Origin of the sequence: Halorussus litoreus (assembly GCF_003382685.1) — an archaeon.
GTDB classification, from domain to species: Archaea; Halobacteriota; Halobacteria; order Halobacteriales; family Haladaptataceae; genus Halorussus; species Halorussus litoreus.
The window spans coordinates 1-55591 of the sequence record NZ_QLVG01000044.1 but is presented as its reverse complement, the minus strand read 5'-3'; the positions used below and the strand labels follow the sequence as shown (position 1 = coordinate 55591).

Below are 55591 nucleotides of genomic sequence, written 5' to 3'. Positions count from 1 at the left end.
AGATGTGAGGCTTGCTGTCGCGGTTGCGGTGCGGTCCCGGTTCTCCTATGTTGAGGCAGTAGCTAGTCAGAATACGCCGACAAAGCAGAGGGCAACACGAAGCTAGCTACCTTCGAGGCACGTGAGAAGCCGCAGCCTCACACCTCCCCAGCCTCCTCGTTCGCTCCTTGCAGTCGCTCACTCGTTGCTCGCACGCGCCGGGTCAAACATAAATCCTCGAAAGGCACAACAGAAGCAGTTATATTTCGAATACGAATATTCAAATACGAGAGCGCGACGAAACAGGACTGGACGCCTCGTGCGGTCACGCGAGCGGTGCGCGGCGCGGAGCGCCGCGGTAGGTGTGCGGCGGAGCCGCGAGCCAGCGAGTGTGACCGCGGAAGACCTGGGTTGGCTTCCGGCGGTTGCGAGCAGGTCGCTGGCGAGTCAGTCAGCGCCGCCGACTCCGGGTACACCGTCCCGGGCCAACGGCGACCCGACGCACCCCGTGACCGCCAGTCCGACGACCCCGAGAGGGCTGTGCCAACCCGTCAGCGTTCGACTTCAGCACCCCGATTCCGGGGGCGGGCGACCAGCACCTCGCCGTCGACGGACGCCCCCACGAGCGCCGCGTGTGCGGCCTCACGGGCGGCGTCCGCTCGATCCGCAGTGGTCACGCCGTACACCGCGGGGCCCCACGAGGACTGGCCAGCGCCGGCTATCGCGGGCGAGTCCGAGAGTCGCGAGACGATGCGGCCGACCGGCGGGCGGTAGACGCCGCCCTGCTCGTCGGCGTACCACGCGCCGTTGAGGCGGCCGACCTCCGCGACGGCCGCGCCGAACGCCGCGTGGTCGCGCCCGGCTATCGCCGGGAGCACGCGCCGGGCGACCACCGCGGCGATCTCGTCGGCGAGCGCCGGGTCCGCGCGCTCGACCACCGACCGCATGCTTTCGTCCTCGCCCTCGCCGCTCCGGCCCGGCTTCGCGTCGGGAAGAACGACGACGAATCGCCAGTCGTCGGGCACCGCGTGGCGGGCCGCGACCGGCGGGACCGACCACTCGCCGCGGGGCGGCCGGTCGGCTGTGAACCGCTCGGTCGGGTGGCCGGCGTCGAGGACGAAACCGCCGGACTCGAACGCCGCCACCCCGACGCCGCTCCGACCGCCGCGGCCGAGTTTCGGAGCGCGCTCGCGGACCCGCGGCTCGCGGTCGTGAGCGCGCGCGACCGCGGCGAGGACGGTCAGCGCCAGCTGGGTCCCGCTCCCGAGTCCGACGTGCCGGGGCAGGGTCCGCTCGACCGTCACGTGCACACCGGGAACGTCGAGGAGGTCGACCGCGCGCCGAGTGTACTCCTCGGCCGCGGCGTGCTCGCTGCTCGGGTCGGGTTCGCAGTGGACTCTCGCCGCGGACTCGGCAGTCACGACGACGCGGGGCTCGTCGAGCGCCACCCCGAGCGAGCCGTAAAGGCGCTCGTGGGCCAGCGAGAGGTTCTGGAAGCCGAAGTGGAGCCGCGCTCCGACCGCAACCCGTGCCATGAGTGGCGTTCGAACCGTCGGGGGTTGCGGGTTCCGATAGTGGCAACAATGTCAGGCGTCTCAGCAGTCGCGCTGTCGGATGCCCCGCCGAACGCGACGCTCGTCCGGGCCAGTCAGACGAGCCGCCAGACTCAGACGAGTTCCGAGAGGACGTGGTCCGCGACGTGCTCGGTCCCGTTGTCGTGGTCGGGTTCGCGCGGCGGATGGCGGATCGCCCGCGCGACGTGGGCGATGGAGTGTTCGATCTGGAACCCCCGAACCCCGCGGCGTTCGAGCACGCGGGTGACGCCGTGCTGCTCGTCGGTGAACGGGTAGACCACGCACGGCGTGCCCGCCACCGCGGCCTCCATCACGGTCGAGTAGCCCGAGCAGACCACTACGTCGGCGGCTCGAATCCACGGCAGGAGGGCGGGCACCGGCTCCCAGCCGTCGTCGCCCACCAGCGTCACCTCGCGACCCTCGGTCCGGAGCGTCTCGGCGAGCACGTCGAAGTTCGCCGAGTAGACGCTCGGGACGACCAGCACGCCGATCTCCTCGTCGGGCGGCGGGCAGTCCGCCGAATCGAGCGCGATGGGCGGCACGTGGGTCACGCCCGGCGGGTCGCCCTCGTCGGGCGGCCACACCGCGGGATAGAGGAACGACCTGGCAGCGCCGAGCTGGTAGCGGTTCAGCAGCCACGTGAACACCTGCTCGACGGCCGCGTCGTAGTAGGAGGCGGCGTTGTGCGTGACGACGTACAGCGGCGTCCCGGTCAGCGACGCCGCCATCGCGCCGAACATGTCGTCGGTCACCAGCGCGGCGGGCTCGACCCGGCGGAGCCAGCGCACGAAGTCGAACACGCGCTTGCTGCTGTACGGCAGACTCCTGGTGAGGACCCTCCCGACCGAGCCCTGCTGGTAGTCGCCGATGTAGTCGACCGGCGCGGCCCGGAACACGTCGTAGCCGTTGTGCTCGATGAACCGCGACCCCGGGCCGCCGCCCGCGAGGACGACCTCCGCACCTTCGGCTTCGAAGGCTTGGGCCACCGCGAGCATCCGGGTGGCGTGGCCAGCGCCTTCCGGGTAGTGGGCGACGGCGACCGTCAGGTCCATGCGGGTCTTTCGACCGCCGCCCGAAAAGTATGTTCTCATTCTAGGATTTCCGCGGTCGACTGCTGGCGGCTCAGTGATGTCGACTGCTGGCGGCTCAGTGATGTCGACTACTGGCGGTCCATCGCGGCCGTCGGTTGCGCCGTCCGACAGCAGCGTCTGTTCGAGGGGGTAACTTAAGCCGCTCCACTCCGAGTCCCGGGTATGACCGAGAAACCGGACGATCTCCCGAGCAGCGAAGTCACCAAGGGTCGGGACAAGGCTCCCCACCGAGCGATGTTCCGCGCGATGGGCTACGACGACGAGGACCTCTCCTCGCCGATGGTCGCGGTGGCGAACCCCGCGGCCGACGTCACGCCGTGCAACGTCCACCTCGACGACGTGGCCGCCGCGGCGTACGACGGCGTCGACGACGCGAGCGGGATGCCAATCGAGTTCGGAACCATCACCATCTCCGACGCCATCTCGATGGGGACCGAGGGGATGAAGGCCTCGCTGATCTCGCGGGAGGTCATCGCCGACTCGGTCGAACTGGTGGCGTTCGGCGAGCGCGTCGACGGCCTCGTGACGGTCGCGGGCTGCGACAAGAACCTGCCCGGCATGATGATGGCCGCGATCCGCACGGACCTGCCCTCGGTGTTCCTCTACGGCGGCTCCATCATGCCCGGCGAGCACGAGGGCCGGGAGGTGACGGTCCAGAACGTGTTCGAGGGTGTCGGCGCGGTCGCGGAGGGCGAGATGTCCGAGGAGGAACTCGACGACCTCGAACGCCACGCCTGCCCGGGCGCGGGCTCCTGCGGCGGGATGTTCACCGCGAACACGATGGCCTCCATCTCGGAGGCGCTCGGGTTCGCGCCGCTCGGGAGCGCGAGCCCGCCGGCCGAGAGCGAGGAGCGCTACGGGGTCGCCGAGCGCGCGGGCGAACTCGCAGTCGAGGCGGTCGAACAGCGACGCAGGCCCTCGGACTTCCTCACTCGGGAGTCGTTCGAGAACGCCATCGCGTTGCAGGTCGCCATCGGCGGCTCGACCAACGCCGTGCTCCACCTGCCCGCGCTCGCTGCCGAGGCGGGCATCGACCTTCCGCTTGAGCGGTTCAACGAGATCAGTCGCCGGACGCCGAAGATCGCGGACCTCCAGCCCGGCGGCCAGCGCGTGATGAACGACCTCCACGAGGTCGGCGGCGTCCCGGTGGTCGTCCGCCGCCTGCTCGACGCGGGGCTGTTCCACGGCGACGCGCTGACCGTGACGGGCAACACCGTCGCCGAGGAGATCGAACGACTCGAAGCCGCGGGCGAACTCCCGCCGGACGAGGAGATCGAGGCCGACTTCCTCTACACCGTCGACGAGCCAAAGAACGAGGAGGGAGCCATCCGCGTGCTGTCGGGCAATCTCGCGCCCGACGGCGCGGTGCTGAAGGTGACCGGCGAGGAGGACCTGCGCCACGAGGGGCCGGTCCGCGTGTTCGAGAACGAGGAGAACGCCATGAAGTACGTCCAGGAGGGCAACGTCGAGAGCGGCGACGTGCTCTGCATCCGCAACGAGGGCCCGCGCGGCGGCCCGGGCATGCGCGAGATGCTCGGGGTCACCTCGGCGGTCGCGGGCCAGGGCCACGCCGAGGACGTCGCGCTGTTCACCGACGGCCGGTTCTCCGGTGCGACCCGCGGGTTCTCCATCGGCCACGTCGCCCCGGAGGCGTTCGTCGGCGGTCCCATCGCCTTGCTGGAAGACGGCGACACCGTCACCATCGACGTGCCGAACCTCGAACTGTCCGTCGACCTCTCCGAGGACGAACTGGCCGAGCGCCGCGAGGCGTGGGACCAGCCCGAGCCGAACTACGAGACCGGCGTGCTGGCGAAGTACGGCGCGTCGTTCGGGTCGGCCGCGAACGGCGCGGTCACCAACCCGGGCGTGAAGCAGGACGGGGAGTAACAGTCGGACGCTGTCGCGGTTGCGGTTGCTGTCGCGGTTGCGGTTGCTGTCGCGGTTGCGGTTGCTGTCGCTGTTACGGCTGCGGTAGCTAATGCGGTTGCGGTGCGGTCGCGGTTCTCATATGCTCAAGATGCACTGGCGGTCTCGGTAGCTGTCGCAGATGCTGTTGCGGTCGCGGATACTGTTGCGGTCGCTGTCGCGGCTGTCGTGTAGTCTGGTAGCAGTACAGTCGTGATGAAACGGGGGCGAGCGACCGAGACGACGGACCAACTATCCACCAGCGACGTGTTGGCGAGCGCCGGTCGCCGACAGCGACCGGCGCTCGCCAACACGTCGACTCACGGCTCGACGACCAGCATCTCGGGCTCCTCGCGCAGGAACTCGAACGGGACCGACCGGATCTCGGTCGCGTGGCCCGCGTCCGCGAGCGTCGCGCGCAACTCGTCCAGTCGCGGATACCGCTTCCCGTCGAATCGCGCGAGTGGGTACACCCGGACCTCTTCGGTCGCCACGCGGGCGAGTTCCAGCAGGCTGGCCTCGTGGAACTCGTGGTCGAGCGTGTCGATGTAGAGGAACATCAGGTGGGCCGACAGCACCAGCGAGAACGAGTCGTCGTCGAACGGCAGGTCCGGCAGTTGGGTCTGGACGTAGCGGTCGGTGTCGTAGTGGGCCTCGTAATCGTCGATGAACCGCTCGTACGCCGCGGTCCAGTGCTCGCGCACGTCGGGCACGCCGTCGTAGTACCCCCAGACGAACTGGTCCTCGACGCCGTCGAAGCCCGCGATGGCGGTGTCGACGTCGCGCTGGCACTTCTCGCGGAGTTCGTCGGGCGGCACGTCGTACAGCAGGTCCGCGCCCACCGCGTCGACGCCGCTGGCGTTGGCCGCGGTGACGAACGCGCACGCACCGCCTGGGCAGTCGAGCACCGACTCGCCCGACCACGCCGAGAGGTCGAGGTCGAACATCCGTTCGTACTCGGCCACCGTGCGGCCGATGAAGGCGACGTCGTCTATCGCATACCGATCAGAACGACTCATGAGCTTTTGTACCACAGTCTTGGTTATAAAATTAATCAGAGATTTTCGCCGGACTGCGCGGCGTTCGATCCGATTTGCATCGTCGTGGCGGGATTTGCCGTCATCGCGGCGAGGTGTACTCCATCCCGAGGAACTCCCGCGCGCGGTCGGGGTCGGTGATGATCTCGCGGCCGAGCGTCTCCGCGATGTCGACCGCGGTCTCGACCACCTCGGAGTTCTTCTCGATGAGTTCGTCCCTGTGGGGGTACATCCAGTAGGCGTCCTCGATGCCGACCCGGACGACGTTCGCACCGGCGATCAGCCCCATCATCAGCGTTGGGAGCCAGTTGCGTCCGCCGGGGTAGAGCCCGACCACGCTGTCCTCGATGGTCTGGCGCACGTTGTAGATCTCCGAGATGACCTTGAAGTGCGACCACGGGTCGTTGTTCGTCGTGGTCGAGTGGTGGGCACCCATCCGCAGGCTCATCACGTACGGCTCGTTCTCCAGTTCGTCGTCCTCGATAAGGTGGTGTTTGATGTCCCGCAGGACGTGGGTGTCGTACAGTTGGAACAGCGGTTTCACGCCGTTGTCCTCGTAGTAGCGGACCGCCTCCTTGATGGTCGACATCGAGTGGAGCGACCCCGCGCCGAACAGGCCGGGCGGGAGGATAACCCCGCCCTGACAGTACTTGTTGCCGTCCCCGCGCTCGAGCAGGTCGTGAACGCCGGTCACGTAGTCGGCGTGCGGACCCGTCGACCAGCCCTGGCTGAACGTCACCACGTCGCCACACTCCTCGAATACGGGATCGAGAATATCCACGAGCAGGTCGTTGTCGTTCCACTGCGGGCGACCCTCCTCGTCGCGTGGATGGACGTGGATCGCCGCGGCGCCGGCCTCCACGCTGTCGACGAGCTCCTGTACCTGCTCGCCGCGAGAGTCTGGGACCGCCGGGTAGTGGTCCCCGCCGGGCTGCCACCCCGGGTACGCGCACTCGATGACCACCGGACTGTCCATCGTCTCGATGCGCTCGTCCTCGTGGACCGGGAAGAACTGCTTGGCGGCCTCCTCGGTGAACGTGCCGGATGCGTCCAGCTCGTCGAACAAGAGGTCGTCGTAGAGGTTCCTGTGGAGCGGAACCTCCTCCGATCCGGTGGCGGTGTCGGGGTCCGAACTGTAGGAGGACATCACATATTACAGACTGTTACGTTTGTACTTAAATATTTCCTCTAGTGGAAATAAGTCACCGGTGTACAATATTACAGAGATCAACTATCGGTAAGAAAAGGCACCAGTAAGAATCACCTGCCGCAACCGACGTAAAACTACAGGACTATCACCGACACGCTCCGGACATTGTGACACGTTCGCGTCGCGCCGTGGCCAGCACAGTTTCGTTCCCCACTATATCCGCCGAAAAATACAAACGGGGGACAGACCATCTACTGGACATCGATCATGCAGACCACCGTCAGCCCCCGTTCGAGAGGGTTCACAGCTATCGGAACCGACGAACGCGCCACCCGAGATTTCCCGGCGTCACGATGAGCCGTAACGACGCCCACGACGACGTCGAGGCCGCCGCGTCGACCGCGAGTGCGGGCAGTCCGAGCTTCGTGTGGGGCGTCGCACCGGCCGAAGACGACCGCTTCGACGCGGACACGCCACCGCGACTCCGACGCGACGACGAGGGCGGTCCGGCCACGCACGCACCCACGCTGTCGGGGGCCGGCCCGTACCGAGTGTGGACGCTCGCTGTCGATGCCTCGACCGGCACCGCCAGCCTCGCCAGCACGACGTTCGGCGGGAGTTCGGGCGACCCGGACGACGACGGCCTCACCGAAGACGTGAACGACGACGGGCGCGTGGACGAGGCCGACGCTACCGCGCTCGCCCACAGAGTCGGAAACGACGAGGTGTCCGGAGCGGACGCGGACAGCTACGACTTCGACGTCGACAGCGACGTCGACGCCGACGACGTTCGAGCGTTGTTCGAGCAGGTCGACGAAGTCGGAGGGAGCTGAGATGGACGGACGAGCGGCCCTCGCGGTCGTTGTCCTGCTAGCGGTGGGCGGTATGGCGGTCGCCACGCCGGGCGTGCTCGACGGCGGGCTACTCGATGGAACGCCGCTCGACGGCACCCCGTTCGACGGTATCGCGGGGGACCTCACGGGCAGTTCCGACGACGCGGGTGGCGACCACCGCACGGCGGTCAGCGTCGTGCCGGCAGACGGGGCGACGAGTGGATCGATTCGAGCCGGAAGCAAGCGGACGTACGAGATCGTGGTCGCCGACCCCGGGAAAGGCGTCGGCTCGTCCGCGCTCTCGCTGTCGGTCGCGAACGGCTCGGTCGCCGACGTGGTGAGCGCCGCGGTGTCGGGCGACCCCGACGTGACAGACGTCTCGCCGGTCGGCGACGGCGCGGACCGCGTGGAGATACGGACTGCGGCCGCCGACCTCGAAGGCGGACGCGACACCGTGATCGCGACGGTGACGGTTCGGGGCGAACGGGACGGCACCACCGACCTCGCGCTCCGGGTCCAGTCGCTCGGGAGTCCGGCGGGCGACGCGTACGCCGTGACGGGGTCGCCGGACGCGACGCTGGCGGTCACCGGCGGGAGCGACGACGAGAGCGGTGAGCCCACCACCGAGGACGACACCACGGCCGGTAGCACCACTCCCGGCGGCGACACCACTACCAGCGATGAGACGACGCAAGACGAGACGACCGCGGACCCCAACCAGCCGCCGACGGTCGAGGTCACGCTCGACGCCCGACAGTTCGAGAACGGCTCGTACGCCGGCCCGGTGACAGTCGACCTCGCGGCCAGCGACGCCGACGGCGCGGTCGAGACGGTCGCGGTCAGCGTCGACGGCGGCGAGTTCGAGACGCTCGATCCCGACCGGCCCGAGGTCACGGTTCAGGGCCGCGGAAGCCACGAGGTGACCTATCGCGTGACCGACGACGACGGCGCGCGGAAGACCGACACGGTCCCGTTCGAGATCGCCGTCGGCGGCTCGCCCATCGAGTCGTTCACCGCCACGGACCCCGGAACCGACGTGGGGGTCTCGATAGTCACGGACGAGGCGCTCGCAGGCGTCGAGGTCGCGGTCTCGGCCGATGGGGAAGTACTCCAGACGTTCGACGAATCCCAGTTGGAGACCGGCGACGGCAGCGACGGGTTCGAGTACGCCGCGACGTACCGGCAGGCCGAAGCCGGGACGAACTACACGGTGACTATCGAGGAACTGGTCACGTACCGCGACTGGGCCGACGGGCAGCGTCGGAGCGTCGAGGTCACCCGCGACCGGGTGGCGATGAACCTCACTGCCGACGAGCGCACGGTGACGGAGGGCGACGCAGTCACCTTCCGGGTCACGCGCGAGTCCGACGGGTTCGGCGTCGAGAACGCCACCGTCGAGATCGACGGCAACGCCGTCGACGCCGGGTTCGACGGGACCGCCGCCTACGAGTTCACCGAGCCGGGCAACTACACCGCTACCGCGCGCAAGTCCGCAGACGACGGGAACCGGTACGTGGCCGACAGCGTGGAGATAACCGTCCGGGCCGAAACCGGCGGAACCGACCCCGCGAGCACGTGGCCCGGACTCCAAGGCGAGCAGTCGCGGTCGGGCTATCGGCCCGACGGGACGGTCTTACGGGGCGAGGTCGAGCGCGACTGGAGCCGGTTCGCCCAGAGCTACGGGAGTTCGCCGGTGATGGCCGGCGGCGCGCTCTACACCGCGAGCGGCGAGGTGGTGCGCGCACACGCCCCCGACCCGGGCAACATCACGTGGCACGCGAGCCTCGACGCTCCCATCGAGGTCGCGCCCGTCGCGGGTCAGGATCGGTCGGGCGAACGGGTGCTGTACGTCGCCGACTCCGAGGGGACCTTCCACGCCCTCGACGCCGACACCGGCGAGCGACGCTGGAGCAAACAACTCACGGCACCGGGCCAGTCCACGGCCACCGTCAAGGAGGCGTTCGCGGTACTCGACGGCGTCGCCTACGTCCCCGTCGACGACCCGTTCGCCGAGCGCGAGGACAGCCAACACGACGACTCGCTGGTCGCGCTCGACCTCCGGACTCAGAGCGTGCTCTGGACGCGCGAGGCCGGCCACGTCGGCGGCGTCGCGGTCCACGACGAGAAGCTGTACGTCTCGGCGGGCGAGGACCGGATGCTGATGAAGTTCGAGCCGGGGGCCGAGAAGGCCCAGTACTGGTCGTACCGGACGCCGACAAGCAACGGGCTCGCGCGCGGCGAGAAGACGCTCGGCGTGCCCTCGGTCCGCGGCGACACTGCGTACGTCCGAAGCGAGACGGGCGTCGTCCACGCGGTGGCCGTCGACGGCGGCGAGCAGCGGTGGACCTCCCAGCCACTGCCGAACGACCGGCCGGCCAACGACATCGAACACCCCTCGTCGATGGCGATCACCGACGACCTCGTGATCGTGAGCACCGACACCGCGACGCTGTACGCGCTCGACCGCGCGACCGGCGAGCGCGTCTGGAACGCCACCGCCGACGACCAGCTCGGCTCCCCGGTCGTGGTCGACGGGACGGCGTACGTCGTCAGCGACGCCGGAACGCTGTACGCGCTCGACGCCGCGGACGGGTCGACGCTGTGGTCCCACGAGGCCGACCGCGACGGCTTCGGCAGGACCTCGCCGGTCGTCGTGGACGGGCGGGTGTACTACGCTGGCGGGCTGAGCGTGTACGCCGTCGAGCCGGTGGCGTCATAACGGATAGGCGCGTGGTCGTCACGAAGTCTGTCTGACGAGTTGGGGTTTCGTGAATTTAGAACTGGCTCGCCAGAGCTGTTCCCGAGGTACAATGTCGCCGCGTAGAATGTGAGTGGGACCGCCGAGATTCGAACTCAGGTCCTACCGACCCCATCGGCAGAGGATACCACTACCCTACGGTCCCGCAGTGCACTTCGCGTGCGATTGAACGAAGGCCCGTCCCCGAGTTAAGCGCTTCGTTTCAGTCGTCGCCTTCCCCGTCGCCGTCAGCCTCCTCCTCGCCGTCACCCTCCTCTGCATCGCGCGGGACCACCAGCTCGCCGTCGTCGCGGACCGCCATGCTCGCCAGCGGGTCGTTCTCGTAGGCCGCGACGCCGTGCATCCGCCCGAGGACGTAGCCGTCGTGCTCGGACTCGACGGTGGTTTTTCGGTCGCCGTGGGGCGTGCAGATCTCGGCGATCACGTCGCCTTCCGACACCACGTCACCGGGCTCGACCCGGTGGCGCGCGATGCCCGGCTCGTCGGCGTGCGGGTGGACCGCGCGCTTGACCGGGAAGTCGACCGGCGCGTCGGGGCCGACAGCGCCGGGGTCGGGCTCGCCCGGCAGGAGATCGAGTTGGCGCATGACGTTCCGGACGCCCGTGATCGCCGCCTCGCGGACGCCCTCCTCGACGATGTTGTGGCCGCCGAGTTCCGCGGTGAACGCCGGAATGCCGGCGTTGTTCAGCGCCGCGCCCGCGGTCGAGCGCTGGAGGCTCTGCTCGGTGTACTCCGCGGCGGCGTACTCGTTGACCACCGGCATGCCGAACGCGTCGACGATGGCTTCGAGGTCGTCTGCGAGCTCGTGAGCGTCGTCCTCACTTCGCTTTTCTCCGTACAGCACCCGGTCCCGGATGAGGAAGGGCATCGAGCCCACGTGAGCGGTGTGGAGGTCCACCAGGGCGTCGGCCGAGTCGGCGAACGCCTCGAAGACGCGCTCGTCGATCAACTGCTGGACGCTCGGCGGGCGCGCGCTCTCGGCGTCGGGGTCCGGGAAGTAGCGGTTGGGGTCCTCGTCGTCGTAGTAGGAGGTCCGTGAGTTCCGGCGCAGGCCCGCCGGGTTGAGGTTCGGGATGCAGACCACCGTGCCGCGGATCTCGCCCGCGAGTTCGTCGGTCATCACGTCCTGCGCGACCGCGAGGCCGGTGACCTCGTTGCCGTGGATGGCGGCCGTGATCCAGAGCGTGGGACCCTCTTCGTCGCTCTCCTCGCCCTCCGCGATCAGGACCGGGAGACGTTCGGGCGTGCCGGTCGGCAGGTCGGTCACGTCGAGCCAGCCCGTGACGAGTTCGCCGGGTTCGGATTCGGCGGTTCCGATTTGCATGCGCTGGAGGTTGCAGCGCGGCGTGAAAAAGGTGGGCGTGGCGGTCGGGAGATTCCCGCCTCACCGGTGGAAATCCAGCGCGTCACCGACCCTCGTGGAAAATCGCCAGACCGCGCCCGAATCCGAAAGGTTCAATTATCCCCCGGGACAACTCGTAGTTGCGTCCGAGAAAGACCGCACAGAACGGGTTTGTGGTCTAGTTGGTTATGACACCTCCTTGACATGGAGGAGGCCGGCAGTTCAAATCTGCCCAAACCCACTCGCTTCTTTCGTTTCGTTTTCGTTCCACCAGTTGCTTCGTCCTTCTCGATTCACCAGCCGACGTTTCTCAGAGCGGCCAGTACTCGCCGTGGAAGTCCACGGCCTCGTCGAGCGCGTCCGCTGCCGGACCGACCGACTCCTCCAGCCACGCGAACGGGTCGGCCTCGCCGTACTCGTCGAGGTCGAACGTCCGACCCGTCGCGCCTTCGAGGACGCCGAGCGTCGCGAACGCGAGGTGGCTGATCTGGTAGCCGCCCTCTTGTACGACGACAAACCGCCCGTCTGCGGTTCGCTCGGCGAGTCGGCGAGCGCGCTCGCCGAGCGTTCTGAACCCGCCGCGGGTCACGAGGTTCCGCCCGAGCGGGTCGGAGACGCCAGGGTCCTGCCCGGCGCTGTAGATGACGAGATCCGGATCGTAGTCGGCGACCACCGGTTCGACGATTCGCTCGAAGAACCGTTCGTACCCCTCGTCGCCCGTCCCCGGCGGGAGAGGGACGTTGACGGTGTAGCCTTCGCCAGCGCCGACGCCGACCTCGTCGAGGCCGCCCGTCTGCGGGTGATACGTCGGGTCCCACGCGCCGTGGTCGTTGTGCGCGCTCACGAGCAGCACGTCGTCCCGGTCTTCGAAGATCTCCTGCGTGCCGTTGCCGTGGTGGACGTCCCAGTCGACGATGGCGACCCGGTCGAGTCCGGCGTCGAGCGCGCGCTGGGCGGCGATGGCCGCGTTGTTGAAGAAGCAGAAGCCGTCCGCGCGGTCACTCTGGGCGTGGTGGCCGCTCGGCCGCGCGAGCGCGTACGGCACGCCGGAGCGACCGTCGGCCCCGGATGAGTCGGCGAGCGCGTGGTCGACCGCGGCCAGCGCGGTACCGGCCGCTCGCCGCGCCGCGGCGAACGTCTCCCGGCTGGTCCCCGTCGTCGTCCCGTCGATTCGGCCGCCGCCGTCGGCGCAGAACTCCTCCAGCCACGCGACGTAGTCGGGATCGTGGACGCGCTCGACGGCGTCGCGCGGGGCTCGGTCGACGGGTCGGAACGCGGCGTCGCTCGCGAACGTCTCCGCCAGGATCCGCCTGACGTTGCGGACGCGGGCGGGCTGGTCGGGGTGCGGCTCGTCGACCGCCAGCAGTTCCGTGCTCGGCAGTTTGAACGCACCGCCCGGCGGTCGGTGGGCGGTCGTCTCGCGGTGCCAGTACACGTGGAGAGGGGTGTCGGTCGGCACTGTCGGAGAGTGGCGACACCACGTCGTAAAGCTACTGTCTCTCGGACGGCCGCGTTCAGATGTGCGGTTCCCGAGCCCTCACTCCCCCTCTCGGCCGAACAGCCGGTCGACCGCGGCCACGCCCGACCGACCCAGCGTCGACCCGAGACACGTCGCGAGGTGGTACGCGCGGTCGTCGGGCGTCAACCGGGTCGCGCGGGCGAACTTCGCGGTCGCTCGGGGCGACCAGCCGCGCTCGTCGAGGAGCTTCAGCCCCGCCTGATAGTGGGTCTCCCGGACCGCGCGCCGCCGAATCCGGTCGGGGAACCGGTCGTACAGCCGGTCGAACGTCGCCACCACCGTCTCGCGACCGTCGAGGTACGCCCACGACTCCGAGAGCGACGACTCTGGTCGCCCGCGGACGACCAGCGGTTCGTCCACGAAGTCGAACGCGGCCGCCAGCGCGAGGTCGACCTTCAGGCCGGTGTCGTCGGCCCCGTGACGGTGCCGGAACGGATGGACGCGCTCGATCACCTCCCGGTCGACGAGCATCGTGGAGGTGATGCAGGGGAACGTCCGCATCTCCAGCGCGTGCCCGATCACGTTCCCCCGAACCGCGGGGTTCGGCTGGATTTCGCCCCGGTCTTCGTCGATCATTCCGCAGTAGACCACGCCGACCGGCGGCTCCAGCAGCTCGACCTGCTTGCGGATCTTCTCGGGCGCGAGCCGGTCGTCGTCGTCGAGCAACTGGACGTACTCGCCGCTGGCGAACTCGACGCCGAGGCTCCGGGCGGCCTGCGGGCCGTCGTCACCAGCGGGCTGGGAGACGTACGTCGCGTCCGGGAACTCGGCGACTACCGGCCGAGCCCGGTCGTCGTCGGCCCCGTCGACCACGATCGTCTCTATCGGCTCGTACTCCTGGGCGGCGACGCTCTCGAGCGTCTGCCGCAGTCGCCGGTTGCGCTCGTAGGTCGGGACCACTACGGAGACCAGTTCGTCGGGGTCGGAACCTCTCAGTTCGTCGGGGTCGGAACTTCTCAGTTCGTCGGTGTCGGAGCCCCCCAGCATGTCGCGCGTTCGACTCGCTACGTCTCGACGCGGGAAAGTCACGGTGGCCGGTCGAGTTCGTCACCGACGCGCGACCGGTCGAGTTCGTCACCGATTGTCCCGGTCGTCGCCGATACCCTACATTGATATGGCGTTGGCTTCGTTGGTTATGGTAGTTGAGATGACCCCGACCTGCGCGGCAACGAATCGTCGAGGGGCGGACGAGCGGAGAACTGCCGACGCGTTCGACGCGTTTCGAGGGGACGCCGGTGGTGTCGATGTCTGAGACGGACGTGCTCGACTCGCGAGCCACGACGCCCACGATGGTCGTCGTCTGCGGGCTCCCCGGCGTGGGCAAGACCACCGTCGCCGAGGACGTCGCCGAGCGGGTCGACGGCCGACTCCTCCGCACCGACGTGGTGCGCAAGGACCTGTTTCCCGACCCCGAGTACACCGACGAGGAGTCCCAGCGGGTGTACGCAGAACTGTTCGAGCGTACGCGCGAGACGATCCGAAACGGCAAGAACGTCGTCCTCGACGGCACGTTCCGAGAGGCCGAGAACCGCGAGCGCGCGGTCGACCTCTCGGAGTCGCTGGACGCCGGCTTCCGACTGGTGAAGGTCGAGTGCGCCGAGAGCGTGGTGCGCGAGCGCATCCGGCGGCGAGAGAACGACGCGAGCGACGCCGACTTCGACGTGTACACGATGTACCGCGACGGATTCGATCCCATCTCGGCCGACCACGTGGTCGTGGACAACTCCGATGGCATCGAGGAGACCACCCAGCAGGTCGCCGAGCAGTTCAGCAGGTCGCCGAGCAGTTCTGAGCGTCCGTAACTGCGGGCCGGAACGTTGGCCACTCTTCTGGACGCTTCGGAACTCGACCGTTCGAGACCCGATAGCTTCGGAACGCGACTGCCCGTTCCGACCGAATCACCACCTTTTTGCGCCGGTGCTGTCCACCGAGCAACGAATGAGCGTCGACCAACTCGCCGCGCCCGACCCCGAAGAAGTCGTCGAAGCCGCCAAGGCCGCGTTCCGCGACGGCGCGATGCTGACGGTGCAGGCCCGCTGCGAGGTCGAGTACGAGGGCCGGACCTCGGGCCACCTCGGGCCGGGCGACCGGACGCTCGTCGCCAAGCCCGACGGCACCTTCCTCGTCCACCAGCCGACCGGTCACAAGCCAGTTAACTGGATGCCCGGCGGCGGGACCGTCTCGCCGCGAATCAGTGATGGAGACGCAGTGCTGCTCGCGCGGCGGACCAACCCGAGCGAGCGCGTGGAGGCCCGGATTCTGGAGGCCCACGGCCTCACGCGGTTCGACGCCACCGACAGCGCGACCTACGAGGAGTCGGGCACCGAGGCCGAGATGCACGAGTACATCGAGGCGAATCCGGACGAACTGGAGGCGGGCCTCCGGATCGTCGAACACGAGCGCGAGACCAAGTACGGCTTCGTCGACTTCTTCGCCCGCGACGAGTCGGGCACCCCGGTCGTCGTGGAGGTCAAGCGCATCCAGGCGACGCTGAACCACTTCGACCAGCTCCAGCGGTACGTCTCGCTGTACGAGAACACCAACGACGAAGTCCGCGGGATGCTCGTCGCGCCCGCGGCCTCAGAGCGTGTGAAGCGCGCGCTCCGGGACAACGGGCTGGAGTTCGTCGCGCTCCCGGAGTTCGAGACCGACGCCAAGGGGTCGACCGAGGCGAAACTGACCGACTTCTGAGGGCGGATACCCCCGGTCCGTCGTCTCGACCCGCCGTTGGGGTCGTCGGCCGAACTCAGCGGGCTTCGAGTCCCGCAGTTGGTCATACGACTCTTGGGGGTAGACGACGTAACTCGGCCAGCGATGTGCGATTCGAGCGATGACGAGCGTCCAGGACCGCCGCACGAACCGAGATCACCGCACGCATGAAGCGAGACTGGTTCAACAGCGACTGGTTCGACACCGAGTGGCTCCACCGGAACCCACTGTTCCCGTGGATGACCCGGCGACAGCGTCTCGTCACGGCGTGGGCCGCCGTCGTCGTCGCCATCATACTGCTGTACAGCGTACTGTACAACTACGGGATGCGGACGCTGGAAGGCCACGACCACTCGATTTTCCGGTCGTTCCAGACCGTGGTCGAGACGATGACCACGACCGGCTACGGAGCGGACTCGCCGTGGTCGTCGCCCATCATGAACGTCTACATGGCGTTCATGCAGTTGACGGGCGTGGTCATCGGGTTCGCCACGCTCAGGGTCCTCGTCATCCCGCTGTTCGAGCGCGCGCCCTTGGACCTCAGCGACCGACTGACCGCCAAGGACGACCACGTCGTCGTCGCGGAGTACCGCCGCGACAGCGCCGTGCTCCTCGACGAACTCGAACGGCTCGGCATCGACTACGTGCTGATTGAGTCCGACGTGGACGACGCCAAGCGGCTCTCGGACGACGGGTATCAGGTCATCCACGGCGATCCAGTGGACGACGACGCGCTCGACCGGGCGATGATCGAGGACGCGCGGCTGCTCGTCACCGACGCCGGCGACGACAACGTCGACGTCACGCTGACCGCGCTCCGGCACAACGACTCGATAGAGGTCGTCGCGCTCACGAACACGCCCGAGCACGAGGCAGTGCTGCGGGACGTCGGCGTCGACAGGGTGGTCGCACCCCACGCGCTCATCGGCCGCCGACTGGGCCAGAAGACGAACGCGTGGGTCGACGCGCCCCATCCCGACGACGCCGCGCTCGGCGACGTCTGTCTCAGGGAGGTCGTAGTGCGCCGGAACAGCCCGCTGGCGGGCCGCCGAATCGCGGACACGACCATCGCCGACCATGCGAATCTCACGCTGGTCGCCGCGTGGCTCGACGGCGAACTCCGGCTCCCGCCCGACTCGAACGAGTTCGTCACGCCGAACGCGGTCCTGCTCGTTGCCGGTCCGCGCGAGGCCATCGACGAGCTACACGACCACGCCGCGGGGGTCCGGCCGCCCCAGCGTCACTCGAACGTCGTCATCGCGGGGATGGGAAGCGGCGGCCAGGCGGCCCGCGACGCGTTGTCCGAGTCGGTCGACGCGACGACCATCGACGCCGAGGAGAAGCCGGGCGTCGACGTGGTCGGCGACATCAGGAACGCCGAGACGTTCGAGACCGCGGACGTCGAGGAGGCCAGCGCGCTGGTCGTGACCGTCGACGACGACTCGAGCGCGCTGCTCGCGGTCGCCGTGGTCCGGTCGCTCACCGACGACATCGACGTTCTCGTGCGCGTGAACGACACGGCCAAGACCCCGAGCGCGTTCGACGCCGGGGCCGATTACGCGCTGTCGATCCAGCGGGTCAGCGCCCGGCTGCTGGCCCGCGAGATCCGCGGCGAGGACGTGCTCGCGCCGGTCAATCAGCTCCGGCTCGTCCGGGTTCCGGCTGCGGAGTTCGCGGGCCAGCGGCTCGGCGACGCCCAGCCCGGACCCGGCGCGAACTGCGTCTTCGTCGGGCTCCAACGGGTCGACGAGTTCCTGACCGACGAGAACACCCGAATCGAGGAGGGCGACAGACTCGTCGTGGCCGGGACCGACGCCGCGATTCGGGAGTTCGAAGGTGAGTTGGCGTGACCCGGTACGCGCCATCCGCCCTCACTCGCCAACGTCAGCCCGCGGATCCTCGTCGTAGGGCCACCGGCCGCCGCGCTTGAGCTCCTCCACGTAGCCGTCGTCGATGCTGTCGCGGATCTCCTCGCGGGACTTCTGTTCGACCTCGCGGTGGGGGTCCGCGACTTCGAGCACGCACTCCGCGAGGGTGACAGCGACTGCCCGGAGGTCGCGCGGGTCGAGTTTGTCGAGCGTGTCGGCGTGGGTGTGGCCCCAGCCGCGACCGGTGCCGTCGGACTCGGTGTAGGACATCACCGCGGGCACGCCTTCCTGGACGAACGCCCACTGGTCGCCGTGCGGGCTGATGGTGTCGTGGCGCGACAGGGGCACGTCGAGCGCGTCGGTCGCGTCCTCGAACGCCGCCGCGAGGTCGTCGAACTGGTTCGCGCCGACGCCGAGGTTGCGCGAGGCTCCCGCGCCGTCGACGTTGACGACCGCCTTGACTGAATCGAGGTCGTGGGTGTCGGCCCAGTGGTACGCACCCCAGAGGCCGATCTCCTCGGAGCCGAACGTGACCAGCCGGATGCGCGTCGCGAGGTCGTCCTCGATTCGGGCGAGCAGCCGGCCGACCTCGGCGACGAGTGCGGAGCCTGCGCCGTTGTCGTTGGCCCCCTCGGCGATATCGTGGGCGTCGACGTGCGCGGTCACGAGCACTTCTCGGGGGTCGGCGTCGTCCTCCGCGCCGGTCTCCGGACCCACCACGGCCTCCACGTTCCGGGAGGTCGCGGGCTCGTTCCGGCAGTCCACCGAAAGGGTTGCGCTGGCTTCGTCGTCCTCGCAGTAGCGCGCCAGGCGCGCGCCGACCTCCTTCGAGACGCCGACCGCCGGGATGGGCCCCGGTCGGTTGTGGTAGCCCACCTCGCCGGTCGGCGGCAGACAGCCCTCGACGTGGTTCCGGAAGACGAACCCCTCGGCTCCGGCCTCCGCGGCCGCGACGTACTTCTCCATCCGATGGAGCCACCGGTCGTGGTCGTCGGGCGTCTCACTGGACGCCATCGCGATCTTCCCGTCGAGGTCCGCCGCCTCGAACTCCTCGGGGGTGCCGTAGCCCACGTCGACGACCTCGCCCGCGGCCACTCCCGCGGGGATTCCCGGCAGCGCGATGACCTCGTGGTCGCCCTCGTACTCGCGTGCGTGGGGGTCGTCGAGGGTCAGCGACGACGACCCGCGCCACCACCCGGGAATCTCGAACTCGTCGATCTCGACCTCGCGCAGGCCCGCCTCGGCGAACGCGTCCGCGACGACCTCTGCACCCTCGTGCTCGCCCTCCTGACCGGCCATCCGGTTGCCGACCTCCACGAGCGATTCGAGCGTCTCCCACGCGAACGTGCTGGTGTAGGCGTCGCCGACGACCTCCTCGGGGAGTCGTGTCATGGTACGTGGTAGTTGGGGCTGTAACCATGAAGGTGTGGGTGGCGGAACTAGGCGTATTCGGGTGCGTCGGCAGATTCGGATACGCCGGAACTGATTTGTTCGTCGTGACGACGACCGCGGCGAAGAACGTTTAGAAAGCCCCCGCCCACGGTGGCTGTTCCACCGGTCGAATCCCGGGTGTCAGTGGCACCGAGCGTGAGCCTCACACCTCCCCAACCTCCTCCTCCTTCATTCCGCGGTCGCTCAGTCGTCCCTCGCGCGGATAGGCGGGGCGCATGAAAGCGCCGCGCCAGTGGTGATTGACTCACCGAGCGCGTCCCGTAGTCTGTATCACCAAGCGCGAGTCGTTCGACGATCTCAGTTCGACTCGCACCCCGTCTGCTTTTGCGCTCGCAGTGCGTAGGTCAGAGGCATGGAGAAGACCGAGTCCATTCACGCGACCGTGGAGTCGGTGGCCGACGACATCGCCGAGATGGAGATCCGGGGCGCGGCCACCATCGCGGACGCGGCGGCCGAGGCGCTGGCCGTCCAGGCCGAGGAGAGCGACGCCGAGAGTCCCGACGCCTTTCGGGCCGAGATGCGCGCCGCGGCCCGGCACCTCCGGGAGACCCGACCCACTGCGGTCAGCCTGCCCAACGCGCTGCGGTACGTCCTCCGGGGGATGGACGGCGAGTCGGTCGCGGAGTTGCGCCAGAGCGTTGGGGCGAGCGCCGCAGAGTTCCGCCGAGAACTCGATCAGGCCCAGGACAACCTCGGCGAAATCGGCGCGAATCGCCTCCGGGACGGCGACACCGTGATGACCCACTGCCACTCGACCGACGCGCTGTCCTGCGTCGAGGCCGCGCTCGACCAAGGGAAGGACATCCACGCCATCGTGAAGGAGACCCGTCCGCGTAAGCAGGGCCACATCACCGCCCGACAGCTCCGCGAGTGGGACGTGCCGGTCACGCTCGTGGTAGACAACGCGGCCCGCAGGTACCTCGACGAGGCCGACCACGTGCTCGTGGGTGCGGACTCCATCGCGGCCGACGGCTCGGTCATCAACAAGATCGGCACCTCCGGGCTGGCGGTCAACGCCCGCGAGCGCGGCGTCCCGGTCATGGTCGCGGCCCAGACGCTCAAGCTCCATCCCGACACGATGACGGGCCACACGGTCGAGATCGAGATGCGCGACGAGCGCGAGGTGCTCACGCTCGACGAGGAGGCGGAGATCGAGGGCGAGGGGAGCGACTCGGACGCCGCGAGCGACGACGGACTCACCGTCGAGAATCCCGCGTTCGACGTGACGCCACCGAGATACGTCGACGCCATCGTGACCGAGCGCGGGCAGTTCCCGCCCGAGAGCGTCGTGACGCTGATGCGCGAGCTGTTCGGTGACCAGCAGGGCGGCGAGCCGTGGGAGGAGTAGTCTCAAAAGACTATATACCCAAGGCTTAAAAGTAGTTACGAACGAAATTGTCTCAGAGATGGAACACTCGGACGACGAGATACACTACCCAACGGTCGGAGATGTTGTATCCATTCACGACAACATCATCGAAGAAGAGCCGGACAGCGAACCGGGGATCGAAGATGAAGATCGGATAGAATTCGTGCTCGAGTACATCGAGCACGGCCACTTCGGTAGTGTTCCGAGAACGATTCACGAGAAGGCCTTCCACCTGATGCGCTTACTCGCCGCTAACCACTTGTTCGTAGATGGGAACAAACGAACTGCTCTAAACACAACCGTCGTATTTTACGCCCTGAACGGGGTTCGGCTCGAATACGGTGAGGACGTTCGTTCTATTCTCAAACTCTTCTCCGTTCGGGAAGACCTGCTTGACCAAACCGCCACAGTGGATTACCTCAGCGAACGGACGAACTACCTTGAGTCGACCGAACTCGTAGACGTCTTCGACAATCGAACGCTGCTCGACATCGAAGTAAATCAATGCGACCCGAATAGTTAACCGATGAGAAGCCAAATTTCCGACGAACGAATGGCATCGCAGGACGAAAACTCCAATCAGCAGTCTACCGCCATGGAACGAGCACTCGACACGATTAGAGAGAGCTACGTCGAAGAACACGGTACAGAGCCGTCAGCCGAGTTCATGGAAGAAGCACGGCGAGAAATCATCCTCGGAGTCGCCAAGCGCGACCGCGACCAACACCGCGACATCTACGACGCGCTCGCCGACGAGTAGACCGAAACGACCGCTTGCGTCCAGCGACGCTCCGCGACCATCGAATTTCTCCGCCGTAGACGACCGACACCTGCTCGCCCAGTCGTGTTCGTGCCGACGAACGAGCCCTCACCGCGTCTCCTCGGGGAGTTCGACCTCCTCGGGAGCCGGCAGCCAGAACACGTCGAGAGTCACCGCGAGCGTGAACGGGACGACCCAGACGAGGATAAGCGCGGTCCCCCTGTCGAGGCCGCTGCCGCCGAAGCCGATGAAGCCCGACAGCAGGATGGTGGTGAAGGCGAACAACAGCGGGACGACGATGGCGGTGTACACCACCGCGCCCCAGTCGGTCGACAGCCGGAGCCTGAAAAAGCGGATGGCGACCGACGCGACTACGGTGTTGACGACGATGATGAGCAGGAACCCGAACAGCGTCGCGGCCTGAGACATCGTTGGTGGTCGTTGGTAGCGCTCGCTCTTGTGGCTACCGGATGCGAGACGACGGACCGTCCGCAGGACGAAGGCCGACGCGACCACTTTTAGTTTCACCACGGGTATGGCCGAGGTTTATTGTGGAATCGCGCGTCGTCCTAATCGGTCCGGGAGTGGCCCACCGGAGAGGGTGGACGTTCCTGCACGAAGTAACCGCTCGTGCTCGGACGGGCCGCGGCCGAGTTCGATTCGGTCTCCAACCCCCGCGTGTCCTGCGCCATCGCTCGCGGCCGCGGCCCTGCCGGGCGCGCCACTCGCGGACCGTTCTGCCATGACCCAGCAAGCGAGGGACTCGCCCCTCGCGTTCGCCGACGCGATCAGCTACCCCTACCCGCACTTTCGTCCCGAGTCGCAGTGGCTCGCGACCGCTTCGTCGCGCGCCTTCCAGACCGCTTCGCCCTCAGACGAGTCGGTACTGCCCGCGACTCTCGCTGACCTCGCCCGACCGCACGAGTTTGTCGAGCGCCGTCCGAACGTAGTCGGCGGGCACGCCGTGCTCGCCCGCGAACTCCACCACCTCGTCCTCGGTCGGCCGATCGAGTTCCCGCAGCGCCGTCCTGACCGTCTCCTTGCGGGAGCGCCCGCGAGTGCTGGCCGACTGGTTCTCCGCGCGGTCGGCCGCCGCCGCGACCTCGTCGCTGTCGATGCCCGCGGCCTCCAGATACTCCTCGTCGGAGGGGCCGACGTCCTCGACCTGCTCGTCCATCTCCGCGAAGGTGTCCAACTCCGCGAAGGCGTCGCCCTCGCCCTGCCGGTTGGCCAGCATCGACGACCGGACCTCGCGGGCGTGGTCCTCGTCGTCGGTCTCGACGAACGTCTTGAGCTTCGCGAACTTCCGGCGCTTGCCACACCGGGGACACTGCGTGGTCTCGGGCCGACCCTCGACGATTTTGAGCGCCCCGCAGTCGCTACACCCCACGACGGCGTACATACTCGTCGGTGGGGCGCTTTCGTACGTGAATCTTCGGACTCCTCGTCGAGATTTGGTTTTTCACCAGGACTCTTCGCTCGGGGCGGAGGCGCTCGGCGTGCGCTGGATTCGATATTCCACCGGAGCACCCGCTGGTTTGGACATTCCACCCGGCGCGCGTTTGGACCCGGCGAACGAGCGCCGCGCCCTAGCGTGCGAGGGACGAATGAGCGACTGCAAGGAGCGAACGAGGAGGTTGGGGAGGCGTGAGGCCCGCGGTTGCGGTGCTGTGCGGTCGCGGTGCTGTGCGGTCGCGGTGCCGTGCGGTGGCGGTGCTGTGCGGTGGCGGTGCCGTTCGGTGGTGGGGCGGTCACGCCGAGGCGCAAGCAGTAGCTAGCTCATTACCACCCAAAAAACGTCGAACACGACACCGAAACTCCAGAACCCGACCCGCGAGAGGAAACCCAGATACCGCCGAGAACTCAGTCTTTCCAGTCCGGGTTCTCCCGAGGCGGACTGAAGATGTCCACGCCCTCCACCGGTACGTCGCCGCGGTTCTCGGCTGCGTGCGGTTCGTCGCCGGGGATGGCGTAGGAGTCGCCCGCGCTCACGTCGTACTCCTCACCGTCCACGAGGAACGTCAGCGTGCCCTGCGTGATGTAGCCGGTCTGCTCGTTGTCGTGGCTGTGCTCGGGCACGTCCGCACCGGGTTCGATCTCGAAGTGCTGGACGTTCATCGCTTCGTCGCCCGCGAGCAGTGAGAGGTGGACGCCCTCGACGGCTTCGGTGGACTCCTCCGCGTCTTTGGGTACGACTTCCATGCGTGCGAGTACCGAGGACGGCCAGTCACCTAAAGGTTCGACTGCCGGAGGTTCTTACGCTGATAGTTTTGGGAGTGAGTCGGTGGTCTGTGAGAGCGTATTTCAGATCGAGTTGGTTTGACCGCGACCGCACGGCACCGCGACCGCGCGGCACTGCACCGCGAACGCGATTTGTTGATGGTGAAATAGACCGCGCTCAGTTGACGTCGAACGAAGCGAACTATAGCCGAGGAATGTGAGAGACCGCACGGCACCGCTCCGCGACCGCACAGCACGGGCCCCAGACCTCCCCAGCCGCCTGCGGTCCTCACTCCGCTTCGCTCCGTTGCGGTCCTCGTCCCTCGCACGATTTAGCGCGGCACGAGGCCGCGCAGCGCGCGCCGGGATGGAAGAGTCGATTAGCGCGAGTAGAACGCCTGTGTCGAGATCAGAGCCAGAGAAATCCAAGCGGGCGAAGCTGCCGAGAATCAGTCGAGGTCGTCGAGCAGTCGGCCGAACACCTCGGCTTCGACGTCCCGGAGTTCCACCTCGTCGTCGGAGTCCACGTCGGACCGGAGCGCCGCGGGGTCGACGTCCGTCTCGCCCTCGGGCAGTCGCTCGAACAGCGCGGTCGCGGCGTCCGAGAGGCGTTCGCAGTGGTCCGCGACGAAGTCGAGCGTCGCCTCGCGGTCGAGGTCGCCGGCCATCGATCCGTTGCTCGACACCTCGCCGTCGCCCGCTTCGGCGTGAGCGACGCGGGCGACTCCCGCCGCGAGGACGACGCGGAACGCGCCGACCTGCTCACGCACCACCTCCCGGCGATCCCACGTCGCGTCGAGCAGCGCCACGCCGCGGTCGTCCTCGCCCGTCAGCAGTCGGTCGAGCGCGAAGCCGTAGAGTCGCCCAGCGCTGTCCTCCGACCGTATCTGCTCGGCGTACCGGTCGACCAGCGCGTCGCGGCGCTCCTGGGGAATCTCGCCCGCCTCCGCTTTTCCGAGGACCATCATGGCGTGGCCCCACCACTGCCGGAGCGCGTCGTCGTCGCCCTGCGATTCGAGGATCTCCAGCAGCGGTTCGAGCGCGTCGAGCGCGCCCGCCGCGTCCTCCCGCCGGGCATGGAGTTCGACCACGCGCTGGAACTGCTCGCGCGCCGTCCCGAAGTCCCCGTTCGCCCGAGCGACGGCGGCCTGTTTCGTCCCGAGTTCGATCGCGGCTTCGCGGTCGCCGAGCGTGCCGCGGAGGCTCCGCGCCCGGTCGTAGTACGCCTGTGCCGCGTCGAGGTCGCTCCGGCGCTCGGCGCGGCTCGCGCGCGTCTCGTAGTAGCTCGCTTCGAGTCGGCGCTTGCGTTCGAGGAGTCCGGCGGCGTACTCGTCGAGCCAGCGGTCGAGTCGGCCCGTCGGTCCCGCGACGTCGTCGGTGCTCATAGGTCACACACTCTCGCAGAGTTCTATAAATCTCTTCGTCAGAGAATTTTTACGTTCGTCGCCGTGCTCAGAAGGGGCAGGCAGGGCCACGGGTCGGGGGACGGGAAAAAGATTTCCGCGAGATTACGCCAGTTCGTCGATGTTCCGGCAGACCTCGTCGGCGAACTCGCTGGTCGCGAGCTTCTCGCCGCCCTCGATATGCCGCTCGATGTCGTAGGTGACCTTCTTCGAGGAGATGGTCTTCTCCACAGCGTCGCGGACGAGCTGGGAGGCGTCCTCCCAACCGATGTACTCCAGCATGAGTCGACCCGAGAGGATCATCGCGGAGGGGTTGACCTTGTCCTGACCGGCGTACTTGGGCGCGGAGCCGTGGACGGGCTCGGCCAGCACGCGACCGTCGCCGAAGTTGGCTCCGGGCGCGATGCCGAGGCCACCGATCTGAGCCCCTGCGGCGTCGGAGAGGTAGTCGCCGTTGAGGTTCGGCATGGCGAGTACGTCGTAGTTGTCGGTCCGAGTCAGCAGCTGCTGGAGCATGTTGTCGGCGATGCGGTCGTTGACGACCACGGCGTCGTCGGGCTGCTCGCCGTCCTGCTCCTCCCAGAGGGTGTCCTCGGTGATGACCTCGTCGCCGTACTCCTCCTCTGCGACCTCGTAGCCCCAGTCGCGGAACTGGCCCTCGGTGAACTTCATGATGTTACCCTTGTGGACCAGCGTGACCGAGTCGCGGTCGTTCTCCAGCGCGTAGTCGATGGCCTTCCGGACGAGGCGCTTGGTGCCGAACTCGGTGATGGGCTTGACGCCGATGCCGACCGCGCCCTCGTGGATGGTCTGGTCGAAGCCCATCTCGTCCTCGACGAACTCGCGGACCTGCTCGACCTCTTCGGTGCCCTCCTCCCACTCGATGCCGGCGTACACGTCCTCGGTGTTCTCCCGGAAGTTTACCATGTCCATCTTGCCGGGCTCCTTGACGGGCGAGGGGACGCCGTCGAGGTGGTAGGTCGGTCGAACGTTCGCGTACAGGTCGAGTCGCTTTCGCAGCGCGACGTTCAGCGAGCGGAAGCCCGCGCCGACGGGGGTCGTGAGCGGTCCCTTGATGGCGACCCGGTGCTCGCGGATGGCCTCGACCGTCTCCTCGGGCAGGTTCTCGTCGTACATCTCCCGGGCGCTCTCGCCGGCGTACACGCGCATCCAGTGGATCTCCCGACCGGTCGCCTCCGCGGCTTTCTGGAGGACCTTCTGGGCGGCCGGTCCCACGTCCTCGCCGATTCCGTCCCCGTGGATGATGGGGATGATGGGGTTCTGTGGCACGTCGAGTTCGTCGTTCTCGGCATCCTCGGCGGTGATCTTCGCCCCGCCTTCGGGTACTTCGACCTTTTCGTAGTTCATGACACCCGAAACTGGGAGAGAGAAGGATAAAAGGCCTGCCGTTTCGCCGCGTGAGTGCCATAAACCCCCTTAGATTCCTAGTATCTTCGCTTGCGCAGTCACTCCCACACCGCCCCGGCGAACGCCCGAAGCTGCGTCGGCCCGTTCTCGACGAGCGCCCGCGGGAATCCGGCCCGCGCCCGGTCGAGTGCCCCCGAGAGTGCGCTCGTTGCATCGGCAAGTATACCTGTGCCGTGACCGACGAGAATTCGGCCGGGGGCCAGTCCACCGAACAGTTTGCGGGGCGGCACCGGTCGCCGAAACAGGTAGACGCCGAGTCGCTCGTCGCCCACGGTGTACAGCGGGGCGGTGCCGAGCAGGTCCGGCACGTACAGCGACCCTCGGCCGGACGGTACGCGACCGTCTCGCGCCAGCCGGGCAGTGGCGCGGTGCACCGGACGCGAAAGCCGGAGTCGCTCAGCTCAGTCGCGAAATGCCTGATATCAGGAGTCCCGGAAATCGCGCCGTCCGCGATTCGGGGCGCGATGCGGTCGGTCCACTCGGGGAGGTACACCGGCACGTCGTGGCGGTCGGCGATTTTCCCGGCGTCGCGGGCGTGGTAGTTCGACAGCACGGCGACGCCTGCAACCTCGCCGAGTTCGGCCACGAGGTCGTCGACGCCCGGCGCGTCGAGCGGGTCGAACAGCCAGACCCGACCGTCCTCGCCGCGGACGGCGTGGCTCGCCCGGCGCGCGTCCTCCTCGGGGTGGACCATCCACCCGTACCCGTCCTCCCAGCGGTCGATCTCGTGGAGTTCTTCCGGGTGATCTCTGACGTAGGTTGGCACGCTCGGGACGTGGGTAGTTGCGGTACGTAGTTGCTGGGATTGGCTTTCGGAATTGGGATTCTATCGTCTATAGAGGAACCGGAGCGGGTCGGGGTTTCCTCGAATCGAAGACTCGTCGTGGCCCACCTGTTTCGCTATTCTATTTTTGGAATGTCGGCGCGCGCGTTGCTCGCGCGCGAGGGACGAGGACCGCAGCGAAGCGAGGACCGCAGGAGGCTGGGGAGGTTCGAGGATGCGGCGGTCGCGGTGCTGTGCGGTTACTCCTAGGCTCAAGCAGTAGGTAGCTTACTCGAAGTGGTGAAATCAGCAAGAAGCTCTCTATTGCCAAGGCACATGAGAAACCGCACAGCACCGCAACAGCCCCGCCACCGTACAGCTACCGCGGGCCTCACGCCCCCCAGCCTCCTGCGCGTCTCGGGCTTCGCCCTGCGATGTCTGCGGGCGATCCCCGAGTCGCCCGCACGGCACGCGAGGCGCACTGGGCCTCGCCATGCTCGTCCACCGGGGGACAAACCGCGTCCTCCGAGCCTGCAGTCGTCGTCCGAGAGAGCTTCGCTCTCTCGTGATCACGAAAATCTCCGATTTTCGAACGACTTCGCTCCTGCAGACCTCGCGCGATTTGGCGCGACACGAGGTCGCGCCAGCACGCGCCGACTGAGAGGGTAAATCAGCGCAGGCAGATAAAACGCGCTCCCAAACGACCGATTGACGCGGATTTAAGCCGTCGCCGGAACCAACCCCTGACATGAAGGTCATCGTCCACGGCGGGGCCGGAAGCGCCCCGGACGAACCCGAGCCGAGACAGGCGGTGCTCGACGAGGCGGCCGACGCCGGCGCAGGCGAATCGTCGGTCCTCGAAGCCGTCGAAAGTGCCATCCACGTCCTCGAATCGTCGCCGCGGTTCAACGCCGGGGTCGGCGGCGCGGTCCAGAGCGACGGCGAGATTCGCACCGACGCGGGCGTGATGACCAGCGACCGCGAAGCGGGCGCGGTCTGCTCGATGCCCGGCGTCGAGCACGCCGTCAGCGCCGCCAGAGTCGTGCTGGAGGAGACGCCCCACGTGCTGGTCTCCGGCGAGCACGCCGTCGACCTGGCGGCCGACTTCGGCGTCGAGACGGGCGTCGACCTCCGGTCCGCGGACACCCGCGAGAAATGGGCCGACCTCGATTCGACGCCCGAGGGCTCCCCGCGCGAACACCTCGACTGGCTGCGAGCGAAGTTCGGCGGGAACCCGGACGACCCCGACGAAGAAAACTCCGATCCAAAGGACCACGACACCGTGGGCGCGGTTGCGTGGGACCCCGAAAACGACGCGTTCGCGGCCGCGACCTCGACCGGCGGCCGATGGCTCGCGCTGGCCGGACGGGTCGGCGACGTGCCCCAGATCGGGAGCGGCTTCTTCGCGGCTCCCGCGGGCGGCGCGAGCGCCACGGGCGCGGGCGAGGACATCGCCAAGACCACACTGACCCGGCGCGCGGTCCGGCACCTCGAATCCGGCCACGACGCGCAGGCGGCCGCCGACCGCGCCGTCGAGGAGTTCGGGGAACTCACCGGCTCCTCGGCGGGCGTCATCGTCCTCGACCGTGACGGAGCGGCCGGAAGCGCGTTCAACTCGGAGCTGATGCAGACCGCAGTGAGTAGCGGTCACGCGGACGAGACGACGGACTCGCAGTAGCGACTCACCGAGTCCCAGTAGCGGCTGGCGGATTCACAGTAGCGACTCGCCGAACCCCAGTAGCGACTCGCGGCTGCTGGCAGCGCCCTCCAAAAAAGAGTCGAACCGAACCCAAGCGGCGTTACTCGGCCGCCGTGGTCGTCTCCTCCTCGTCCGCGTCGGCAGCGTCTTCTTCGTCGTCGTCAGCAGCGTCGTCCTCCACGGTGGTCTCCATGCCGTCCTCGACAGTGGTCTCCATGCCGTCCTCGACCGTCGTTTCGGAATCGCCCTCTGCGGTCGTCTCTTCGCCGCCGTCAGCGGCAGTCGTCGTCTCCTCGTCCTGGACGTTCATCTCCCCGTCGTCGGTCTCCTCGCCTTGAGAGATGTTGAGCTGGGCGGTCTGGTTCGCGCCCTGCGTGTAGACGCCGTGCTCGTAGGTCCCCGACGGGAACTGGCCGAGGCTGACGTTGAGCGTCACCGTCTCGGACCCGCCGGCGGACACCTGCACGAGTTCCGTGTCGATGACGTTGCCCGCGATGCGGTACGACACCCGCTGGACGCCCTGACTGTTACCGACGTTCGCGACCGTCGCCTCGACGGTGTACTCGTCGCCGGTCTGAACATCCGAAGGTGCCGAGATGCTGTGGATCGCGATGAGCGCGACCCCGCCGCTCTCGACGTTGACCGAAGTGCCGGGCTGAGCGGCCGCGGTCACGCGGTCGACGCTCGCGCTGCCGACGGAGACGCTCTCGACGACGGTGTCGTCACCGTCGGCCGTCTCCTGCTCGTCGTCCTCTTCGGTCGTGGTCTCGTCCTGGAACGCGGCTTCGTCTTCGGTCGTGGTCTCCTCGTCCGCACCCATGCCGTCGTCTTCCGCGGTGGTTTCTTCCTCATCCGCGCCGAGGCCGTCGTCTTCCTCGGTCGTGGTCTCTTCGTCCGTACCCATGCCCTCGTCTTCCTCGGTCGTCGTCTCCTCAGCCATCTGCTCGGTCGTCGTCTCCTCGTCAGCGCCGTCGTCCGCTTCCGTCGTGGTCTCCTCGGCCGGGCTGAACTGGACGTTGGTCACGACGAGCGTTCCGATATTCAGCTGCTGGACGCTCACGGTCTGGATGGTCGCGCTCTCGATGGTGACCTCGTCGGGGGTCTCCCCGTCAGCGGCCGGAGTGGTCGTCTCCTGACCGTCGGCCATCGTGGTCTCCTGACCGTCGGCCTCCTCGGTCGTCGTCTCCTGCGCGTCCTCCTCTGCGTCCGCTTCGTCTTCCTCGGTCGTCGTTTCCTCCTGGAACGCGGCTTCGTCTTCGGTCGTGGTCTCCTCGTCCGCACCCATGCCCTCGTCTTCTTCGGTGGTCGTCTCCTCCTCGGTCACCTGCTCGGTCGTCTCCGCAGCAGCGCCGTCACCGGCCGTCTGGACGTTCACCCGGTCGACGGTCAGCTGGGAGACGTTCATCTCCTCGATGGTCAGGTCCTGCACCGTCGCGGACTCGACCGACGCGTCGTCGCTCATCGCACCCGCGAGGTTCTGCTGGTCCGTCTCGAGGTTCTCCATCGAGACGTTGTCCAGCGAGAGGTTCCCCAGCGCGACGTTGCGCAGCGTCGCGTTCTCCAGCGTCTCGTTCTTGTTCGTCAGCTCGACCGTGTCGACGTTCATCTGCTCGATCGTCGCGTTCTCGACAGTGACGTTCTCCACGTGGAGCTGCTCGACTGTCACGTCCTGCAGTGTCACACCCTCTGCCCCCGCATCAGCGGGCGTAGACGGCGACGTGTCGCCGAAGGCCACCAGCGGAACGCTGGCGAGCAAAAGGGCGACGACCATCACCGCTACGCCGGTTTCTCGTTGCATATGCGTCACAACACGTCGCTGGAGTCGGCAATAAACGGGACCAACCGTTTCGTTCCGTTTGGGCTTTCGACGGCGTATTACCGGCATTACCGCCGACTTATGCGGTCGGTACGGCCGCCCTAATCGTTGGCTGATATGTGTGGCGTGCGAGGAAGGGAGTAGCCGTTCGACCGACGCTCCGTCGCGAAACGGACGTGAGAACGACGGGAGCGGGGCGTCGGTCGGCGGGGTCGCACGGCCGGAGATTGATCGGAGCGGTTGACTGACAGGGCCAGTTGGAGGGTCGGGCCGAAGCGTCGGAGGGCGACGCTCCCCGCACTCACCCCGAGGTGGCGGGCCGAAGCGGACGGACCGTCGGCGGCCTCACGCGTTGTTCATCCGCTGGGTCGCGGTCGACCCGCAGATCTGACACTCGGCGACGCGGTAGGGCTCTCGGGAGAACTCGGCGTTCTCGCGCTTCTTGCTCTCGGTCCGGATCTGGACGGTCACCTCGTGTGGCGTCTCGCGCTCGCACTCGGTGCAGGACTCGGTTATCGCCTGGAAACTCTGGTTTTGTGTTGCCATCGTGACTTTCCTCTCGGTCTCTCCTTGGGTTGATAGGAGCATAAAAACCCCCTTCTGTTGGGCGGTGTTCGAACCGTTCATTCGATAGCCCGCTTGCGGTTTTCGGATAAGAGCAGTCGAGAAGCACCGAGATAGTTTACTATCCGCTTAGAAATAGTAATGAGACAAAAACACGCTGAAACGGCCGAAGATTTTAAATACCCGTTACTGTCACGCGAGCTATGGTACCGGGAGACCCCCGTGGTGAGTGTCGGAGGTCGGTAAATCAGCCTGTGACCGGCTGTTGCCCCGCACTGTCACGAAACTGAGCGCCGAGCGGCGTCGATCGACGGGATCGAACATCACATCTCCTGACAATATATTCGATCAGACAGTAATCGTTCGTCAGCGCGGAGGTAGAGCGGCGCGTCGGCCCGAACCGGGAATGGCTAAACCCCGCCGCGTCCATTGTGGCGACATGGACCAGATCTTCGCGCCGTGGCGCATCGACTGGGTCGAGCGCGACGACAAGAACCCGGACGTCGAGGAGTGCGTCTTCTGCGAACTCCCCGACCGCGACGCCGACCGCGAGCATCGCATCCTCGCCCGGAACGACCGCGCGGTCGTCATGCTGAACAACTCGCCGTACAATCCCGGCCACGCGATGGTGATTCCCGACGAGCACACCGGGGACTACCGCGACCTCGACGACGAGACGCTGCTCGACCACGCTCGGCTCAAGCAGCGCACCTTCGAAGCGCTCGACGACGCGCTCGACCCCGACGGCTTCAACGCGGGCTTGAACCTCGGCCGCGGCGCGGGCGGGTCCATCGGCGACCATCTCCACAGCCACGTCGTCCCACGATGGGAGGGCGACACCAACTTCATGCCCGTCGTCTCGGACACGAAGGTCGTCGTGGAGGCGCTCGACGAGACGTACGACCGCGTGCGCGAGGCGTTCGCCGAGCAAGCGGGCGTCGACGGCTCGGGGGACAGCGCGGTCCGAATCGCGTAGTCGTCCGCGCTGGCGAACGACAGGCCCTTAGTCCGGCGGTTCCAAAGCCAGACGATGAACCGAAGGGCGGCCGTCCGCAGGGTCGGTGCGCTCGTGCTGGCGGTCAACGTCCTGCTGGTCGTGGCGAAGGGCGGCGTCTGGTGGGCATCCGGCAGCCTCGCGGTGGGTTCGGAGGCCGTCAACAGCCTCGCGGACGTGGCCTACAGCGCGGTCGTGGTCGCGGGGCTCTACCTGACGACCAGACCGCCGGACTTCAGCCACCCGCACGGCCACGAGCGCATCGAGCCGTTCGTCTCGCTGTTCGTCGCGGTCGGAGTGTTCGTCGCGGGCGGTGCAGTCCTCTGGAGCGCTGCGACCAGCGTCCTGTCTGGCAACGTGGCGGTCACGACCGGCCCGGCCGCGCTCGCAGTGCTCGGCGGCACGGCGGTCGTGAAGTTCGGCCTCTACCGGTACTGCATCCGAGTCGCCGAGCGCGAGCGCTCGCCCGCGGTCCGGGCCGCCGCGCTCGACAACCGCATCGACGTGTTGACCGCGAGCGCCGCGCTGGTCGGCGTGGCGGGCGCGAACGCCGGGGTCCCCGTTCTCGACCCCGTGGCTGCTGGCGCGGTGTCGCTCGGCATCCTCTACACCGGTTACGAGATCGTCCAGGACAACGTCGACTATCTCGTCGGGAGCGCGCCGCCCGAGGACCTCCGGGCCGAGATCGTCCGCCGCGCGCTCACCCACCCGGACGTCGAGGGCGCGCACGACGTCATCGCCCACTACGTCGGCCCGGAGATCGACGTGAGCCTCCACGTCGAGGTCGAGGGCGACCGCACGCTCCGTGAGGCCCACGACATCGAGACGGCCGTGATCGAGTCCATCCGCGAACTGGACGAGGTCGACGACGTGTTCGTCCACGTCGATCCGAAGGAACTCGGCGAGTGGAAGGCCGACGAGACGGTCGACGAGCTCGTCGGGCGGTGAGAGCCGGGTATCCTAACGGTGGCGATAGAACGATGACGATAGGCGACGGTCGCGTGCGCGCTGACGCGCCGCGTCCGCGCGCACGCGACCGTCGGGGACCTCACACCGGCTCGCCGAACGCGTACATCGTGCTGTGGCCGGTGATCTCCACGTCGACGAAGTCGCCGGGTTCGAGGCCGTGGTCGCTCGCGTTCTGGACGATGACCTGCCGGTAGGCCTCGTCGTAGCACTTCACGGAGTCGGCGGTACCCTGCTCGACGGCCAGCACCTCGTGGGTGTCGCCGACCATCGCGTCGTAGGCCTCGCCGACGACCTCGCGCTTGAGTGCCGACAGCTCCTTCGAGCGGTCCTTCTTGGTCTGGCCGCCCAGGCCCTTCAACTCGGCGGCGTCGGTGCCCGGTCGCTTCGAGAACCGCGTGACGTTGATCTTCTCCGGGCGGGTCTCGCGCAGGAGCGCCAGACTCTGGGCGTGGTCGGCCGCCTCCTCGGTCGGGAACCCCGCGATGAAGTCGGTCGAGAGCGTCCAGTAGTCCAGATACTCGTCGAACGTCTCGACGACCTCGACGTACTCCGAGACCTGATGCTGGCGGCGCATGTCGCCGAGCACGTCGTCGGATCCTGACTGGACCGGCGCGTGGATGAAGTTGTACAGCTCCTCGTTGTCGGCGAACACCGCGGCGAGTTCCTCGCGAATCCCGTGGACGCCCTTCGGGTTAGCCATCCCGACGCGCACGCGAAACTCGCCGTCGATCTCGGTGCAGATGCGCTCTAAGAGTTCGGGGAGCTTGCGCTCGCCGTCCTCCCAGCCGTAGACGCCCGTGTCCTGGCCCGTAATTCGGATCTCCGTCGCGCCCGCGTGGACGAGCGCTCGGGCCTTCTCGACGTTCTCGGAGACGGGCGGGGAGTCGATCTTACCGGTCGCCTGCTTGGTGATGCAGTACGAGCAGTCGGACATGCAGCCCCGCGCGATGGGCAGGATGCCGATGACGCCGTCGAGCACCGGCTCGGCGTCGGGCGTCGTGGTCGGGCACTCGCCGTTCGTCACGGCCTCGGGCACCTCGTCCCAGTGGAGCACGTCGGCGTTGACCTCGGCGTCCCGGAACTGCTCGCCCTGCGCGAGCGCCATGCAGCCCGTCACGATGAGGTCGGCGGTCTCGTCGTCTAACTCCTCGGCGCGCCGGAGCATGTTGCGCTCGGTCTTCTCGACCACGGTGCAGGTGTTGAGGATGGCCACGTCGGCCGCCTCGGGCCCCTCCACGCGACGGTGGCCCGCGTCGCGGAGCCGTCGCTCGATGCCGCGGCTCTCGCCACGGTTCGACGTGCAGCCGTAGGTTTCGATGTGATACCGGGCCATTCGCTGAGACCTACTTGCGGCTACGCGGGCAAAAACGCGACGGATTGGGGACAGCCGCGCGAAACTGCAGTGGGGCGAGTCCAGATGACGCGGCCGAGACGCAGTCAGCCTCAACGACTGTGTATCGGCGGTCGAAAGTCCCACCGCGATGAAACGTGGCGTTTCATCTCTCGGCACGCGGACCGGTTCGTCGGGCAGGTGCGCGGCCGCTGACGGCCGCGCACCTGCCGGACCGAAACCGTCCGTGGTCCGACCGGTCGGCCTGCCGCCAGCTCTGGAACCGAAGGTCCACACTGCGTCGGCGCGGCTGACGCGGTCAGCCGCGCTCGTCGATACGTTTCAGTCCGTGGTCCATTCCGTCCCGTTGCGGCTTGCCGTCACGTCGGCGACCAGCTCGTGGCTGGAGACCTACACGTCTGTCTCCGGACACTCGCGAGGGCCGTCGAGACGGCCGTTTCCCGGTGGAATCTACCGCAGCGGTACGCGGCCAACAACAAACTGTCCGCGGCGACTCCTACGAGTAGCCGGGTACCACCGGCGAGAAACCATGAACGAACACTTCGTACCACTACAGGCGGACGGATTCCTCGGAGACCTCCCGGACTGGCTGGGCAACGCGCTGTCGGAGATTGTAGCCGCGCTGCCGCGGTTGCTGGGCGCGATCGTCATCCTGCTCATCGGCTGGGCTATCGGGAAGGCGCTCGGCGGGGTCGTCTCCCGGATCGCCGACCGGGCCGGAATCGACCGGAGCGCGGGCGACACTCCCATCGGGCGGATGATGGGCGACTCGCCGAACGCGCTCTCGAACTTCCTCGGGACGGTGACCGCGTGGTTCGTCTACGCGCTCGCCATCCTCGCGGCCGCGAACACGCTCGCCATCCCCATCCTCTCGAACTGGATCGCCACGGCGGTGTCGTACCTGCCGGCGTTCGTCGCTGGGCTGCTCGTCATCATCGGCGGGTTCATCGTCGCGGACTTCATCGGCGACGCCATCGAGCGCACCCGCGCGGCCGCCGAGACGGCCTACGCGTCGTGGTTCGCCACCGGCGTCCGGATGTTCCTCTACTTCACCGCGGTCGTCATCGGCCTCGACACGATGGGTATCGACGTGGAGATCCTGTACGTCTTCGCGAACGCGCTCGCGTGGGGGCTCGCGCTCGGCGCCGGTGCCGCCATCGCCATCGCGTTCGGCTGGGGCGGCCACGACTACGTCGCCAACAACATGAACCGCTGGGCCGGCAACGCCCGGACTCAGGCGTCCAGCATGTCGACCCAGTCCGGCGACACCGGCGGCTCGCCGACTGGTGACGACGACTGATTCGGCCTGAAGAAGCCTGACTCGGTCGAGAAAAACCTCCCGCAGTCGGGAGACGCCCGTCAGTCAGTACACCCGGCGTCCCGCACGGACCGTGTCGCGCTTGGGCTCTTTGCCCTGCATTTCGCGGAACTGCTCCATTATCTTGACGCCACGCGATGCGCCGATGCGGTCCGCGCCGATGTCGAGAAACTGCTTGGCCATGCTGTAGCTGCCGATGCCGCCGCTCGCTTTGACCTTGATGTCGAAGGTGTTCATGAACCGCACGTCGAACAGGGTCGCGCCGCCGTCGGCGAACCCGGTCGAGGTCTTCACGAACTCGGCACCGGCCTCGACCGCGAGTTCGCAAGCGCGCTTCTTCTCGGTGTGCTTGAGGTTGGCCGTCTCGAGGATGACCTTCACCGGGAGCGGCGTCGCGTCGACCACGGCTTCGATGTCTTCGAGGACGAACTCCTCGTCGCCGCTCTTGAGACGGCCGGCGTTCATCACCATGTCGAGTTCGTCCGCGCCGTCCTCGTGGGCGAGTTCGGCTTCCCGGCGCTTGATCTCCGTGTGGTGGTGTCCGTGGGGGAACCCGATGACCGTTGCGAGAGTGACGTCGGAAGCGTCCCCCTCGGGACGGTCAGTCGAGGCGGCGTCAGCCGCCGAGCGCGCGTACTCGGCTGCGTCCGCGACGTAGCACGGCGGGATGCACGCGTTCATCCCGTAGTCGGCCGCTTCGTCCATCACCCGGCGGACGTTCTCCCAGCGCGTGGCGCCGCCGAGGATGGTATGGTCGATAGCGGCGGCGAGTTCAGCTTCGTCCATGTCCAACGAGAGACGCCGAGCCGGTAAAAATCCGATTATCCACGAGCGGGCAGTTTCCGATGATTCGGGTCTGGCGGTCCCAAACTCGGCTTCGCGCGCCGTCTTCTTCCACGCCACCGCGTCGTCCGACGGAGGGATCGTTCGCCAGTCACGGATCGAACCACGGTGGGTTCTCGCGCAGGTCCGCGACGTACGCCTGCGCGGCGGCCCGGTCGGTGAGCCAGATGCTCACACGCTCTGCGGTGACGAACTCGACCGGCGCACCGGAGGCTCCTGCGAGTTCCATGACGATTTCGGCGGCGAGTTCGCGCTCACGCGTCGAGAACCACGCTTGGACCTCGGAGACGGTGACGGAGTTAGGGCACGCGGCATCGGACTGCAAGAGCATATCGAGCAGGTCAATCGTCAGATGAGTCCGCGTCCTTGGATTTCGCCCGTCCATCAGGTCACTTTCGTCCCGTTCTGATTGATAAACCTTCGCGGCCAAACGCGACGTCGTTGCACTGGTGCAACCGATCATTGCACCAGTACAAGAGTTCGTTGCATCAGTGCAAGAGTTTATGACGGAAGACGACTAATTACGGAACACGGAGTCCACCGATGAGCGAACATACCGAACGTCTCGACGCGAATGGCAGTTACGCCGACGCGTCGACTTTCGTCCGCCTGCTCGAGACATCGAGCCGCGTCCGCATCCTCGACGTATTCCTCCGGAAGCATTACACCGAACTCACCGCCGCGAAGGCGGCCGATCTCGCGGGAATCGACGTAAGTACGTTCCACCGGAACGTCGACGTCTTCGAGGAGATGGGCGTCATAGAGGAGGCCGAGGAGGTCGCGGGGGCGAAACGCTACCGCTTGAACGAGGAGAGCCCGGTCGCGAAAGCGTTCGGGAAGGCCCAACACGAACTGCTCGACCACAGCAAGACGGTGTAGCCGGTCCCGTTCGGAAATCGAAAGTCTTCATCTCGGAGAGAGACGGACGAGCTCGAATGAGAAACCCGTTTACCGACCGAACCCCACGATTCGGACATGACCATCCTCGACGACGCCCGCCGGGTAGCCGAGAACGGCCCGGTGTGTGACGCCTGTCTCGGCCGGTGTTTCGCCGACCGGAGCTTCGGGCTGACGAACGAAGAGCGAGGGCGCTCGCTCCGGACCGCGGTCGCCCTCGAGGACGACGAACCGTACGACCCCGAAAACGGGAACGAGGACGCCCAGTGTTGGGTGTGCGAGGGCGAGAGCCAGCGCTTCGACGAGTGGGCCGAGCGGGTCGTCGACGCCCTCGACGGCTGGAAGTTCGACACGTATCAGGTCGGGACGCGGACGCCGCCGCTGATCGAGGAGAACGAGGCGCTGCTCCGCGAATCGGCGGGCCTCCCCGACGACGCGGGCGAGTCGTTCAAGTCGGAGTTCAACCGCGAGGTGGGCAAGCGCGTGGGCCGGTTGACGGGAGCCGAAGTCGACTTCGAGCGCCCCGACGTGCTGGCGCTGCTCAACGTCGAGGCCGCGCCACGGGCCGACGAGGACGGCGACATCTCCGACCACGCGGTCGAGGTGCAGATCAACTCCGCGTTCGTCTACGGCCGGTACAAGAAACTGGAGCGCGACATTCCCCAGACCGAGTGGCCCTGCCGGGAGTGTGGCGGCTCTGGCAAACAGCTCGCCGACGGCGGCGGCGAGGAGCCCTGCGACCACTGCGGCGGGTCGGGCTACCTCTACGAAGAGAGCGTCGAGGAACTGACCACTCCGCCGGTCCTCGCGGCGATGGACGGCGACGAAGCGCTGTTCCACGGCGCGGGCCGCGAGGACGTGGACGCGCTCATGCTCGGGACCGGGCGACCGTTCGTCATCGAGGTCAAGCGCCCCCGGCAGCGCGACGTGGACGCCGAAGCCCTGCAGGCGGAGATCAACGAGTTCGCCGACGGGAACGCCGAGGTGACCGACCTCGCGCCCGCGACCCACGAGATGGTCGAGCGCGTGAAGGAACTCGACGCGAGCAAGACCTACCGCATGGACGTGGCGTTCGACGCGGACGTGACCGAGCAGGCCCTGCAGGAGGCGGTCGAGGAACTCCGGGGCACCACGGTCGAGCAGGAGACGCCCCAGCGCGTCGACCACCGCCGCGCGAGCATGACCCGGACCCGGACCGTGTACGACGCCGAGGCCGAACTCCTCGACGCCCGCCACGCCGAACTCGAAGTTCACGGCGAGGGCGGCCTCTACGTCAAGGAACTCGTCTCCAGCGACGACGGCCGAACGGTCCCGAGTCTCGCGGGACTGCTCGGCGTCGGCGCGGAGGTCACGGCGCTCGACGTGCTGGCGGTCGAGGGCGAAGACGAGCCGTTCGCCGATCCGGAGTATCTGGCGGAGGCCGAGGAGTAACCTGCGGAGACTGCTGTTGTGGTGGCGGTTTTCGTTGCAGTGGCGGTTGCGGTCGCGGTTTTCGTTGCGGTGGCGGTTGCGGTCGCGGCTGCTGTTTCGGATGCGGTCGCGGGTGCGGTACTCATAGGTTCAAGAATAGTAGCGGTTGCTGTTGCGGATGCAGTAGCTGTTGCGGATGCAGTAGCTGTTGCGGATGCAGTAGCTGTTGCTGAAGCTGTCGCTGTCACGGTGGCGGGTGCGGTTGCGGTACTCCGAGGCTCAAGTTAAAGAGCGGTCGCTGTCGCGGTTGCTGTTCTCACTTGTTCAAGCAGAGAGGCGGTCGCGGCGGCGGTAGTCGCAGTTGAAGTTACACGTGCGCAACCGAGAGCCACTATCGCAACAACAACCGCGACCGCAGTTCGGCTTGAGCATAGGAATACCGCAACCGCATCCCCATCGACCGCTACCGCACCCCTACCGACCGCAACCGCTACGACCGCTACTGCCACAGCAACAGGGACAGCACTTCTGCTTGAGCGTCGGAGTACCGCAGCCGCCTCCGGGACCGCCACAGCAACTGCGGCCGCAACTATCGTTGAGCAAATGAGAACCTCATCCGCCTCTGCATCCGCGACCGCCTCCGCAACCGCGACCGCCTCCGCAACCGCGACCGCCTTCGCAACCGCCACAACTCGTAGGATGCTGAACCGCGTTTCTCCGAATATGGGGGATTCGAGCAGCGAAGGGGCCGGAGAGACGCCCGAGGAGAACGTCGGCGAGGAGATCGCGGCCGACCCCGGCGACATGGTCGGACTGCTCGGACATCTCTACCGCGGGCAGATGGATCGCGTAACCTCGTGGCGGAGCCGGCTCGACCAGACTACCTACTGGGCGGTGACCATTATGGCCGCCATCCTGACGTGGGCGTTCTCCAGCCGGAACAACCCCCACTACCTGCTGCTCATCGGCATGGGAATCCTCGTCGTCTTCCTGTTCGTCGAGACCCGACGGTACCGAGCCTACGACGTGTGGCGCGAGCGCATCCGACTGCTGGAACAGGACCTGTTCGCCCAGATGCTCGACCCCGACGAGGAGGTGACTCACGGCGAGTGGCGCCGGCGAATCGGCAACGATCTGCGCAACCCCGCGGTGAAGGTGACGCTGTTCACCGCGTTCTCCCGGCGGCTGAGCCGGGTGTACTACCCCTTCCTGCTCGTCCTGCTCGCGGCGTGGGTGGTCCGCATCACCGCGTTCGCGCCCGACGAGCCGTGGCGGACCACCGCGGCGATACCGGGCGTGTCCGGCGTCGTGGTCGTGGGTAGCGTGGCCGCGGTCTACCTCGCGCTGACGGCCGTCTCGGTGTACTACCTGTTCTGGGAACCCAGCGGCGAGTTCCACGAACGCGAGCGGGCCGACCCGTGGGACGAGTGAGCGCTGTCACGCTTTCGGCCCGCTTAGCCGAAGGTCACTCGTCAGCCGAGGTCCCGGCCGAAAATCAATCGTCGGCGGGAGTCCCCGGCAGGAACTCCCGGCTGATGGCCTTCCACTTGCCGGTCGAGAACCGGTAGTAGTTGATCGCGGCCGGAATCGACGACTCGGCGAGGAACGAGAGATACAGTCCCGCGAGGCCGAGCGACGTGGTCGCGCCGAGGTACGCCACCGGAATCGCGGCACCGAACATGCCCAGCGCCTGACTGTAGAACGGCCAGCGGGTGTCGCCGCTGGCGTCGAGCGGGCCCGCGGCCGCGGCCTTCACGGCCTGCGGGATGACCGCGACACAGGCCGCGTAGACCAGCGCCACCGCGACCGGAACCGAGGGGTCGCTCGGGTCGCCGACGAACAGATGGACGATCGGCTTGGCGAAGATGGCGACGACGAGCGCCGCGAGCACGTAGGTCGCGATAGAGAAGCGCACGATGTCCCGACCGTAGGCCTCGGCCTCGCGCTCGTCGCCGTCGCCCAGTTCCTGGCCGACGAGGCTGCTGGACGCCAGCCCGAATCCCCAGCCGGGCGTGTTCATCAGTCCAAGAATCCGGCGCGCGATGACGTACGCGGCGACTACGCTCGAGCCGAACAGCCCGACGATGGCGAGCATCGGGAACTTGGCGAGCGTCCACACGCCGTTGCGCCCCACGACCGGCGCGCCGATGCGAACCAGGTCGGCCAACGTCGCGCGGTCGAGATACGAGCCGAACGGGTCGATCTGCACGGGGAGTTCCCCGACGCCGGGAAGCCGGCCGGCGACGAGACCGCCGACGAACGTCGCGGTCACGAGGACGTTCGACAGCACGGTCCCGACGGCGGCTCCCGTAACGCCGAGACCGAGGCCGAAGATGAGGATCGCGCTGAACGCGATGTTCGCGACCGCGCCCCCGCCACGGACGACCATCGGCGTCCACGCGTCGTCGGCACCGATGTAGACCCGACTCCCCACGAGGTTGAGCCCCGCGAACGGGACGCCGAGCGCGAGTACCTCGAGGTAGGCCGCGCCGAGTTCGATCTCTCGCAGGTCGTTGGTCATGACCCCGACGAGTTCGGCCGGGAAGAGCCAGAAGGCGGCCGCGACCGGGAGCGAGATGGCGACGACGAGCGCGGTGCTGGCCCGGACCGCCTGCCCGAGTTCGTCGAACGCCTCCGCGCCGTAGCGCTGGGAGACCAGCGCGATGGTGCCGCCCGCGATACCGCCGCCGAGGGTGAACGCCAGTCCCCAGTACGGGCTGGCGAACCCGACCCCGGCGATGGCGACCGGGCCGACCGCGAGCCCGACAAGCGCCACGTCCACGGCGCTTTTCGACATGCGTGCGAGGCCCGTGACGATGCGGGGCCACGCGAGGTCCGTGGTCCGGCGCACGCGCTCGCCGGAGATGAGACCGGCGTGAGCCAGCGCCTGCCCGACGGCGAGCAGGACGAACCGGACCGGATTCGGAAGTCGGACCACGTTGGTAACCTATTTCGAATCGAAACTAAAACGGTTTCCATCTGTGACGAATCGGGGTCGTCGAGCGCGTCGTGCCGGCCTTCAGATGGTCGCGGAGTCGGAAATTCGGTTTCCACCGGCACGCGCTAACTCGATTTTCTTTCCCGCGCGCGCTGCGAGAGGGAGGAACGACCGAACGAAGTGAGGGAGTGACGAGGCTGGGGAGGCGTGAGGCCCGCTGTTGCGGTGCAGTGCGGTTGCAGGGCGGGGCGGTCGCGGTGGCTCCTGTGCGCAAGCAGTAGCGAGCGTACGACGACTGCATCGACCAGAATCACGATCACGAACAGCAGACCACCCACACGTTCTCAATCGGTCAAAATCGGGCTCGCGCGACGAACGGAAACAGCCATGAGAACCCACCGTGTGGATGCAGCCGTGTTCGGAGTGGACGAAGCGGGCAAGGGGCCGGTGCTGGGGTCGATGTTCGCGGCCGCGGTCCGGGTCGCGGACCCAGCAACCCTCCCCGCAGGCATCGACGACTCGAAGAACGTCGCGCCAGCGCGACGGACCGAACTGGCCGCGGCACTTCGCGAGGACGACCGGGTGACGGTCGGCGTCGCCGAGATTCCGGTCGCGCGCATCGACGGCGACAGCGACATGAACAGCCTGACGGTGGCGGCCCACGCCGAAGCGCTCTCGGAAGTCGTCGAGTCCGAGGAGTGCGGCGTGGAGGGGTTGGTCGACGCCGGTGACACCAGCGAATCGCGGTTCGCCCGCCGGGTCGCCGACCGGGCGTCCGCGGCGGTGGATCTGACCGCCGAACACGGTGCCGACGAGGCGTACGCGGTCGTCGGCGCGGCCAGCGTCGTGGCGAAGGTCGCTCGCGACGCCCACGTCGAGTCGCTCGCCGAGGAGTATCGCGAGCGATACGGCGAGGCGTTCGGCGACCTCGGGTCGGGGTACCCCAGCGACCCGAACACCCGCGAGTTCCTCGAATCGTTCGTGGCCGAGTTCGGGGAACTCCCCGACTGCGCGCGTCGGAGCTGGTCGACCTGCGACGACGTGCTGGCCGCACAGGAACAGTCGGGGCTGGGCGATTTCTAGCGAACTAACCGAGTTTCAGTGGGCTAACCGGGTTTTAACTCCCTGTAGCCGTGGCAGGGTCGGAATCGGTGCGTCGGTCGTCAGTCCGACCCCGAGGAGGAACCCGGCCGTGACAGCGGTTCGACGCGGAAGCCGTCGAACGCTACCTGTTCCGCCACGATGGCTGAGGAAGGTCAGAACGCCGGTGGCCGAGATAACGCGCGGCCAGAACTGGGTATCGGACGGCTCGAATCGCTTTCACGTCGGTACCATGCGTCCTACATCGTGATACCGGACATAAAACCGCGAGGGGATATGGAGGTCGAAAACGTGACTGCGGCCCATCGCGGGCGGTCGAGCGGATACGTGCCGATTTTCGAGAATATGTTACGACGAAAGCCCGCTCTCGGGGCGATACGGCGGCAGGTCCCACTTCAGCAGGAGCGTCCGAATCGCCGCCGCGAACATCGCAACGCCGAGAACGACGAATCCGACTGCAACGGCCCCGCGACCGTTGACGCCCGACGTGACGAGGAAGACGCCCCAGAACAGGCCGAGCACCGCGATCAGCGTCCAGAACAGGCGCACGCCGAGGCGTTCGAGTTCCGCGCGGACGGCCCGTCGGACCACGCGCTCTAACCGCTCGTCGGAGGGGTCGGAAGGATCAGGGAGGTCGGAGGTCATGGTCGAACGTATTCGGCGTCGTACAAGAAGGTTCGGTCCCCGCCTACTTGTCCGTCAGCAGGCTCCGCAGGATGTCGCCGTACGCCGGGCGCGTGATTAGCACGCCGACGAGCACGCCGAGGATGGTGATGATGGCGAACCCTTGGAGGTCGCCGAGCGACAGCACCGCCAGCGGGCTCATGGCGATGATGGTCGTGGCGGCGGCCGCGCCGATGACCCAGAACGCCTTGCGGAAGCGGCTCTGGAACACCCGCGAGGAGTTGACCTCGCCCTCCGACATCACCTCGTCGGCGATGATGATGAGGTCGTCGACCCCGGTCCCGATGACCGCGATGAACCCGGCGATGTGGCTCAGGTCCATCGGGAGCCGGATGGCCGCGGCGAACCCGAGCAGGATCAACACCTCCGAGAGCGCCGTGACCAGCATCGGAGCCGCGACCTTGGGGTCGCCGTAGCGCAGGAACACCACGACGGTGACCGCCACGGCCGCGATGAGGCCCGTGATCAGCGAGTAGAGCTTGAACTCCTCGGCGAGGCTGGGTGCGAGGTAGTACGCGGTCCCCTCGTCCATGTTCAGCGAGGCGGGCAGCGCACCCGCTTGCAGGTGGATCTGGAGCTCACGCGCCTGCGACATATTCGTCGTCGTCATGAAGAAGTTGTTGACGGAGTCGCCTCTGGCGGCGGCGTTCCGGAGCGACTCGGCGAGACCGTCGCTCATATCCGCCGAGTAGACGACGTCACCGTCGACCACGGTCTGCAGGCAGTACCCGGGGTTGTCGGCGGTCCGGCGGCAGGCGTAGATGCCCTCGCTGCTCGTGAAGCCGTACTCGTTCATCGCCCGCGTGTACTCCTGGGCGGCCTCGTCGTTCAGGGTCAGCGGGACGTGAGGTCCCGTGCCTCTGGTATCCTGGGCGGTCCCGACGCTCCGGAAGTCACCCTGCGTGAGCAGGGGCACCCGTCTGTACTCGGTTCCGTTGGCCGACTGGTTGTCGGACGGGAACGTCGCGACGACCTGGACCTGCCCGCGCTCGGTCACGAGGGTCTCGACTTCCGACTGGTTGACGTTGGGCATCTCGATGACGACGAAGTCCCCGCCGTTCGCGGTACTCACCTGCTGGACCTGCCCGCCCGAGAGCCCGGCCCGCGATATCTTGTCCTTGAGGATTCGCACGATGTCGGTGCGGGTCTGGTCCGTGACGCCGGGCCGAACGGTCTCGTACTCGTAGCCGGCCGCGTCGAGCGCCGCCCCGAGTTCGTCGGCGGTGACGTTCTCGCTGAACGCCTCGACCGTCGTCGACGTGTTGGTGAACCGGACGTTCACGTCGCCGAGATCGGCAGCCGAGAGGTTGCCGGCCACCTGTCGCTGGACGGCGTCGGCCTGGGTCCCCTGCGGTATCTGGACGCCCTCGGCAGTCACGCCGTTCACGGGCGCACGCATCCGAGTCCCGCCGGAGAGTTCGAGGCCGTACTGGAGGTTCGTCGGGCCGCCACCGCCCTGTTCGACGGCAGAGGCGTTCGCACCGGCGTCGGGAGCGCCGCCGCCGACGCCCGGCGCGAACAGCGCGAACACGCTGGCGAAGATGAACAGTGCGAGCAGGACCAGCCGCCAGTTGTCGCGCAAGTCGATCATCGCGCTACCCCCTCGAACTTGTACCAGCGAAGCAGGCTGAGGTTGAGCATGTACGTGTTCATCAGGTCGGTCGCGAGGCCGAGCACGAGGATGATGCCGATGGAGGTCAGCAGTTCGATCTGGAAGAGGAACGCGACGAACGCCATCACGGCCATCGCCGACAGCGACGTGACCGTCATCGTCACGCCGGTCCGCATCGCGCGGTGAGTGCTCTCGTAGAAGCTGCCGCCCCGGCGGAGGATGTGGTTGTTCAGCAGGATGTCGGAGTCGACGGAGTACCCGATGAGCATCAACAGCGCGGCGACCGTGCCCAGCGACAGCGGGATGCCGAGCAGGTTCATCAGCGCGAGCGGGATCACGATGTCGCTGAACGCGGAGATGACGATGGCGAGGGAGGGGACGAACGTTCGGAACAGCACGAACACGAGCAGGCTCATCCCGACGAACGCGATCCCGAGCCCGAGCAGCGCCGTCCGCTGGGCCTCGCTACCGAAGCTCGCGGACGTCTCCTGATTCGACTGGACGACGTCGCTCGCCGACTGGCCCGCGACCGGGGCGAGATTGTTCCGCGCCTGTTGGCCGACGTCTTCGGCCTCCGGCGGGAACGTCACGATGTACGTGTCGGCGCTCGTCCGAACGGCCGTCACCGACGCCTCGGCGTCGAACTGGTCGGGGATTTCGGCCGCGGGCGTCGACGTCTGAACGCGTAACTCGGTACCACCTGTGAACTCCGTGCCGAGCTGTACCGGCGCACCGGTGGCGACGTACCACCCGGCGAGGACCAACAGTGCGACGGCGAGCAGGGCGAGAGGAATCGCCGCCAACTGCCGGTTGGTGTACTGGGTGTAGTCCACCTCCGGCACTTCGAACGCTACCATATTGGTGTGGATTGTGTCTCGGCCGTGAATAAGTGTTCTTATCCAGTTTCGAGCCAGCAGACCGTGCGTTCGGCAGACGGAAGCGTCGTGCGGTCGCGGACGGCTGGTCAAAAACTCAACTCGCGAACGCCGGAAAGACTCAAACCCGTCGCGTGCGTACGCCAGCGCATGGCTTCGAATCACGCCGAACGCGACGCCGACGCGGACCTCACGCCGGCCGGCCGGGTCGTCGTCTCCTACCCGGAGGACCTCAGCGACTGGGGCCGCTTCCAGGTCGAGAAACCGTCGTTCCGGGCGTACCTCCGGAAGACGCGGACCGACCGCGTCCGGCAGGGCGACGAGTGGGAGGAGTTCGTCGGCGTGGGCTGTTGCGGGAGCACGTTGGACGTTCCGCTCCGCATCGAGCGCATCGAAGGCGGCGACACCTTCGGTCCCGATACCGAGGTCGCGTTCGAGGTGCGCGAGGCCTGCGGGATGCAGGGCGGCTGGAACGTCCAGAGCCAGGGCGGGCCGAACGAGGTGTAGCTTCTTCGCGCTAGTTCGGGCTCGATATTCGTGTCGGACGGGCCGTCTTTCCACTTTGGCGTGAGCTATCTTCCGCGTTCCACCCCGGCGCGTGCGGGCGTGGCCCTCGTGGTCGCGCCCAACCGCGCGTTGCTCGCCAAGACACCGCTCGCTCGTCGCGGCGCTTCGCGCCGCGTACTGCTCGCGCGCGAATCAAAAACTAGGTTTCTGCAGGAGACGACTCAGGGCAGGAGAGAACAGCGGTAGGATGAACTCGTATTTCAGGGCATGTAGCGAACGCTCACCACCCCGTCCTCCGACCGAACTTCGACGCGGGAGACGCCGAGGCGCGCGGCCCGCGAGAGGGTGCCTTCGTCGTCGAGCACGTCCGCGACAGCCTCGTCGGTGTCGGCAGGCGGCACGGTCAGGACGTGGATCTCGCCGGTTCCAGCGCGCTCCTCGCGGGCGATCTCGCCCACGTCCTGTTCGGCGACGAGTTCGCGCTCCTGCTTCGTCGGCGGTTCCTCGCTGTGCTCTGTCGAGAGTTCGCGGCGCGCGTCGACCTCGACCACCGACCACGTGACGTTCATCGGCGGGTCCGGCGCGACGGTCGCCTCCACGGCGTCGGCCTCCTCGACGCCGGGATTGCCCGAGAGCGTGTGGACCTGCCCGTCGTGGACGTCCTTCAGGACCGCCGAATCGGCCTCGGCGTGGGTGACGAGGAACGTGCTCGACTTCTCGTCGGCGTCGGGGTCGAGGTCGGATTCGGAGTCGGATTCCGATCCGGGATCGGATTCGGGGTCAGCCATACGACGGCGTAGGACGGCCGGGCTTTTGCCGGTTGCGCTCGCGCGCCGACGGCGGCGCTCTCGGCGCGCGAGCGCAACCGGCCTATCGACAACTCGCTGGTTGGGCCGCTCACCGCCCGACGAACCGATAGACGACGCCGACGAGGGCGGCTGCGAGCACCGGTGGTGCGATAGCGAACATCGGCGACAGCCCGTAGAGGAACTCTACCGCGGGCGCGATCGCGGCGGGCGGCGTCTCGCGCTGGGCCGGCGGCGCGGAGACGAGCAAGGAGACGTACAGCGACAGCACGAACAGGTAGCCCGAGAGCCCCAGCAGCAGGTCGACCCGGGCGCTTGCGGTCCCGCGGGCGTGCCGACGCGCGGACGCGAGCACGGGCGCGACGAGCGCGACGAGCAGCAGGACGCCACCGACGACGAGGAACGTCCGCGAAAACGTGGCGAACTCGGAGCCGCCGAGGGTGTTGAAGATCCACACCGGGAGCGCGAGCAGCAGGAGGAGCCCGAGAAGCGCTCCGACGAGCGCGCTCACGACGACGTACGATCGGAGGAGCCACGAGTCCGAGTCGGCGAACGCCCGACGGAACGCCCCGACGACGACACTCCGGGACGCGCCGCTTTCGGTCGTCGAACTGTCGCGCTCGCCCGCGGTCTCCGCGTCGGCCATCGCTCCGAGAGTTGGAGTGGCGAGGTGAAAAGGGGTGCGATGCGCTCACGGAAGGTTTCAGAGATTCCACAACAGTCACGAATGATCGAGGAAAGCTACAAGCAAGGGTAGAGGAGCATGAGAGCCAACTCTCGGTAGGGACCGAGCGAGAAATAGGAGATTCCAGAGGGAGTCACTCGTAGGATTCGAGACGTCGTTGAAGGCCGTCTAGCCACGGAAGAGGACCTCGCAGACGTTCTAGAATTTTGATTTCGGGCGTCGGAGAGTAGTCGTGAACGAACCATCATCTGCAACCTAATTTCGGGACAGACGATACGTCCCTGTAGACCGACTGCAGTCGTTCCAACGGAAATGAAGACAGTACTGCAGCGATACGTCGAGAAGGAGACGGCAGGGGTCGAACACACCCATTTTTGTTGCGCCCGGTCGCGCGTACGAACAGACTACTATGCGCGTAGACCTCGGTAACGCACTCTCGAACGTGGGCGACCCCGGCATCTCCCGCACGGAGCTCGACGACCTCGACGAGCGAGTCGCCGACGCCCACGAGCGAATCCAGCGCGGGCGAGCGGAATCGGAACACGGCTACGCCGCGCTGAACCTGCCCGACACCGTCGATGTCGACGCGATCCGGCGAGCGGTCGAACCGTTCGCGGACGCGGAGGCCGTCCTGACCGTCGGTATCGGCGGGTCGGCGCTCGGCGCGGCCACCCTCGCGAGCGCCCTGCCCTCGGACACCCCGGCGTACTTCCTCGACAACGTCGACCCCGAGCAGGTCACACATCTGCTCGACTCCCTCCCGCTCGAATCGACCGCAGTCAACGTCGTCTCGCGGTCGGGCACCACGGCCGAGACGCTCGCGAACTTCCTCGTGGTCCGCGAGGCGATGGCGTCGGCCGGCGTCGACTGGACCGACCGGACCTTCGTCACCACGGGCGAGGAGGGGAACCTCCGCGAGTTGGCCGACTCCGAGGGCCTGCCCGCGCTCGACGTGCCCGCGGGCGTGCCCGGTCGCTTCTCGGTGCTCTCGACCGTCGGGCTCGCGTGTGCAGCGATCCAGGGCCACGATCTCGACGAGATCCTGGCAGGGGCCCGCGACGAGGCAGACCGACTCGCGGGCTCGCTGTACGAGAGCCCGGCGTACGCCTACGGGGCGACGGCCTACGCGCTGGAAGAGCGCGGCGCGACCGTCAACGCGATGATGCCGTACGCCGAGTCGCTGGAGACGTTCGCCGAGTGGTTCGCGCAGCTCTGGGCCGAGAGTCTGGGGAAGGACGGCCGGGGCCAGACCCCCGCCAGGGCGCTCGGCGCGACCGACCAGCACTCCCAGCTCCAGCTCTACCGCGCCGGGCCGCGCGACAAGCTGGTCACGCTCGTCCGACCGACAGAGCGCGACGACCGGGCGATTCCGGAGACCGATCTGGAGGGGCTCTCGTACCTCGGCGGCTCCACCCTCGGGGAACTGCTCGACGCCGAGTTCGAGGCGACCGAGGCCAGCCTCGCGGCCGCGGGCCAGCCCAACGTCCGGATCGAGATCGACCGCGTGGACGAGCGCGGACTCGGCGAACTCCTCTACGGCATAGAGGCCGCCTGCGTGCTGTACGGCGAACTCGCCGAGATCTCGACGTTCACCCAGCCAGCGGTCGAGTGGGGCAAGAAGGCGGCGCGAGGGCTATTGGGTGGTGGGGACTTCGAGGAGGCCGACGCAGTGGCCGAGAAGACCACGCTGACCGTGGAGTAGCGAGCGGAACGCAGCGAGAGGCCTCGGCAGCGCCGACGAGAGCGGTCGATCACGACGACTGCTGTCGAAGAGACACAAAACTTTTTCCGGTCACCCGAGCAGTTCAATTCCGGTACATTCCAGTCATGTTCGAATCAGCCCTCCCTCGGCGGTGCTTCCACCGACGGATAGTACTCGCGTTTGCGCTGGCCGCGGTCGCGCTCTCGTGCGTGAGTACAAGCGCGGCCAGCCCGAGCGTGGCCACCGATACGACCGCCGCCACGCACGCCGGTGCGCCGGTCGGCACGCACGCCGAGAGTATCGACGCATCGGGAAGCCAACCCGCGGCTGAAATCGACCGCTCAGCCGCATCGACCGATACGGCCACGACGAGCAACGTCTCCGCGACAGTCGTCTACGAGGGCGACCGGCTCGGTCTCCGAGCCGCCCCGAATCAGACGATCCGACTTCGGACGAACGCGAGTCCAGGCACGACGTTCCAAATCGTGTTCCGGACGAACGGAAATTTCCACTCGCTCGCCGAGGCCACGGCGACGGAGGACGGTACCGCGGTAGCCAGTCTCGACCTCACCACCGTCGAAGCTGGAACCGACGTCCGAGTCGTCGTCCGCCACGAGCAAACCACGGTCGCGGAAGCGCCGGGCGTCGTGATCGACCCCGAATCCGGGACAGCGACTTCGGTCACGACGATTTCCGGGACCACGGCGCGGCCGACCACGACGACTCCGACCACGTACGACGAGTCCGAATTCTGGTCAACCACCACCACCGCAACTGCGACGACGACGCCAACGACGACCGCCGGGAGTCCGACGGAGGAGCAGGCTGACGGGGTCGGTATCCCCGGCTTCGGCGTTCCGGTCGCGCTCGTCGGACTGCTCGGCGTGCTCGCGCTCGCCCGCCGGAGAACGACGTGAACGCGCAAGCGCAGAGCCTTTAGCCGGGGCATCCCACAGTTCGGACATGGACGACGGTTCCACCGCGGGCGCAGCGAACGATTCCGCCGCGGCCGTAGACGACCGCTCTACCGCGGGCGTGGAGGACGGGGCCACCGCGGGCGGAAGCGACCGTTCCACCGCAGGCGCGGGCGTCGTGCTGGCTGGACTCGCACTCGTCGCGGCGGGGCTCCCGTGGGACGCCGCGGGGGTCGGCCCGGTCGAGAACGCGACCCTCGCGGTGCTGGCCGGCGTCGCTCTGCTGGGGTTCTCGTTGCGCCGCCACGGCGTGCTCGCCCGGGAATCGGGAGCGCTGGTCGCCGGAATCGCCAGCCTCGGCGTCGTCGGATACGTCGGCCTCGCCGCTTCGGGGGTCGCGAGCGCGAGCGCGCTCGGAGGCGACGGCGCGGCCGCGACCTCGCCGTGGGGCGTGGGGCTCGCGCTCGTCGGAGGCGTCGGCGGTGCGGTCGCGGCGTACGGCGACTGGCGGGGCCTCCCGGCTTCGTTCGGGGAGCAAGTCAGGGCTACGTCGTGGGGGCTCGCGGTCGGATTCCTCGGGCTGTTCGCTATCGCGGCGTGGGGAAGCCTCCTGGTGAGCGGGGTGGCCGGGGTCACGGGGACCGAGCCCGGCGCGATGGTCCAGCTCGCACTCAGTTCGGTCGCGCTCGGCCTCGGCACCGGCACCATCGCGCTGATCTACTTCCGGTGGGCCGACAGGACCGTCTCGTATCTCGACGTGAGCACGCCCGACCGGCGCGACGCGGGCTACGCGGTCGGCGGCGTCGCCGCACTACTGGGCCTGCAGGTTGCCGTCTCGGAGGTGTTCTCCCAGCTCGGCCTCTCGACGGCCGAGCACAGCGTCCAGCAGCAGGCCGCGAGCGGAAACGTCGAGATACTCCTGCTGCTCATCCCCCTTGCGTTCCTCGTCATCGGGCCGGGCGAGGAACTCCTGTACCGCAACATCATCCAGAAGGACCTGTACGGGACGTTCGGCGAGTGGGGCGCGGTGGCGGTCGGCAGCGGCGTGTTCGCGCTGGCCCACATCCCGGCGTACGCCGGGGGCGGCAGTCTCGCGTCCGTGCTCAACACGCTGGTAGTCATCTTCTTCCTCTCGGTCATCCTCGGTGCGGCGTACCTGAAGACCGAAAATCTGGTCGCGCCCGTCCTCATCCACGGAGCTTACGACGCCATCGTCTTCGGCCAGATGTACGTCCAGTTGACCGGCGGCGCGTGATGACGTATCAGACTGCGGAGATAGCCAGTTGGAGTTCAGATCCGTCGAGCGTCGGCCCAGCGTCCGCTCGGCGTCTGACGAAGATTTAACAGCTTCAACTACTTGTGAAAGTCGCATGGAGCGTCGTTACGCGATCACCTGCGACGAGGAGCTCGCGAGGCGCATCGAGACGCTCGCCCGCGAGTACGATCTGACCACGCAGGAGGTCCTCCACCAACTCGTCGCGCTCGGGCTCGAAGAAGTCGACGACTGCGAAACGGCGTGAATCGCCGGTCGTCGAGCGACGCGGTCGGTCCCGGCGAGTCGGTGACCTGCCGCGCCCCTCCGACGTTCTGGCGTCCGATATCCCTGATTCGACGTCCACCATTGCCGGGTCGGCGGGGGCGGGGGGGGGGGCCCGGGCCCCGGGGGCCCCCCCCCGCCCCCGGCGGCGCGGGGGGGGGGGGGGGGCCCCCCCGCCCCCCCCCCCCCCCCCCCCCCACCCCCCCCGACTGCGGACTGCCGACTGCCAACTGCCGACCACGGACCACGACCGCCGACTGCCAACTGTCGACCGCCGACCACGACCGCCGACCACGGCCGCCGACTGCGGACTGCCGACTGCAACCGCGACCGCTGGGCAGACCTGCCGGTAGTCGAGAGTGGAGTCCGGCAGTCGTTTCGAGGTGTCAGGCAGTCGTTTTCGCGTCAGGCGTTCGAGGGGTTCTTGCGAGTGAGTTCGCTGCCGCAGATGGGACACCGGTCCTTGTTCTCGTCGAACTCGCGGCCGCAGCCCTGACACTGGAACAGCCAGTCGCGCTGCTGTTCGATGCCCTCCTTGGCGATGACCTCGACGCTCACGTCGAGGTGCTCGGCCACGTTCTGCATCGCGTAGTCGTCGGTGACGAGCGTGGCGTCGAGTTCGAAGGCCGCGGCGATCAGCCGAAGGTCGGTCCGGGAGAGTTCCGCGAGGTCGCCGGTCTCGTCGGCGGCCCGGCGGACGCGCTCGACCGCACCGTCCTGCGGGATGTGGATGTGCATCCCCGAACCCTCCATCGCGTCGAAGCGGTACGCGCTCTCGTCTTCGAGCTCCTCGCGCACCATCGGGATGGTGGCAGTGTCCTCTGTCGTGTGGTACTCGTCGATGAACGCTGAGGCGTCGAGAACGTACATTTACTGTAGAAGGGGCATTTAGCGCTGGACGACGATGTAGTCTTTCACCGCCTGCACGCGTTTCACGGGGACCTCGAATCGACCCTGTTCGTCCGAGTCGAACTCCACCGCGTCTCTATTCAACTGTTCGTCCGGTTCGACGAGCAGGTCCGCGAGCTCGCCCGTCTTGAGGTCCATCGTGATGTTGTAGAGCATCCCGAGCTCCGTGCCGTCGGACCCCATGACGGCCTTCCCCGAGAGATTTTCGGCGAGGATTTCCGACATACGGGTGGTTACTGAGCGCTTCTACATAAAGGATACGGGGCGCGTCGGACGCGCGTCGGTCGTCAGGGCTCGCGCAGACGATGTCGTATCGGTCGGGCGTTCCACCGCAGCGGTGCGATGGAGTTAAATGCCGCGCCCGGCACTTCCCGAGTAAGAAACCTTCTTTCCGGGTGGTAGCCTATGTCAGACACCGACGCACGCGATAACGAACGAAGTCTGCGCACACCCATCGTCGCCGTCCTGGGTCACGTAGACCACGGCAAGACTAGCCTTCTCGACAAGATCCGGGGCTCGACCGTCATCGAGGGCGAGGCGGGCGCGATCACCCAGCACATCGGCGCGACCGCCATCCCGCTCGACGTGGTGTCGTCCGTGGCGGGGAGCCTCGTGAACCCCGACGATTTCGACCTGCCCGGCCTGCTGTTCATCGACACGCCGGGCCACCACTCGTTCACGACGTTGCGCTCGCGCGGGGGCGCGCTCGCGGACATCGCCATCCTCGTGGTGGACGTGAACGACGGCTTCCAGCCCCAGACGCTCGAAGCCATCGACATCCTCAAGCGGACCGAGACGCCGTTCGTGGTCGCCGCGAACAAGATCGACACCGTGCCGGGCTGGAAGCCCAACGAGAACGCGCCCATCCAGCAGACCTACGACGCCCAGAGCGACCGGGCGCGCTCGAAGCTCGACGAGCAGCTGTACGAGATCATCGGCGAGCTGAGCGACGAGGGGTTCTCCGCCGACATGTACTGGCGCGTCCAGGACTTCCGGGGCAACATCGGCGTGGTACCCGTCAGCGCCGAGACCGGCGAGGGCGTCCCGGACGTGCTGACCGTCCTGATGGGGCTGGCCCAGCGCTACCTCAAGGAGGACATGGCAATCGACGTGTCCGGGCCCGGCGCGGGCACGGTCCTCGAAGTCAAAGACGAGAAGGGGTTCGGGAAGACACTCGACGTGGTGCTGTACGACGGGACGGTCCGCGAGGACGAGACCATCGTCGTCGGCGCGAAGAACGACCCCATCGTGACCGACGTGCGCGCGCTGCTCAAACCTCGCGACCTCGCGGAGATCCGGACCGAAGACCGCTTCGAGAAGGTCGACGAGATCCGGGCCGCGGCCGGGGCCAAGATCGCCGCGCCCGACCTCGACGAGGCGATGGCGGGCGCGCCCGTTCGGGTGGTCCGTGACCGGGACCTCGACGACGTGATCGCGGAGGTCCGGGCCGAACTCTCCGAGATCGAGGTCGGCACGGCAGAGCAGGGCCTCGTCGTGAAGGCCGACACGCTCGGGAGCCTCGAAGCCATCGCCAGCGCGCTCGAAGAGGCCGAGATCCCCATCATGCGCGCAGAGGTCGGCGACGTGGCACCGCGGGACGTGAGCGTGGCTTCGACCGCTGAGGAGGACAAACACCGCACCATCCTCGCGTTCAACGTGGACGTGCTCGACGACGCCGAGCGACAGGCCGAGCAGGACGACGTGAACCTGTTCGAGAGCGACGTCATCTACCGGCTGGTCGAAGAGTACGAGGACCACGTCGAGGCCATCGAGCAGGCCCAGCAGGAGACCATCCTCGAGAACATCACCCGGCCCGCCCGGTTCCAGATTCTCCCGGACCACACCTTCCGACAGAACGACCCCGCGGTGGTCGGAGTCGAGGTCGTCTCGGGCACCATCAAGACGAACGCCAACGTCGCGAAGTTCGAGGGTGGCGAACCGAATCGTGTCGGTCAGGTCAAAGGCATTCAGGAGCAAGGCGAGGACGTCGACGAGGCCCGCCGGGGCAATCGCGTCAGCGTCGCCATCGACGGCCCGACCGTCGGCCGCCAGATCGAAGAGGGCGACGAGCTATGGATCGAGATTCCGGAGAAGCACGCGAAGATCCTGGAGCAGGAACTCTCCGAGGACATCCCGGTCGACGAGCTGGAGACGCTCAACATGTATCTCGACAAGCAGCGCAAGCGCGACCCGTTCTGGGGGAAGTAGGCCTTTTGAGGGCAGTCGCGGATGGCCACGGTCAGTCCGCCAGCCAGTCCGGGCGACAACGAACGCTCCACCAGTCGATTGGGCGGCCGCGG

Annotated in this window: 51 protein-coding genes and 2 tRNA genes; 25 read left to right on the top strand and 28 right to left on the bottom strand. The window is 67.5% G+C overall.

Annotated features, from left to right (window positions below; translation table 11 throughout):
* Positions 1–530: 530 nt before the first annotated feature.
* Together DPQ64_RS13575 and DPQ64_RS13570 are read right to left on the bottom strand one after the other, a co-directional pair.
* Positions 531–1514: a beta-ribofuranosylaminobenzene 5'-phosphate synthase family protein gene (locus DPQ64_RS13575; protein WP_115864854.1), complete on the bottom strand. Its 984-nt coding sequence runs from the start codon at positions 1512–1514 to the stop codon at positions 531–533.
* A gap of 131 nt (positions 1515–1645) precedes the next feature.
* The gene (locus DPQ64_RS13570; protein ID WP_115864853.1) at positions 1646–2605 is read right to left on the bottom strand and encodes a glycosyltransferase; all 960 of its coding nucleotides are present in this window, start codon (positions 2603–2605) and stop codon (positions 1646–1648) included.
* A gap of 201 nt (positions 2606–2806) precedes the next feature.
* Between DPQ64_RS13570 and ilvD the strand changes: the two genes are divergently transcribed.
* On the top strand, positions 2807–4531 hold the full coding sequence (gene ilvD / locus DPQ64_RS13565; protein ID WP_115864852.1) for a dihydroxy-acid dehydratase: 1725 nt from the start codon (positions 2807–2809) through the stop codon (positions 4529–4531).
* Between the two features lie 338 nt (positions 4532–4869).
* On the opposite strand, the gene DPQ64_RS13555 is transcribed toward ilvD, so the two are convergent.
* On the bottom strand, positions 4870–5568 hold the full coding sequence (locus DPQ64_RS13555) for a hypothetical protein (RefSeq protein ID WP_115864851.1): 699 nt from the start codon (positions 5566–5568) through the stop codon (positions 4870–4872).
* Between the two features lie 100 nt (positions 5569–5668).
* The gene (locus DPQ64_RS13550; protein WP_115864850.1) at positions 5669–6733 is read right to left on the bottom strand and encodes a BKACE family enzyme; all 1065 of its coding nucleotides are present in this window, start codon (positions 6731–6733) and stop codon (positions 5669–5671) included.
* Between the two features lie 356 nt (positions 6734–7089).
* Between DPQ64_RS13550 and DPQ64_RS13545 the strand changes: the two genes are divergently transcribed.
* Together DPQ64_RS13545 and DPQ64_RS13540 are read left to right on the top strand one after the other, a co-directional pair.
* Positions 7090–7569 (top strand): hypothetical protein, encoded by a 480-nt coding sequence (locus DPQ64_RS13545; RefSeq protein ID WP_115864849.1) that lies wholly within the window; start codon positions 7090–7092, stop codon positions 7567–7569.
* A gap of 1 nt (position 7570) precedes the next feature.
* A complete protein-coding gene (locus DPQ64_RS13540) occupies positions 7571–10288 on the top strand; it encodes an outer membrane protein assembly factor BamB family protein (protein ID WP_115864848.1) in 2718 nt (905 codons plus the stop codon).
* 113 nt (positions 10289–10401) lie between these two features.
* Here the strand turns inward: DPQ64_RS13540 and DPQ64_RS13535 are convergent.
* Positions 10402–10472, bottom strand: a tRNA-Pro gene (locus DPQ64_RS13535).
* A gap of 57 nt (positions 10473–10529) precedes the next feature.
* Positions 10530–11651: a succinylglutamate desuccinylase/aspartoacylase family protein gene (locus DPQ64_RS13530; RefSeq protein ID WP_115864847.1), complete on the bottom strand. Its 1122-nt coding sequence runs from the start codon at positions 11649–11651 to the stop codon at positions 10530–10532.
* A 185-nt stretch (positions 11652–11836) separates the two neighbouring features.
* Here DPQ64_RS13530 and DPQ64_RS13525 point away from each other — a divergent pair.
* Positions 11837–11910, top strand: a tRNA-Val gene (locus DPQ64_RS13525).
* Positions 11911–11979: 69 nt separating this feature from the next.
* On the opposite strand, the gene DPQ64_RS13520 is transcribed toward DPQ64_RS13525, so the two are convergent.
* Together DPQ64_RS13520 and DPQ64_RS13515 are read right to left on the bottom strand one after the other, a co-directional pair.
* Positions 11980–13128, bottom strand: a complete 1149-nt coding sequence (locus DPQ64_RS13520) for an arginase family protein (protein ID WP_115864846.1) — start codon at positions 13126–13128, stop codon at positions 11980–11982.
* A 78-nt stretch (positions 13129–13206) separates the two neighbouring features.
* Positions 13207–14175, bottom strand: a complete 969-nt coding sequence (locus DPQ64_RS13515; RefSeq protein WP_115864845.1) for a glycosyltransferase family 2 protein — start codon at positions 14173–14175, stop codon at positions 13207–13209.
* A gap of 257 nt (positions 14176–14432) precedes the next feature.
* Here DPQ64_RS13515 and DPQ64_RS13510 point away from each other — a divergent pair, with 257 nt between their 5' ends.
* The 3 genes from DPQ64_RS13510 (at position 14433) to DPQ64_RS13500 (ending at position 17747) form a co-directional block, all read left to right on the top strand.
* A complete protein-coding gene (locus tag DPQ64_RS13510; protein WP_115864844.1) occupies positions 14433–14990 on the top strand; it encodes an AAA family ATPase in 558 nt (185 codons plus the stop codon).
* A gap of 136 nt (positions 14991–15126) precedes the next feature.
* Entirely contained in the window at positions 15127–15879 is a 753-nt protein-coding gene (gene nucS, locus DPQ64_RS13505; protein WP_115864843.1) for an endonuclease NucS, read from the top strand.
* Between the two features lie 185 nt (positions 15880–16064).
* A complete protein-coding gene (locus DPQ64_RS13500; protein ID WP_232820584.1) occupies positions 16065–17747 on the top strand; it encodes a potassium channel family protein in 1683 nt (560 codons plus the stop codon).
* Positions 17748–17768: 21 nt separating this feature from the next.
* Here DPQ64_RS13500 and DPQ64_RS13495 read toward each other — a convergent pair whose 3' ends face one another.
* On the bottom strand, positions 17769–19157 hold the full coding sequence (locus DPQ64_RS13495) for a M28 family peptidase (protein ID WP_115864842.1): 1389 nt from the start codon (positions 19155–19157) through the stop codon (positions 17769–17771).
* A 412-nt stretch (positions 19158–19569) separates the two neighbouring features.
* Here DPQ64_RS13495 and DPQ64_RS13490 point away from each other — a divergent pair, with 412 nt between their 5' ends.
* From DPQ64_RS13490 to DPQ64_RS13480, 3 genes are all read left to right on the top strand, one after another.
* Positions 19570–20565 carry a ribose 1,5-bisphosphate isomerase gene (locus DPQ64_RS13490; RefSeq protein ID WP_115864841.1) on the top strand — a complete coding sequence of 332 codons (996 nt, stop codon included), beginning with the start codon at positions 19570–19572 and terminating at the stop codon, positions 20563–20565.
* A 58-nt stretch (positions 20566–20623) separates the two neighbouring features.
* Positions 20624–21109 carry a type II toxin-antitoxin system death-on-curing family toxin gene (locus DPQ64_RS13485; protein WP_115864840.1) on the top strand — a complete coding sequence of 162 codons (486 nt, stop codon included), beginning with the start codon at positions 20624–20626 and terminating at the stop codon, positions 21107–21109.
* A 72-nt stretch (positions 21110–21181) separates the two neighbouring features.
* Entirely contained in the window at positions 21182–21346 is a 165-nt protein-coding gene (locus DPQ64_RS13480) for a hypothetical protein (protein ID WP_157971708.1), read from the top strand.
* 108 nt (positions 21347–21454) lie between these two features.
* On the opposite strand, the gene DPQ64_RS13475 is transcribed toward DPQ64_RS13480, so the two are convergent.
* The 6 genes from DPQ64_RS13475 to DPQ64_RS19645 all read right to left on the bottom strand — a co-directional run bounded on the left by DPQ64_RS13475 (position 21455) and on the right by DPQ64_RS19645 (position 26705).
* Positions 21455–21877, bottom strand: a complete 423-nt coding sequence (locus tag DPQ64_RS13475) for a hypothetical protein (RefSeq protein WP_232820583.1) — start codon at positions 21875–21877, stop codon at positions 21455–21457.
* Between the two features lie 340 nt (positions 21878–22217).
* On the bottom strand, positions 22218–22748 hold the full coding sequence (locus tag DPQ64_RS13470; protein WP_115864837.1) for a DUF5817 domain-containing protein: 531 nt from the start codon (positions 22746–22748) through the stop codon (positions 22218–22220).
* 461 nt (positions 22749–23209) lie between these two features.
* The gene (locus DPQ64_RS13465; protein WP_115864836.1) at positions 23210–23548 is read right to left on the bottom strand and encodes a cupin domain-containing protein; all 339 of its coding nucleotides are present in this window, start codon (positions 23546–23548) and stop codon (positions 23210–23212) included.
* Positions 23549–24015: 467 nt separating this feature from the next.
* Positions 24016–24951 (bottom strand): hypothetical protein, encoded by a 936-nt coding sequence (locus DPQ64_RS13460; protein ID WP_115864835.1) that lies wholly within the window; start codon positions 24949–24951, stop codon positions 24016–24018.
* Positions 24952–25074: 123 nt separating this feature from the next.
* Positions 25075–26337, bottom strand: coding sequence for an isocitrate dehydrogenase (NADP(+)) (icd, locus tag DPQ64_RS13455; RefSeq protein ID WP_115864834.1), 1263 nt, complete (start codon positions 26335–26337; stop codon positions 25075–25077).
* A 98-nt stretch (positions 26338–26435) separates the two neighbouring features.
* Entirely contained in the window at positions 26436–26705 is a 270-nt protein-coding gene (locus DPQ64_RS19645) for a hypothetical protein (protein ID WP_232820582.1), read from the bottom strand.
* Positions 26706–26899: 194 nt separating this feature from the next.
* On the opposite strand from DPQ64_RS19645, the gene DPQ64_RS19640 reads away from it, so the two are divergent.
* Positions 26900–27193 carry a hypothetical protein gene (locus tag DPQ64_RS19640; RefSeq protein ID WP_232820581.1) on the top strand — a complete coding sequence of 98 codons (294 nt, stop codon included), beginning with the start codon at positions 26900–26902 and terminating at the stop codon, positions 27191–27193.
* A 715-nt stretch (positions 27194–27908) separates the two neighbouring features.
* Positions 27909–28838 (top strand): isoaspartyl peptidase/L-asparaginase, encoded by a 930-nt coding sequence (locus DPQ64_RS13445; RefSeq protein ID WP_115864833.1) that lies wholly within the window; start codon positions 27909–27911, stop codon positions 28836–28838.
* 121 nt (positions 28839–28959) lie between these two features.
* On the opposite strand, the gene DPQ64_RS18865 is transcribed toward DPQ64_RS13445, so the two are convergent.
* Together DPQ64_RS18865 and DPQ64_RS13435 are read right to left on the bottom strand one after the other, a co-directional pair.
* Positions 28960–30657: a hypothetical protein gene (locus DPQ64_RS18865; RefSeq protein ID WP_157971707.1), complete on the bottom strand. Its 1698-nt coding sequence runs from the start codon at positions 30655–30657 to the stop codon at positions 28960–28962.
* A 363-nt stretch (positions 30658–31020) separates the two neighbouring features.
* Entirely contained in the window at positions 31021–31221 is a 201-nt protein-coding gene (locus tag DPQ64_RS13435) for a DUF7835 family putative zinc beta-ribbon protein (RefSeq protein WP_115864862.1), read from the bottom strand.
* Positions 31222–31678: 457 nt separating this feature from the next.
* On the opposite strand from DPQ64_RS13435, the gene DPQ64_RS13430 reads away from it, so the two are divergent.
* Both DPQ64_RS13430 and DPQ64_RS13425 read left to right on the top strand, forming a co-directional pair.
* Entirely contained in the window at positions 31679–32215 is a 537-nt protein-coding gene (locus tag DPQ64_RS13430; protein ID WP_115864832.1) for an HIT family protein, read from the top strand.
* A 54-nt stretch (positions 32216–32269) separates the two neighbouring features.
* Positions 32270–33181 carry a cation diffusion facilitator family transporter gene (locus DPQ64_RS13425; protein ID WP_115864831.1) on the top strand — a complete coding sequence of 304 codons (912 nt, stop codon included), beginning with the start codon at positions 32270–32272 and terminating at the stop codon, positions 33179–33181.
* Between the two features lie 100 nt (positions 33182–33281).
* Here the strand turns inward: DPQ64_RS13425 and DPQ64_RS13420 are convergent, their stop codons facing one another.
* Complete coding sequence (locus DPQ64_RS13420; RefSeq protein ID WP_115864830.1) at positions 33282–34535, bottom strand: tRNA (N(6)-L-threonylcarbamoyladenosine(37)-C(2))-methylthiotransferase; 1254 nt, start codon at positions 34533–34535, stop codon at positions 33282–33284.
* Positions 34536–35082: 547 nt separating this feature from the next.
* Here DPQ64_RS13420 and DPQ64_RS13415 point away from each other — a divergent pair.
* The gene (locus DPQ64_RS13415; protein WP_115864829.1) at positions 35083–35853 is read left to right on the top strand and encodes a mechanosensitive ion channel family protein; all 771 of its coding nucleotides are present in this window, start codon (positions 35083–35085) and stop codon (positions 35851–35853) included.
* A 63-nt stretch (positions 35854–35916) separates the two neighbouring features.
* On the opposite strand, the gene deoC is transcribed toward DPQ64_RS13415, so the two are convergent.
* On the bottom strand, positions 35917–36657 hold the full coding sequence (deoC, locus tag DPQ64_RS13410) for a deoxyribose-phosphate aldolase (RefSeq protein WP_115864828.1): 741 nt from the start codon (positions 36655–36657) through the stop codon (positions 35917–35919).
* 148 nt (positions 36658–36805) lie between these two features.
* On the bottom strand, positions 36806–37099 hold the full coding sequence (locus DPQ64_RS13405; RefSeq protein WP_157971706.1) for a hypothetical protein: 294 nt from the start codon (positions 37097–37099) through the stop codon (positions 36806–36808).
* A 158-nt stretch (positions 37100–37257) separates the two neighbouring features.
* Here DPQ64_RS13405 and DPQ64_RS13400 point away from each other — a divergent pair, with 158 nt between their 5' ends.
* The 3 genes from DPQ64_RS13400 (at position 37258) to DPQ64_RS13380 (ending at position 40452) form a co-directional block, all read left to right on the top strand.
* On the top strand, positions 37258–37593 hold the full coding sequence (locus DPQ64_RS13400; protein WP_115864826.1) for a transcriptional repressor: 336 nt from the start codon (positions 37258–37260) through the stop codon (positions 37591–37593).
* Between the two features lie 96 nt (positions 37594–37689).
* Positions 37690–39042, top strand: a complete 1353-nt coding sequence (locus DPQ64_RS13395) for a tRNA pseudouridine(54/55) synthase Pus10 (RefSeq protein ID WP_115864825.1) — start codon at positions 37690–37692, stop codon at positions 39040–39042.
* A 702-nt stretch (positions 39043–39744) separates the two neighbouring features.
* On the top strand, positions 39745–40452 hold the full coding sequence (locus DPQ64_RS13380; protein WP_157971705.1) for a DUF2270 domain-containing protein: 708 nt from the start codon (positions 39745–39747) through the stop codon (positions 40450–40452).
* Positions 40453–40516: 64 nt separating this feature from the next.
* On the opposite strand, the gene DPQ64_RS13375 is transcribed toward DPQ64_RS13380, so the two are convergent.
* Positions 40517–41959 carry an MATE family efflux transporter gene (locus DPQ64_RS13375; protein ID WP_115864823.1) on the bottom strand — a complete coding sequence of 481 codons (1443 nt, stop codon included), beginning with the start codon at positions 41957–41959 and terminating at the stop codon, positions 40517–40519.
* A gap of 387 nt (positions 41960–42346) precedes the next feature.
* Between DPQ64_RS13375 and rnhB the strand changes: the two genes are divergently transcribed.
* Entirely contained in the window at positions 42347–43042 is a 696-nt protein-coding gene (gene rnhB / locus DPQ64_RS13370) for a ribonuclease HII (protein ID WP_115864822.1), read from the top strand.
* Positions 43043–43408: 366 nt separating this feature from the next.
* Here the strand turns inward: rnhB and DPQ64_RS13365 are convergent, their stop codons facing one another.
* Genes DPQ64_RS13365 through secF form a run of 3 tightly spaced genes read right to left on the bottom strand, consistent with a single transcriptional unit; the run spans position 43409 to position 46213 of the window.
* Complete coding sequence (locus DPQ64_RS13365) at positions 43409–43705, bottom strand: hypothetical protein (protein ID WP_115864821.1); 297 nt, start codon at positions 43703–43705, stop codon at positions 43409–43411.
* Positions 43706–43748: 43 nt separating this feature from the next.
* Positions 43749–45335, bottom strand: a complete 1587-nt coding sequence (locus tag DPQ64_RS13360) for a preprotein translocase subunit SecD (protein ID WP_115864820.1) — start codon at positions 45333–45335, stop codon at positions 43749–43751.
* On the bottom strand, positions 45332–46213 hold the full coding sequence (gene secF / locus DPQ64_RS13355) for a protein translocase subunit SecF (RefSeq protein WP_115864819.1): 882 nt from the start codon (positions 46211–46213) through the stop codon (positions 45332–45334). The genes DPQ64_RS13360 and secF overlap by 4 nt, the downstream gene beginning before the upstream one ends.
* A 168-nt stretch (positions 46214–46381) precedes the next feature.
* On the opposite strand from secF, the gene DPQ64_RS13350 reads away from it, so the two are divergent.
* The gene (locus DPQ64_RS13350) at positions 46382–46738 is read left to right on the top strand and encodes a hypothetical protein (RefSeq protein ID WP_115864818.1); all 357 of its coding nucleotides are present in this window, start codon (positions 46382–46384) and stop codon (positions 46736–46738) included.
* A gap of 260 nt (positions 46739–46998) precedes the next feature.
* On the opposite strand, the gene DPQ64_RS13345 is transcribed toward DPQ64_RS13350, so the two are convergent.
* Positions 46999–47526: a DUF5812 family protein gene (locus tag DPQ64_RS13345; protein ID WP_232820580.1), complete on the bottom strand. Its 528-nt coding sequence runs from the start codon at positions 47524–47526 to the stop codon at positions 46999–47001.
* Positions 47527–47635: 109 nt separating this feature from the next.
* Entirely contained in the window at positions 47636–48190 is a 555-nt protein-coding gene (locus DPQ64_RS13340; protein WP_115864817.1) for a hypothetical protein, read from the bottom strand.
* A 448-nt stretch (positions 48191–48638) separates the two neighbouring features.
* Here DPQ64_RS13340 and DPQ64_RS13335 point away from each other — a divergent pair, with 448 nt between their 5' ends.
* The 4 genes from DPQ64_RS13335 to DPQ64_RS13320 all read left to right on the top strand — a co-directional run bounded on the left by DPQ64_RS13335 (position 48639) and on the right by DPQ64_RS13320 (position 52365).
* Complete coding sequence (locus DPQ64_RS13335; RefSeq protein WP_115864816.1) at positions 48639–49931, top strand: glucose-6-phosphate isomerase; 1293 nt, start codon at positions 48639–48641, stop codon at positions 49929–49931.
* A gap of 209 nt (positions 49932–50140) precedes the next feature.
* Positions 50141–50848: a BGTF surface domain-containing protein gene (locus DPQ64_RS13330; RefSeq protein WP_157971704.1), complete on the top strand. Its 708-nt coding sequence runs from the start codon at positions 50141–50143 to the stop codon at positions 50846–50848.
* Between the two features lie 46 nt (positions 50849–50894).
* On the top strand, positions 50895–52100 hold the full coding sequence (locus tag DPQ64_RS13325) for a CPBP family intramembrane glutamic endopeptidase (RefSeq protein WP_115864814.1): 1206 nt from the start codon (positions 50895–50897) through the stop codon (positions 52098–52100).
* Positions 52101–52215: 115 nt separating this feature from the next.
* Positions 52216–52365, top strand: a complete 150-nt coding sequence (locus DPQ64_RS13320; RefSeq protein ID WP_115864813.1) for a CopG family transcriptional regulator — start codon at positions 52216–52218, stop codon at positions 52363–52365.
* A 422-nt stretch (positions 52366–52787) separates the two neighbouring features.
* Here DPQ64_RS13320 and DPQ64_RS13310 read toward each other — a convergent pair whose 3' ends face one another.
* Both DPQ64_RS13310 and DPQ64_RS13305 read right to left on the bottom strand, forming a co-directional pair.
* Positions 52788–53252, bottom strand: coding sequence for an NOB1 family endonuclease (locus tag DPQ64_RS13310; RefSeq protein ID WP_115864812.1), 465 nt, complete (start codon positions 53250–53252; stop codon positions 52788–52790).
* A gap of 18 nt (positions 53253–53270) precedes the next feature.
* The gene (locus DPQ64_RS13305) at positions 53271–53516 is read right to left on the bottom strand and encodes a PRC-barrel domain-containing protein (RefSeq protein WP_115864811.1); all 246 of its coding nucleotides are present in this window, start codon (positions 53514–53516) and stop codon (positions 53271–53273) included.
* 180 nt (positions 53517–53696) lie between these two features.
* On the opposite strand from DPQ64_RS13305, the gene infB reads away from it, so the two are divergent.
* Positions 53697–55499, top strand: a complete 1803-nt coding sequence (gene infB, locus DPQ64_RS13300; RefSeq protein WP_115864810.1) for a translation initiation factor IF-2 — start codon at positions 53697–53699, stop codon at positions 55497–55499.
* Positions 55500–55591 lie beyond the last annotated feature (92 nt).

Excerpts from the sequence above, each read along its gene's own strand:
- DPQ64_RS13310 (WP_115864812.1), bottom strand. The coding sequence starts at position 53,252 with ATGTACGTTCTCGACGCCTCAGCGTTCATCGACGAGTACCACACGACA.
- DPQ64_RS13545 (WP_115864849.1), top strand. The coding sequence starts at position 7,090 with ATGAGCCGTAACGACGCCCACGACGACGTCGAGGCCGCCGCGTCGACC.
- DPQ64_RS13435 (WP_115864862.1), bottom strand. The coding sequence starts at position 31,221 with ATGGCAACACAAAACCAGAGTTTCCAGGCGATAACCGAGTCCTGCACC.
- nucS (WP_115864843.1), top strand. The coding sequence starts at position 15,127 with ATGAGCGTCGACCAACTCGCCGCGCCCGACCCCGAAGAAGTCGTCGAA.
- deoC (WP_115864828.1), bottom strand. The coding sequence starts at position 36,657 with ATGGACGAAGCTGAACTCGCCGCCGCTATCGACCATACCATCCTCGGC.
- DPQ64_RS13445 (WP_115864833.1), top strand. The coding sequence starts at position 27,909 with ATGAAGGTCATCGTCCACGGCGGGGCCGGAAGCGCCCCGGACGAACCC.
- DPQ64_RS13575 (WP_115864854.1), bottom strand. The coding sequence starts at position 1,514 with ATGGCACGGGTTGCGGTCGGAGCGCGGCTCCACTTCGGCTTCCAGAAC.
- DPQ64_RS13405 (WP_157971706.1), bottom strand. The coding sequence starts at position 37,099 with ATGGACGGGCGAAATCCAAGGACGCGGACTCATCTGACGATTGACCTG.
- DPQ64_RS13415 (WP_115864829.1), top strand. The coding sequence starts at position 35,083 with ATGAACGAACACTTCGTACCACTACAGGCGGACGGATTCCTCGGAGAC.
- DPQ64_RS13365 (WP_115864821.1), bottom strand. The coding sequence starts at position 43,705 with ATGACCTCCGACCTCCCTGATCCTTCCGACCCCTCCGACGAGCGGTTA.
- DPQ64_RS13540 (WP_115864848.1), top strand. The coding sequence starts at position 7,571 with ATGGACGGACGAGCGGCCCTCGCGGTCGTTGTCCTGCTAGCGGTGGGC.
- DPQ64_RS13305 (WP_115864811.1), bottom strand. The coding sequence starts at position 53,516 with ATGTCGGAAATCCTCGCCGAAAATCTCTCGGGGAAGGCCGTCATGGGG.
- DPQ64_RS13555 (WP_115864851.1), bottom strand. The coding sequence starts at position 5,568 with ATGAGTCGTTCTGATCGGTATGCGATAGACGACGTCGCCTTCATCGGC.
- DPQ64_RS13335 (WP_115864816.1), top strand. The coding sequence starts at position 48,639 with ATGCGCGTAGACCTCGGTAACGCACTCTCGAACGTGGGCGACCCCGGC.
- DPQ64_RS13430 (WP_115864832.1), top strand. The coding sequence starts at position 31,679 with ATGGACCAGATCTTCGCGCCGTGGCGCATCGACTGGGTCGAGCGCGAC.
- DPQ64_RS13425 (WP_115864831.1), top strand. The coding sequence starts at position 32,270 with ATGAACCGAAGGGCGGCCGTCCGCAGGGTCGGTGCGCTCGTGCTGGCG.
- DPQ64_RS13550 (WP_115864850.1), bottom strand. The coding sequence starts at position 6,733 with ATGTCCTCCTACAGTTCGGACCCCGACACCGCCACCGGATCGGAGGAG.
- infB (WP_115864810.1), top strand. The coding sequence starts at position 53,697 with ATGTCAGACACCGACGCACGCGATAACGAACGAAGTCTGCGCACACCC.
- DPQ64_RS18865 (WP_157971707.1), bottom strand. The coding sequence starts at position 30,657 with ATGCAACGAGAAACCGGCGTAGCGGTGATGGTCGTCGCCCTTTTGCTC.
- DPQ64_RS13530 (WP_115864847.1), bottom strand. The coding sequence starts at position 11,651 with ATGCAAATCGGAACCGCCGAATCCGAACCCGGCGAACTCGTCACGGGC.
- DPQ64_RS13465 (WP_115864836.1), bottom strand. The coding sequence starts at position 23,548 with ATGGAAGTCGTACCCAAAGACGCGGAGGAGTCCACCGAAGCCGTCGAG.
- DPQ64_RS13340 (WP_115864817.1), bottom strand. The coding sequence starts at position 48,190 with ATGGCCGACGCGGAGACCGCGGGCGAGCGCGACAGTTCGACGACCGAA.
- DPQ64_RS13485 (WP_115864840.1), top strand. The coding sequence starts at position 20,624 with ATGGAACACTCGGACGACGAGATACACTACCCAACGGTCGGAGATGTT.
- DPQ64_RS13510 (WP_115864844.1), top strand. The coding sequence starts at position 14,433 with ATGTCTGAGACGGACGTGCTCGACTCGCGAGCCACGACGCCCACGATG.
- secF (WP_115864819.1), bottom strand. The coding sequence starts at position 46,213 with ATGGTAGCGTTCGAAGTGCCGGAGGTGGACTACACCCAGTACACCAAC.
- DPQ64_RS13380 (WP_157971705.1), top strand. The coding sequence starts at position 39,745 with ATGGGGGATTCGAGCAGCGAAGGGGCCGGAGAGACGCCCGAGGAGAAC.
- DPQ64_RS13480 (WP_157971708.1), top strand. The coding sequence starts at position 21,182 with ATGGAACGAGCACTCGACACGATTAGAGAGAGCTACGTCGAAGAACAC.
- icd (WP_115864834.1), bottom strand. The coding sequence starts at position 26,337 with ATGAACTACGAAAAGGTCGAAGTACCCGAAGGCGGGGCGAAGATCACC.
- DPQ64_RS13345 (WP_232820580.1), bottom strand. The coding sequence starts at position 47,526 with ATGGCTGACCCCGAATCCGATCCCGGATCGGAATCCGACTCCGAATCC.
- DPQ64_RS13350 (WP_115864818.1), top strand. The coding sequence starts at position 46,382 with ATGGCTTCGAATCACGCCGAACGCGACGCCGACGCGGACCTCACGCCG.
- DPQ64_RS13420 (WP_115864830.1), bottom strand. The coding sequence starts at position 34,535 with ATGGCCCGGTATCACATCGAAACCTACGGCTGCACGTCGAACCGTGGC.
- DPQ64_RS13325 (WP_115864814.1), top strand. The coding sequence starts at position 50,895 with ATGGACGACGGTTCCACCGCGGGCGCAGCGAACGATTCCGCCGCGGCC.
- DPQ64_RS13320 (WP_115864813.1), top strand. The coding sequence starts at position 52,216 with ATGGAGCGTCGTTACGCGATCACCTGCGACGAGGAGCTCGCGAGGCGC.
- DPQ64_RS13495 (WP_115864842.1), bottom strand. The coding sequence starts at position 19,157 with ATGACACGACTCCCCGAGGAGGTCGTCGGCGACGCCTACACCAGCACG.
- DPQ64_RS13460 (WP_115864835.1), bottom strand. The coding sequence starts at position 24,951 with ATGAGCACCGACGACGTCGCGGGACCGACGGGCCGACTCGACCGCTGG.
- DPQ64_RS13400 (WP_115864826.1), top strand. The coding sequence starts at position 37,258 with ATGAGCGAACATACCGAACGTCTCGACGCGAATGGCAGTTACGCCGAC.
- DPQ64_RS13515 (WP_115864845.1), bottom strand. The coding sequence starts at position 14,175 with ATGCTGGGGGGCTCCGACACCGACGAACTGAGAAGTTCCGACCCCGAC.
- DPQ64_RS13395 (WP_115864825.1), top strand. The coding sequence starts at position 37,690 with ATGACCATCCTCGACGACGCCCGCCGGGTAGCCGAGAACGGCCCGGTG.
- DPQ64_RS13570 (WP_115864853.1), bottom strand. The coding sequence starts at position 2,605 with ATGGACCTGACGGTCGCCGTCGCCCACTACCCGGAAGGCGCTGGCCAC.
- DPQ64_RS13470 (WP_115864837.1), bottom strand. The coding sequence starts at position 22,748 with ATGTACGCCGTCGTGGGGTGTAGCGACTGCGGGGCGCTCAAAATCGTC.
- DPQ64_RS13490 (WP_115864841.1), top strand. The coding sequence starts at position 19,570 with ATGGAGAAGACCGAGTCCATTCACGCGACCGTGGAGTCGGTGGCCGAC.
- rnhB (WP_115864822.1), top strand. The coding sequence starts at position 42,347 with ATGAGAACCCACCGTGTGGATGCAGCCGTGTTCGGAGTGGACGAAGCG.
- DPQ64_RS13500 (WP_232820584.1), top strand. The coding sequence starts at position 16,065 with ATGAAGCGAGACTGGTTCAACAGCGACTGGTTCGACACCGAGTGGCTC.
- DPQ64_RS13360 (WP_115864820.1), bottom strand. The coding sequence starts at position 45,335 with ATGATCGACTTGCGCGACAACTGGCGGCTGGTCCTGCTCGCACTGTTC.
- ilvD (WP_115864852.1), top strand. The coding sequence starts at position 2,807 with ATGACCGAGAAACCGGACGATCTCCCGAGCAGCGAAGTCACCAAGGGT.